This is a genomic window from Spirosoma lituiforme, from assembly GCF_054776635.1.
In genome coordinates, this window is record NZ_BAAHBO010000001.1 from 1,860,304 (window position 1) to 1,917,974 (window position 57,671).

The following is a 57,671-nucleotide window of genomic DNA, read 5'->3' on the forward strand; positions in this document are numbered from 1 at the left end:
TGCGGGCGTCGGCTGCAACCGCATACCAGTAAAGCGTATCAACCCAGCGTGTTGCGTGCCTTTGTGGAAGATAGTCTCCGCAACATGGGCCTGGAAACCCTCGACCTCGTTCAGTTGCACTGCCCACCCACCGACGTCTTTTACCGGCCCGAAATCTTCGACGAGTTCGACCGGTTGAAGGACGAAGGAAAGATCCAGCATCTCGGGGTTAGTGTCGAAAAAGTAGAGGAAGCACTGAAGGCGATTGACTTCCCCAACGTGACAACGGTACAGATCATTTTCAATATGTTCCGGCAACGCCCCGCCGAGTTGTTTTTTACCGAAGCCCTTCGGCGGGATGTGGGTGTTATCGTGCGGGTGCCCCTGGCCAGTGGATTACTGACCGGCAAATTCAGTGCTGATTCGACTTTCTCGGCCGATGATCACCGGAATTTTAACCGGCAGGGCGCAGCTTTCGACAAAGGGGAAACCTTCTCTGGCGTGGATTATGAAACGGGCCTGGCTGCCGTTGACGAACTGAGGGCCGTTTTCCCCGATGATACGAACCTGGCTCCGGATGCTCTTCGCTGGATTCTGACTTTCGATGCCGTGAGCTGCATTATTCCCGGCGCGTCGAAACCAGCGCACCTCACTTCCAACCTGCAAGCCACTGATCGGCCCGCCCCGTCTGCCGAACAGATGGCAGCTGTAAAGAGAATTTACGACGAACGGATCAAAAAACCGGTTCATTATCTGTGGTAAACTAGCGGGGTCGGTAGAGGTACCGACCCCGTTTGCATCAGCTTCATTTACCCAGAAAAATATGGAAGCCAAGATCCAGTGACAGGTATTTTGACGTGTAGGTCGTCCGCTCGATTGGATTTCCGGAAGCATCGTACACCGAATACCCATTATCATATTGACTCCAAATATAGTTTAGGCCAGCGTTCAAGGCCACCGATCGGTTAATGAAATAAGCTACGCCAACGGTTGGGATCACTGAAGACGTAAACTCACCTGTTTTTGTCGTTTGATAGCCACTCTCCGTACGCTGGTTTGATTTTGAGTAAGCGTAGGATACACCAACATAAGGTTTCAGTTTGTTACTTCCAATGAAGTAGCGTATGTAAGGGGACAGACCAATGCTTGTACTTCGATTGTGAATGTCCCCGTTTGGATCAGCATAATTGTTGATCGCCAAGCTAAGCGGTATGCCCGTTCCCACCACTAGATTATTTACCACAAAGTACCCGGCCGAAGGGGATATACTTCCAGCAAACGAACTATACTGGTTTTGGGTACTGAATTGAAAATTTCCTACCTGAGCACCAACCATCCAGCGCCCCTTTTCGGTTTGGGCGGTTGATACGGAAAAGCTTGCAACGAGCCATGCGAGGGTAAAAATAGGGCTTTCATACGATGCTGATAGATAAGTTGACACTACTCAGCAAGAGTACAAAATATAGTTTATCCGTTGCAATCAGTTAGGTATCATCAAACAGAAAAGACCCGGCCTCGACCGGGTCTTTTCTGTTTGATGACAAAACAAGCTTTTACTTACCAGTCACGGCTTTCTTAAACGTACCGTTTGAGGCAAACAGCAGAGCAACCCGCTTTTTGTCCGTTGTTGTAATGGCGATCAGGTAGTCGCTGGACGTTTTTTCCTGGACGGCTTTATCGATCGTAGCACCGGCGTAGTTCGTACTGATGTACGTCGTGATAGCGGCTGGCAGGCTCGATACGGCTACAGTTGTCACATCCGGCCCTTTACCGGGGCGGGGCCGATTGGCAGAATCAGCCTTAGGCGGTTTAGGATGATTCAACGAATCACCATGAGCGTGTTTAGGATGATGCGCTGAATCGCCGGGCGTATGATTGGCGGAGTCACGGGGTGAACGACCGGGTTTACCTTCGGCTACTTTTATGAACGTACCGTCCGCCTTAAACAGCAACAACTTCAGGGTGCTGTTCAGGGTGATCGCTACCACATAATTTCCTTTCGGGTCTTTCAGGGCTTCCTTGATGGTTGCACCAGCATAGTTCGTAGTAATGTAGGTAGGAATAGCGGCTGGTAACGTCGCTGTTTCTACGACTGTCAGGTTGTGCGGTCCGGTCAGCGACGTACTCTCAACGCTGGCCGAACGGGCAGATGCATCGGAAGTCGACGGATCGACGGAACTCCGGTTGCAGGCATTCAGGCTTACCACCAGGGTAGCTACGCAACTAAACAAAAGCAGTGCTTTCATAAATGTACTAGGTTGGTTTTGTTAAAAATATGTAAACGGAAACTAAACCGAAACCAGACTCGTTTCCCGGCAATGTTCACTGTACGTACTAAGTATATCTACCGTTGCAGCTAAGTAAAAAAATAATGTAGCCTCTAGCCGGAACGGATTAAGTACCGTTGAACAGACCACACGCGGTATCGATTCACCTGCGTAGCCAGCCTTTAATTTGCCGAAAGCTTCCCGAAGAGCACAGACTTTACGTTTACAATGCTTTCTTTGCAAATTGTACGCACCAACTTTATTCTGTTTGGCAATCCACTTATGCTGCAATATATTGTTCTATGAAAAAACAAAAGGCCCGCCAATCACAATCGCAGACGCTCGGTGGAATGACTCAATCACAGGGTCAGGACAATGGTAATTTTTCGTTTCGCGATTATAACACGGAAGACTTTTTTGACGAGATGTTTGCCGGCCAGATGCAGGTAAGGGACGGCTATGTTCCTTTTCAGCAACGCGTTGAACAACTTACCCGCGAGGATCTTATTGGGCGACAGCATGCAGCCGAACGGGCGCTGATGAGTATGGGAATTACCTTCAATGTCTATTCAGAAGGCGAAGGAACTGAGCGCATTATGCCCATCGATATTATTCCCCGCATCATTGAATCGGCCGAATGGGATCGGCTGGAGGCCGGTCTGATTCAGCGCATAAAGGCCATCAATATGTTTCTGGACGACGTATATAATGAGCAGCGTATTTTAAATGACGGCGTTGTACCGCGCGACCTTATCGAATCCAGCAAATCGTTTTTGCCCGCCTGCCTGGGTGTCAGACCACCCAAAGGTATCTGGTGCCACATCACAGGTACCGACCTGATCCGGGGAGAAGACGGAACCATGATGGTTCTCGAAGACAACCTGCGTTGTCCGTCGGGCGTTTCGTACATGCTTGAAAACCGGGAACTGAACAAGCAGACATTTCCGGAAGTACTGGCTCAGACAGGCGTTAGACCCGTGTCCGATTACCCGACCCGATTGCTCCAGATGCTTCAGTTCATTGCCGACCGGCCGAATCCAACGGTGGTTGTGTTGACGCCGGGCATCTATAATTCGGCGTATTTCGAGCATTCGTACCTGGCTCAGCAAATGGGCGTTGAGCTAGTGGAAGCCCGCGATCTGGTGGTATCCGGCGGTTATGTAAAAATGCGAACCACTAAGGGATTCCAGATCGTGGATGTTATTTACCGCCGTATAGATGATACGTTCCTGGATCCACAAGCCTTCAACCCGGACTCCATGATTGGCGTACCCGGCATTTTCGAGGTGTATAAAAAAGGACGTGTGGCGTTGGCCAATGCGCCTGGTACGGGTGTTGCCGACGACAAGGTAATTTATGCCTACGTTCCCCGTATCATCGAGTATTACATGGGCGAAGAAGCGATCATTCCAAACGTGCGGACGTACATCTGCCGGGAAGAAGAGGATTGCCAATACGTGATGGACAACATCGAAAAACTGGTTGTTAAAGAAGCCAACGAAGCGGGGGGATATGGCATGCTTATCGGCCCGAAAGCCTCGCCGGAAGAGCACGATCTGTTTCGGCAGAAGATCAAGGAAAATCCGCGTAACTACATTGCCCAGCCAACTATTTCGCTGTCCAGGGTTCCCTGTATTGTAGGCGACCATGCTGAAGGTCGCCATGTCGATCTGCGCCCGTATATTCTCTACGGCGATGGCGTCAACGTGATTCCGGGTGGCCTTACTCGGGTAGCCCTTCGCAAAGGTTCTCTCGTCGTCAACTCCTCGCAGGGTGGAGGGGGGAAAGATACCTGGGTGTTGTATTAATGATTGTTTGGCTTGTCGTTTACGGTTTTTGGTTGGGGTTCCCCGCCGGTACTGACGCGTAAGTTGCTTTCGCGTTAACTAACCACAAACCGTAAACGACAAACCGTAATTCGTAATACGCTTTTTTCATTTGTTTTCGTTTAAGATGCAAATGGAATAATCGTATGCGATTTGTCTATAATCTTACCCTTCCTGTTCTTTTTCTGAGTTGTCTCCTGTGGTCCAACACCAGTCGGGCCACCCACGTGCGGGCAGGAGAAATTACAACCAAGCGGATTTCTCAGACCTCGTTAACGTACGAGGTTACATTCACAGCTTACTACGATTACACATCTGGCCCCAATGGCGGAAAGCAGGCCGCCGATGCCGCCAACGAGTACACCATGTGCTTTGGCGATGGAACTACGGAAGTAGTGAAACGAAGCAAAGTAACGCTTATAAACGGCAATACGTCCACCATAAACGTTTACAAAACTGTTCACACCTATCCCGGACCCGGTACGTATACCATTGGCATTACGGTTGTCAACAGAAACCAGGGTACGATCAATTTACCTCCACCCAATCAATCGCAAATCATTCCGTTTTTCGTCTCGACGACGATCTACATCAATGCGGCCCTGCGGACTAACTCCACCCCCGTGATGCTCAACCCGCCCCTGGACTCGGGGCGCGTGGGCCAGAAGTTCTGCCATAACCCGGCCGCCTTCGATGCCGACGGCGATAGCCTTGCGTACCGGCTGAGCGTACCCAGAACGGCTCCCGATGGTAACAGTTGTGTAGGGCGAGCCATTGCGGCCTATCAGGATCCCACCCGCTTCAGCACCGTCCGCGAGGACGGCGGAGCACCCCCCACTTTCTCGATCAACGCCAGCACCGGCGAGTTGTGCTGGGATGCCCCCGGCGAAGTGGGCCAATTTAATTTTGCGTTCATTGTCGAAGAATGGCGCAACGGGGTGCTCATCGGCGAGATCACCCGCGACATGCAGATCATCGTCGTCGACAGCCCCAACAAACGACCCCTCATCCAGCCCATCCCCGACCTCTGCGTCCAGGCCGGCACCCTCATCAACCAGACCGTCTCCGCCACCGACCCCGACGGACAACGCGTCATCATCTCCGGATTCGGCGGGGTCTTCAACGTAGGTCAGGATGGATCGGCGCTTGCGGCCGGAGAACTCATCCAGCCCGCCTATGCCCGACTCATCAACGGAGGAGTGGTGCAGAATCAGCCCGCCACGGCCACCTTCACCTGGCAGACCAACTGCAACCAGCTCCGCGAAACGCCCTACGACGTCACCTTCAAGGTCAGCGACGTGCCCAACCGGCCCACCCCCTCGCTGACCTCCTTCCAGACCTTCCGCATCCAGCTCGTCGGGCCGCCCATCCAGAACCTCACCGCCCGACCCACCGCTACCGCTAACGGACGGGCCATCCAGCTATCCTGGACCCCCTACTCCTGCGGACTGCCCGGCACCCTGCTGGCCGTCTACCGAAAAGAAGGCTGTGAACCCTACACGCCAGGTCTCTGCGAGACAGGCGTACCGGCGGGCTACACCCTCATCGCTCGGGTGCCCAGCTCCGCCACCACCTACACCGACACCTCCGCCCTCCGCCGGGGACTCTCCTACGCCTACCGCATGGTCGCCCTCTACCCCGACCCCAACGGCGGAACCAACGGCGGGGCCAGCATCTCCTCCCAGCAGGCCTGCCTCACCCTGCCCCTGCTGGCCCCCGTCATCACCCAGGTCACCGTCGACTCCACCCGCGAGACCACCGGCCAGATCACCCTCCGCTGGTCGCGGCCCATCGGGCTCAACCCCGGCGACCTGGGCGGGCCCTACCAGTACCGCATCCAGCGGGCCACCGGCCTCGACGGCACCACCTACGCCCCCATCGCCACCATCAACACCAGCCTGCTGCCCGGGGCCGCCGACACCGTCTTCGTCGACCGGGGGTCGTCCACCTCGGCCCTCAACACCACCGCCAACGCCTACCGCTACCGCCTGGAGTTCTACTACACCGACCCGGCCACCGGCCAGCTCACCCGGCTCGACGTGACCGACCCGGCCTCCTCGGTGCGCCTGGCGGCCAGCCCCGCCAACCGGCAGATCACCCTCTCTTGGCAGGCCAACACCCCCTGGTCCAACGATGGCCGGGTGCACGATGTCTACCGCAGCCGGTCGGGTCCCAACGGGCCCTTCAACAAGATCCGCGAAGTGAGCGTGCAGGGGGCTCCCTACAGCTTCACCGACGACGGCTCGGACACCTTCCTGGCCGACGGCAACACCAGCCGGGCGCTGTCAGCCGACTCCAGCTACTGCTACCGGGTGATGACAAGGGGCCAGTACACCGACCCCCAGCTGGCCCGCCTGGGCGTGCTGACCAACTACAGCCAGGTGCTCTGCGCCAGTCCCACCGACACCACCCGGCCCTGCCCGCCCACCCTCTCGCTGGACTCGCTGAACTGCGCCAGTCTGAGCAGTGAGAGCCTCTGCGACCAGACCAGCTTCACCAACAAGCTCAGCTGGCGCCCCGGCGCGGGGCCCAGCTGCGATGCCAACATCGCGTCTTACAAGATCTACTACGGGCGCTACCGCCAGGACTCGCTGAGTGCTCTGAGCTCGGTGAGCGTGCCCACCACCCGCTTCGACCACACGGGGCTGAGCACGGTGGCGGGCTGTTACTACGTGACGGCCGTCAGCCAGCGGGGGCTGGAGAGTGCGCCTTCCAACAAGGTCTGCCAGGAGGCCTGTCCTTCGCTGGTGCTGCCCAACGTGTTCACCCCCAACGGGGACGGCAAGAACGACGTGTTCAGTCCGTTGAAGTGTCCGCGGTTTGTCGAGCAGATTGGTTTTGTGGTTTACAACCGGTGGGGGGCCAAGGTCTACGAGGGGGTGGGACCGACGCTGAGCTGGGACGGGCGGGGCAGCGACGGGGCAGCGTTGCCCACGGGTCTGTACTACTACCAGGCCAGCGTGCGGTTTGCGGTGCTGGACCGCAACGCCCCCCCGCTCATCCTCAAAAGCTGGGTCCAGATTATCCGAGAGGATATGACGTTACGTTAAAAAATGCGCTAATAGCTTTGCTAAAAGGAGAAAGAAGTAGCCGTAAACTATTTCTCTTTCTCCTTTTTTCTTTTTACCTTATCTTACAACCTGATATTAATACACTTTTCACCCGGTGAAGCGTTTTAAGAAAAACGCGAAAACTCTATGCGGTTTCTTTACATATCTGGGCTTTTAAGCCTTTTTTTAGGTGCAGTGCTCTATCCCCGTGTCAGTCAGGCAACTCACGTGCGGGCGGGCGAAATAACGACCAAGCGTATTTCTCAAACCTCCCTGACCTATCGGGTTACCTTCACCGCCTATTTTGACGAAGTGAAGGGAAAACCGGCCGCCGATCAGGCCGAAAACTACACCATTTGTTTTGGAGACGGTACAACCGCTGATGTTCGACGTAGCAGCCGCGTCTACATTAACGGACGTACATCTTCCGTAAACACCTACACCGTTACTCATACGTACCCCGGGCCGGGCACGTATAGTATTGGGGTTACTGTACCTAACCGAAACGCCGATACGAAGAACCTGCCGCCAGCCGCCAGCTCTGACCAGATCCGTTTCTTTGTTTCGACGACGATTTACATCAACGCGGCTCTGCTGACCAACTCCACCCCCGTGATGCTCAACCCACCCCTGGACTCGGGACGCGTGGGCCAGAAGTTCTGCCACAACCCGGCCGCCTTCGACGCTGACGGCGATAGCCTCGCCTACCGCTTGAGCGTACCGGCAAGAAGTTCAACGGATAACGGATGTGTTGGCCAACTGATTCCGTTTTATCAAGATCCTACCCGCTTCAGCACCGTCCGCGAGGACGGCGGAGCACCCCCCACTTTCTCGATCAACGCCAGCACCGGCGAGTTGTGCTGGGATGCCCCCGGCGAAGTGGGCCAATTTAATTTTGCGTTCATTGTCGAAGAATGGCGCAACGGGGTGCTCATCGGCGAGATCACCCGCGACATGCAGATCATCGTCGTCGACAGCCCCAACAAACGACCCCTCATCCAGCCCATCCCCGACCTCTGCGTCCAGGCCGGCACCCTCATCAACCAGACCGTCTCCGCCACCGACCCCGACGGACAACGCGTCATCATCTCCGGATTCGGCGGGGTCTTCAACGTAGGTCAGGATGGATCGGCGCTTGCGGCCGGAGAACTCATCCAGCCCGCCTATGCCCGACTCATCAACGGAGGAGTGGTGCAGAATCAGCCCGCCACGGCCACCTTCACCTGGCAGACCAACTGCAACCAGCTCCGCGAAACGCCCTACGACGTCACCTTCAAGGTCAGCGACGTGCCCAACCGGCCCACCCCCTCGCTGACCTCCTTCCAGACCTTCCGCATCCAGCTCGTCGGGCCGCCCATCCAGAACCTCACCGCCCGACCCACCGCTACCGCTAACGGACGGGCCATCCAGCTATCCTGGACCCCCTACTCCTGCGGACTGCCCGGCACCCTGCTGGCCGTCTACCGAAAAGAAGGCTGTGAACCCTACACGCCAGGTCTCTGCGAGACAGGCGTACCGGCGGGCTACACCCTCATCGCTCGGGTGCCCAGCTCCGCCACCACCTACACCGACACCTCCGCCCTCCGCCGGGGACTCTCCTACGCCTACCGCATGGTCGCCCTCTACCCCGACCCCAACGGCGGAACCAACGGCGGGGCCAGCATCTCCTCCCAGCAGGCCTGCCTCACCCTGCCCCTGCTGGCCCCCGTCATCACCCAGGTCACCGTCGACTCCACCCGCGAGACCACCGGCCAGATCACCCTCCGCTGGTCGCGGCCCATCGGGCTCAACCCCGGCGACCTGGGCGGGCCCTACCAGTACCGCATCCAGCGGGCCACCGGCCTCGACGGCACCACCTACGCCCCCATCGCCACCATCAACACCAGCCTGCTGCCCGGGGCCGCCGACACCGTCTTCGTCGACCGGGGGTCGTCCACCTCGGCCCTCAACACCACCGCCAACGCCTACCGCTACCGCCTGGAGTTCTACTACACCGACCCGGCCACCGGCCAGCTCACCCGGCTCGACGTGACCGACCCGGCCTCCTCGGTGCGCCTGGCGGCCAGCCCCGCCAACCGGCAGATCACCCTCTCTTGGCAGGCCAACACCCCCTGGTCCAACGATGGCCGGGTGCACGATGTCTACCGCAGCCGGTCGGGTCCCAACGGGCCCTTCAACAAGATCCGCGAAGTGAGCGTGCAGGGGGCTCCCTACAGCTTCACCGACGACGGCTCGGACACCTTCCTGGCCGACGGCAACACCAGCCGGGCGCTGTCAGCCGACTCCAGCTACTGCTACCGGGTGATGACAAGGGGCCAGTACACCGACCCCCAGCTGGCCCGCCTGGGCGTGCTGACCAACTACAGCCAGGTGCTCTGCGCCAGTCCCACCGACACCACCCGGCCCTGCCCGCCCACCCTCTCGCTGGACTCGCTGAACTGCGCCAGTCTGAGCAGTGAGAGCCTCTGCGACCAGACCAGCTTCACCAACAAGCTCAGCTGGCGCCCCGGCGCGGGGCCCAGCTGCGATGCCAACATCGCGTCTTACAAGATCTACTACGGGCGCTACCGCCAGGACTCGCTGAGTGCTCTGAGCTCGGTGAGCGTGCCCACCACCCGCTTCGACCACACGGGGCTGAGCACGGTGGCGGGCTGTTACTACGTGACGGCCGTCAGCCAGCGGGGGCTGGAGAGTGCGCCTTCCAACAAGGTCTGCCAGGAGGCCTGTCCTTCGCTGGTGCTGCCCAACGTGTTCACCCCCAACGGGGACGGCAAGAACGACGTGTTCAGTCCGTTGAAGTGTCCGCGGTTTGTCGAGCAGATTGGTTTTGTGGTTTACAACCGGTGGGGGGCCAAGGTCTACGAGGGGGTGGGACCGACGCTGAGCTGGGACGGGCGGGGCAGCGACGGGGCAGCGTTGCCCACGGGTCTGTACTACTACCAGGCCAGCGTGCGGTTTGCGGTGCTGGACCGCAACGCCCCCCCGCTCATCCTCAAAAGCTGGGTCCAGATCATTCGGGAAGAAACCAGTTTACGCTAAATAGAAAAAGGCCGGTTGAACCGGCCTTTTTCTATTTCATATTGTGGTAAACCATCTGAACGTCGTCGTCCTCTTCTATTCGCTCAATGAGCTTCTCGACGTCGGCCGCTTCTTCGTCCGTTAGTTCTTTATAGTCGTTCGGGATACGCTCAAATTCGGCCTGTTTAATTTCGTAGCCTTTTTCTTCCAGGAACTTCTGAACGCTGCCGAAGGCCGTAAATTCACCGTAGATGATATACTGATTGGCTTCTTCATCGAATTCTACTTCGTCACCGCCCACGTCAATGAGTTCAAGCTCAAGCTCCTCCTGATCGATGCCCTCGGCGGGAATCCGAAGTACCGACTTCCGGTCGAACATAAAGTCGAGCATTCCCTGCGTCCCCAAACTACCCCCTAGTTTGTTGAGGTAACTCCGGACATTGGCTACCGTACGGTTGTGGTTATCCGTGGCCGTTTCGATAACCAGCGCAATACCGTGAGGGGCATAGGCTTCATAAACGATTTCTTTATAATCTTCCTGCTCCTTAGACGATGCCTTTTTGATGGCACGGTCCACATTTTCCTTCGGCATGTTAGCCGCTTTGGCATTCTGGATGATCGCCCGGAGCCGACCATTGGTGTCAGGATCCGGACCACCGCCTTTAACGGCCATTACTATGTCTTTACCAATACGGGTGAAGGTCTTAGCCATCTGCCCCCACCGTTTCATTTTTCGGGCTTTCCGGTATTCAAATGCGCGTCCCATTCGTTGTTCGTAGTTTGTGCGTTTAGGGGTTGAGAGTTTATGGTCTACTGCTCTATCACTTCTAAATTCAAGGCTGGTACATCGACCTGGCCACGTAGCAGGTCTTCGAAGGTTTCGCGTTGGCGAATCAGGTACGGACGACCTTCGTAGACCAGCACTTCGGCGGGGCGAAACCGGGCGTTGTAGTTCGATGCCATACTGAAGCCATACGCCCCCGCATTCTCAAATGACAGCACATCGCCGGGTTTCACTTCGGGCAACGAGCGATCGGTAGCGAAGGTATCCGTCTCGCAGATATACCCGACTACGTTGTACGTCTTCTCAGGGGAATTTTCTGATACGGACGGATTCGAGATGTTTTTAATGTCATGGTAGGCGTCATACATCATGGGGCGGATGAGGTGGTTCAGCCCGGAATCGACAGCCACAAACGTGCGGGTCGGGTTCTCTTTGACGATGTTGGTTTTCACCAGCAGATGCCCGCTCTCACTGACTAAAAACTTGCCCGGCTCGAACCAGAGCTCAATATCGCGCCCGTATTGCTGGCAGAAATTCTGAAAAGCAGCCGATACTTTACGGCCCAGTTCAGCAACATCCGTTACGTGGTCGCCTTCTTTATACGCTACTTTAAACCCACTACCGAAGTCGATGAACGACAGGTTTGGGTAATCCGAAGCAAGGTCAAACAGCACATCGGCACCCCGAAGGAAGGCATCGGCATTCTTAAAATCGGAACCGGTATGGATGTGCAGTCCCGCCATCGGAATCTGATACTTCTCAATCAGTTCGCGAATGGCATCCCGTTGCAAAATTGAAATACCAAACTTGGAATCGGCGTGGCCCGTCGAGATTTTGATATTACCGCCCTCACTGATGTGCGGATTAATTCGTATACTAATGGCAACCTGACTTCCATACGTCTGGCCCACCCATTCCAGCAGAGAAAGGCTATCTACGTTGAGCTGTAAACCCAGGTCAACGGCTTCGCGAATCTCCTCGAATGATACCCCGCTGGGGGTGAACATGATCTGACCCGGCGCGAATCCAGCCAGCATACCCATACGGGCTTCATTAACCGACACGGAGTCCATTTCGACGCCCTGCTGACGCATCATCTTCAGGATCGATACATTGGTCAGGGCCTTGGCCGCGTACTTTATTTTTAGATTGACTCCGCTGAAAGATGACCGGAGCAAGCCGATTTTTTCGATAATTTTGTCGGCGTCATAGACGTATAAAGGCAAGCCGAATTGGTCGGCTATAGCCAGTACATTGACACCCTGAATCTGGTACGTACGGTTATTTAGTTGCATGACTTCATTGAACGAACCGCAAAATTACGCCATCTTTCCCCCATGTACAAAATTCAGTTACTCTTAGTCCTTCTGTTGACGGGCCAGGTTGCTTTATATGGACAGTCAATACCGAAGCGACCGGTACCCGTTGCCCGAATGGGCAAGAAAAATGTTGCTCAGCCAAAGGTGCTTCAGTCGGGGCCAATGGTTGGGTACTCAGACATGCGCGAAGTAAAACTCTGGGTCCAAACCAATCAGCCAGCCCGTGTTCAGATTCGCTACCATGAAGACAAAAGCCCGGCGGATGGCAAGCCGCCGACGAGTTACGTAACCAACGAAGTCTACACCAACCGGCAAACGGCTTTTACAGCCCACCTGCTCGCCGATCAGGTGGAACCCGGAAAAAAGTACACGTACGAACTGTTGATCGAGGGCCAGAAGGTGAGCCTGCCCTACCCGACTCAGTTCCAAACCCAAAACCTGTGGCAGTGGCGGACCGACCCTCCGACGTTTCACTTCGGCGTCGGAAGCTGCACCTACGTCAACGAAGCTAGATTCGACCGGCCCGGCACACCCTACGGCGGAGGCTATGAGATTTTTACCGCACTGGCAGCCCAGAAGCCCGATTTTATGCTCTGGACGGGCGATAATACCTACACCCGCGAGGCCGACTGGAACACACGCAGCGGGGTGCTTCGCCGGTATACGCACACGCGATCGCTACCCGAAATGCAGCCGCTACTGGCCGCTACCCATAATTACGCTATCTGGGACGATCATGATTACGGACCCGATGATTCTGACCGCTCCTACTGGCTAAAAGAAGTTACCCTTGATGCGTTCAAGCTGTTCTGGGCCAACCCGAATTTTGTGTTTCCCGAAAGTTGCGCGGGCACGTTTACCTGGAATGACTGTCAGTTTTTTATGCTCGATGACCGTACCTTCCGCGCTCCCGACAAAATGCCGGACGGACCTGGCAAGACCTATTTTGCCGACAAACAACTGCAATGGCTGCTGGATGCTCTGACATTTAGCAAGGCAACGTTTAAATTTATTGTGACGGGCGGACAGATCGTTAATCCCACCAAAGCATTCGAAAATTACGCCATTTACGGCACCGAACGCGATCGACTGTTTAAGGCGATTGCCGACGCCAAAATCCCCGGTGTACTGTTCATCACCGGCGACCGGCACCACTCGATCCTGCACAAGCTAGATCGGGCCGGCACTTATCCGCTGTACGACCTGACCATATCGCCCCTTACCTCCAGCCCGGCAAAACCACTGGCCGACGAATTAAAACAGCCGACTTACATAGATGGAACCCTGGTTACGGATCGAAATTTCGGTATTCTGAGCGTCAGCGGCCCGTTGGCCGACCGCATACTCAATATCAAAGTGTACGATCAGAAAGGCACCGAACGCTGGAGCCGTGATCTGCGGGCAAGTGAGTTGAAATAATTTTTTTAGTATGACCATCCAAAAATTTCCTGACCACGCCGAGCTATCGCAGTATACAGCCGAGCATATTGCAGCCATCATCAATCAGAAACCCGACGCGATGCTCTGCCTGGCATCGGGTGATACGCCAATTGAGACCTACCATCGGTTCGTTGAACTGGCGAAGGCCGGACGGGTGGACGTTAGTCAGTGCACGTTCGTCGGGCTCGATGAATGGGTTGGCTTCGGTCCTGATGACTTCGGTAGTTGTTCGTACTATGTCTTCCGGGATTTATTTGCCCCGCTGGCGCTTCGCCCCGATCAGATACATGTATTCGATGCCAAAGCCACTGATCTTGAAGCCGAATGTGCTAAAATAGACTCGCTGATTCAGGCAAAAGGCGGCCTTGATGTACTGCTCGTTGGTATGGGCATGAACGGGCATATTGCCTTGAACGAGCCGGGTACCTCCTTTACGCTGGGTTGCCACCTCTCGGAATTAGCTGACAGCACAAAGACGGTAGGACAGAAGTATTTTGAAAAAGAAACTACACTCACCCAGGGCATTACCCTTGGTTTGCGCCATCTGACCGAAGCGCACGAAGTTATTTTGCTAGTGAGCGGGGCCAAAAAAGCGGGTATTTTGCGCGACGCTATCGAAGGACCTGTTTCGGAGGAAATACCGGCCAGTATTATGCAAACGCATCCGAATGCACTGGTTTGGGTCGACGAAGCCGCCGGAAGTTTGTTGGCGGGCATTTGAGTTTTTGGCGGGTAGTTTGTAGTTTGTACCGATTGACGTCTAAAACGCCGAACCACAACCCGCATTCCTCTTGTCTACTCCGTTTACCGCCCCTTCCCGTCGGACTGAAGTTCTTGCTGGCATTTCTACTTTTCTGGCAACCATGTACATCATTGTTGTCAACCCCGCCATCTTAAGTCAGGCGGGCCTGCCATTTAGTGGGGTGTTAACGGCAACGGTACTGCTCTCGTTTTTTTGCAGCCTGATGATGGGGCTGTATGCCCGCAACCCGATTGTTGTCGCACCGGGTATGGGCATGAACGCTTTCTTTACGTTTACGGCTGTGAAGGGCATGGGCATTCGGCCCGAAGTAGCGCTGGGAGCCGTATTCTGGGCGGGTATATTATTTTTAATCCTGTCCATCTTCAACGTTCGATCCGCTATTGTACGGGCCATTCCCCAACCGCTGCGGTACGCCGTTTCGGCTGGTATTGGGTTATTTGTTACCCTCATCGGCTTCGAAAATGCCCGCTTTATTGTCGCGAACCCGGCTACGTTGGTAAGCATTGCGCCGTTCAACGACCCCATTATCCTGACGTTTGTGTTTGGCCTTCTGCTAACGAGTGTACTGGTCGTGCGCGACGTACCGGGGGGTATTATCATCAGCATTATGCTGACAACGCTGGCTGCCTGGCCCATCGGGCGTTTTTGGGGCGATGCATCAGCCGTTAATTTTGGTCGTACAACACTGGTCAATTTTCAGGGTGTGTGGTCCATGCCGGATTTTTCGTTGATTGGAAAACTGGACCTGATCGGTTCACTCTCCTGGTCGCTCTGGCCCGTTATTTTTGCCTTCGCGTTCACCGATTTATTCGATAGCCTGTCCACCTTTGTGGGCGTTGCCGAAGCGGGCGGCCTGCAAACGGACGATGGCCAGCCGAACAACCTGAACCAGTCTCTCCTAACCGATGCCGTAGCGACGACGCTGGCCGGGTTGCTCGGCACCAGCCCTGGAACCGCCTACATTGAGTCGGCGGTGGGTATTGCGCAGGGCGGGCGTACCGGACTGACGGCCATTGTGGCGGGCTGCTGTTTTCTACCGTTTCTCTTCCTGTCGCCGTTGCTGTCCGTCATTCCGTCCATTGCTACCGCTCCGGCGCTCGTGCTGGTCGGCGCGTTCATGATGAAGCCCATTACCCGTATTGAGTGGGGGCAACTAGATGACGCGCTTCCTGCTTTTCTGGCGCTCGTGCTGATTCCATTCAGTTACTCGATCACGCAGGGCCTGATCTGGGGATTTTTATCCTGGACCGTCATTAAAGTAGCGATTGGAAAAAGCCGCGAAGTCTCCTTGGGCCTGTGGATTATCGACGTTTTTTGCCTGTTGGCCCTAACGAGCGGCCATTGACTTTCGGGACTTTCTCATAATGTCGGCCGGGTCGCCGGTGCGACGAAATCAGCACCACTACCATCTCCATTAGCACGAACGCCCATTAATTTACCAGACAACCCGATGAAAAAAGTAACATTAATTTTCCTCCTTATCGCCAATATCTCCTTTGCTCAACGCTACAGACCGCGCCCTGTAACGGGTCTTCTGGGAGCGTTCGGGGCGGAGGTAGCCCTGGTTAACCAGTCGCTGAAAAACCCAAAAACGGTTATTGTAGACGGTATCGCTTTTACGACCGGACGAATTGGTAACCAACGGGTTGTGGTTGCTGAGACGGGAATTGGCAAAGTGAATGCCGCCATGACAACGGCCCTGTTACTGGACCACTTTCGGCCTCAGCGCGTTTTGTTCACCGGTATTGCCGGTGGCACGAACCCCGATCTTCAACCCGGCGACATTGTTATTGCCGGCCGAACGGCGCATCACGATTATAGCTCTACGACCGATAAGAATACCCCGACCCGGCAAACCCGTAATGCGCTGACCAAACAGTTCAATCCGGTCTACTTTCCTGCCGACTCCGCGCTGCTAAAACTGGCCGAAACGGTCGCTAAGGGTGTATCGCTGGAGGGTATCCCACTGGCGTCGGGGGGCGTATCGGATCGGCCCGTCAAAGTGATAACCGGAACGGTGGTTACGGGTGACGTCTTTGTCGCATCGCCGGTGAAAGTTAGCAGTTTGCGGGCTGATTTCGGGGCCGACGCTACCGAGATGGAAGGAGCTGCCGTAGCGCAGGTTTGTTACCAGATACAGGTACCGCACCTGATCATCCGCAGCCTGAGCGACCGGGCCGACGCCGAAGCACACATCGCCTACGACAAGTTCTACCCCACGGCGGCCCGAAACTCCGCCAAACTCGTTATTGCCTTGGTGCAGGCGCTAGGTAAGTAACAACCATCGGTGTTAAAACCGGCCTTCGCCAGGAAGCTTAGCAAACGGATTTACCCGGTCGGGCCAAAACCTTTGCATCAGAAAAGGGGCAGGTTTTGTAACGGCTGTGTTCTTTTTCCTCATATTTGATCGTACCAACTATTTTCTCCTTGCTACTCAACTCAACAACCCCGCTGGTCAACAACCCATTTCAGTCGTTTTGGTGGGCTGGCTACGAATGCAGCGACCAGTTAAATTGCTTCGGAAACCGCGTCGATTTATTACGTTTATCGGGACATTTACAGTTGCTCCGTGACGATTACCAACACCTCCAGACGTTTAACATTCGTACGGTTCGGGAAGGTATTCAATGGAGTCAGGTCGAGAAACAGGCCTACCAGTACGACTGGAGCGTGGTAAGCGCCATGATGGCCGAAGGGCACCGGCAGGGTATTCAGCAGGTCTGGGATTTATGCCATTTCGGCTACCCCGACGACCTGACACCCCTCCACCCGATGTTTGCCCGGCGTTTTGCCGCTCTGTGCCGGGCGTTCGTAACATTCTACCGCGATCAGTATCCAGACGACACACTGATTTTAACACCCATCAACGAGGTTAGCTTTATGTCGTGGCTGGGGGGCGATGCCCGCGGTACGTCTCCCTATTGTACCAAACAGGGCTGGGACGTGAAGATCGGGCTGATGCGTGCCTACATCGAGGGAGTAGCCGCCATGCGCGAGCTTGACCCTACCATTCGTATTCTGACGACCGAGCCGCTGGTACAAATAGTGCCGCCCCTGAATGCGACCAGCGATCAGATTAGCCGGGCAGCGATTGCAGACGGAAATCAGTTTCAGTCGGTCGATATGCTGGCTGGCAAACTAGCTCCTGAATTGGGTGGTTCTCCCGAATACCTCGATCTATTGGGCTTCAACTATTATTACAATAATCAATGGATCGACGGAACGGGTATATTTCTGGGCTGGAACGATGCGATTCCCGATCCACGTTGGGTGCCCCTTCGTGACCTGCTCGCCAAAGCCTATCGACGCTACGGGCGTCCCATTGCCCTCACCGAGACCAGTCATCCGGGTATTGACCGGCCGGTTTGGATGAACATGATTGCCCGTGAGTGTTTAGCCGTTCTGCAGGCCGATATTCCCCTTCTGGGCGTGTGCCTGTACCCGATTGTCGATCGCCCTGATTGGGATCACACGGACTACTGGCATCATTCCGGCTTGTGGGACGCCGACCTCTCAACGAACCCGGTAGGCCGGATATTGGTCGAACCTTACGCCGACGCTTTGCTACAGGCGCAGTCAATCGTTCAGGAAACCAGCCTCTTAATAAGCTAGCCACTTGCCGAACGACCAATCAAACAGGTGGCTTCTATTGGCAACAGGATAAAATCAGGCGGCTGATAAGTTGATCGAATACCACTCAACTTATCAGCCGTTAATACGTGTTCAAAACCATCTTCTGCGTATGAAATATGTTTCTGCCCTTGTTGCATTGCTGCTGGTTCCGTACGGCCTGTTGGGTCAAAAACTTAAACCGGGTTTCGACAAAGCGGAGTACATTGAGTTGCTGAAAGTTTCGGCCCGGTTTGGCGATTCTACCTATGTCAGTGCGTTTCCGGCTCCGCAGCAGTTTAAACCTGTTTACCGGTCACCCATTATGGGGCTCGATAACCGCTGGGATTTGTGGGCTGATAGTCAATCCACAGCGGTCATCAGCATTCGGGGAACAACCGCAAATAGTGTCAGCTGGCTCAGCAATTTTTACGCGGCCATGGTACCGGCCAGAGGGGAAATCCAGATCAGTAGCTCTGAAAAATTCAGCTACCAGCTGGCCGATGACCCCAAAGCGGCTGTTCATGTGGGCTGGTTGGTCAGCACGGCCTTTTTGGTGAATGATATGCTGCCAAAAATCGACTCCTGTTACCGGGCAGGCATTAAAGATATACTGATTATGGGGCATAGTCAGGGGGGCGCGATCGCCTATCTGCTGACGGCCCATCTGAAAAGTTTACAGAAGCAGTCCCGACTTCCCGCCGATATTCAGTTCAAGACCTATTGCAGTGCCGGGCCTAAGCCGGGCAATTTGTACTTCGCCTATGAGTACGAAGCCGCTACGCAAAACGGGTGGGGCTACAACGTTGTTAACTCGGCTGATTGGGTGCCTGAAGTTCCATTCTCTATTCAGACCATCAACGACGTTAACACGACCAATCCATTCAAAGGGGCACCGGCTCTGATCAAGAAACAGAAATTACCCCAGCGTATTGTTCTCAAATACATCTACAATAGCCTGAGTAAACCGGCCCTGAAAGCCCAGAAAAATTACCAGAAATACATGGGCCGACTGGCTTCCAGAACAGTACAGAAAAACCTCAACGGCTACGTTGCCCCCGAATACTACCAAAGCAGCGACTATGTAAGAACTGGAACCACAATTGTCCTGAAAGCGGATAGTACTTACTTTACGAAGTACCCGGACAGTGATGATAAGCTGTTTACCCACCACTTTCACCCACCTTATCTGTACCTGGCCGAAAAGTTACCCTGATAACCAGCGTTAACGAACCGCTTTTTATAAATAAAGTTGCACCATTTTCTGCCAGTCGCTGGCCTGGTGCGCCCGCCCTTCCCAAATATGCATTTCGTGGGTAATTTGTTTAGTCTGAAGGGCTGAACTCAGCATAACATTGCTATCCATAAATGGGTCTTCGGCCCCTATGGTCATCACGATTTCCAGACGACGCAGCGAGTCGAGTAAGACCGCATCGTCCAGATTGGGCAGGAAATGGTTGGGGCTGTGAAAGTAAATTTCCTCATCGTAGTAGTCATCGAACAGGCCCCGGAACTCGGCCACCGGCTCCGATAGGTTATAGCGCCCACTGAAAGCGACCACCTTGCCAAACCACTGTGGATGCCGGAAAGCAATGTTCAGGGCGTGGTAAGCACCCAGACTACAGCCGTGTGAGATCATAAACGGCTGCGAATTTTTGAGTCGTGAGAAGGGCAGTACTTCGTTGATGATGTACTGTTCATACTGCCCATGTCTGCGAATACGCTCATAGGGATGAGCCGAACTGTTATAAATGCTCTCCCGATCTATACTATCCACACAGTAAAGTTGCAGCCACCCATTCTCTATTTTCTCCGCCAGCGTATCGACCAGACCCAGCGATTCGTACTCATAAAATCGTCCGCGCCGAGTTGGAAATACCAGTACGCGCGCACCGGCATGTCCCAAAATAAGCAATTCCATGTCTCGGTTTAGATTCGGACTAAACCATTTATGATACTCACGGTGCATGACGAAGGCATTAGGTACCTGTGAAATTGCACTAATTGTGGAAAACCCCGACGATTGTGTGGATAAACAAATCGTTAAAAAATCGTCGCCTGCTGCTGCAACGCCTGTTGCCATGCCCGGTATCCAACCGGATTCAGGTGCAGCCCGTCGTTCTCAAAAAACTCCCGGCGTGGTTTGCCATCAGGCGCCAGCAAAGGCGTTGTCATATCGACGTACCGGCAATCCGGAACATTAGCTAACTCGTTACGAATTAATGCGTTGGTCTCCTGAATCTGTTTGGATAGGCCCCAGCGGGCGGGGCTCACTTTGATCGATAGAAAATACCAGGGGACGCCAGGCAGCAACCGGCTCATTTTTTCGGCAAACGCGCAAAAGAACAAATAAACTTCCTGGGGATGTCGTCCATCGCCGAGGTCGTTATCGCCCGCGTAAAAAACCAGTGACTGGGGGGCTACCGGAAGGATCAATCGCTCAAAAAACCAGGCACAGGCGGCTAATGTTGACCCACCAAAACCAAGGTTGATGGTTTTACTTTCGGGAAAATCCTGTCCCAGCGTTTTCCACAATCGAATGGAGGAACTCCCGTAAAAAACAACTCTATTTTTTGCCTCTGCTACAGCGGCTACTCTATTTTCTACCTCTCGAACGTCGGCTTCGTACCAAACCATAATAAACTATTTAACCGACGGATTGCTGTTTAGCAGCGAGTTGGCTGTCGGAACCACGGCAGCCGAAGCTGCACTCGCCATCCACTTCCGGATAATACCCGATAATGGTCTGAATTCAATTAAAAAACCATCGTGCCCATACAACGAATCAATCTCTTCGTAGGCCGCATTGGGAATATGCCGGGCCAGAAATTGCTGTTCGGATGGGGGAAAAAGCAGATCGGACCGGATACCGACAACCAGTGTCCGGGCCTTCACCTGCCCCAGTGCATTCAAAATACTGCCCCGGTTTCGACCCACGTTGTGCGAATCCATAACCTTCGACAGTACCCAATACGTAAACGCGTTAAACCGGTCGGCCAGCTTTTCGCCCTGATACCGCTGATAACCGGCGGCTTTATACCCATCTAGCTGTTCATTGTTGTCCAGCGCCTGGGTAAACCCATAGGTATCGTAGTTACGGTACGAAATCATTGCCATGGCCCGCGCGGCTTTCATGCCCGCCAGCCCTGCGTCGTCTCGTTGGTCAACCCAGGTTGGATCGGCTTCAATGGCCATCCGCTGGGCTTCGTTAAACGCAATACACCAGGGAGAGGCAATGGCACTGGTTGCAATCAACACCATATTCTCGATTAGGTTCGGTTGCAGAATGGCCCATTCCAGCGCCTGCTCACCCCCTACCGATCCGCCAATACAGGCGTGAATTTTTTCGATCCCTAACTCCTGCCGAAGCAAGTCCAGCGCCACCACCATGTCCCGAACCGTAACGAGGGGGAAATCGTGGTGATAAGCTCTGCCCGTTGCCGGGTTTACGGATAACGGCCCCGTTGATCCGTAGCAGGAACCAAGAATGTTGGCGCAGATAATAAAATGCCGTTCAGGGTCATAGTATTTACCCGGACCTACCATACCACCCCACCAGTCGCCAGCGTCGGCATTACCGGTTAAGGCATGACAAACCCAGACAACATTCGATTGGTCGCTGTTGATGGTACCGCGTGTGGTATAAGCCAGCCGAAATCCCGGCAGGCTTTCTCCCGATTCGAGCGGAAACGAATACTTATAATCGAAGTAGTTAAGATTCAATCAAGTCTATCATTTGTCGGTTATGATTGGCGGTTTGTCGTTGTCTATGCTGGTATCGGATAGCCAGACACAAGCAACAACAAACCACAAATCACAAACGGTTTAACCAAGAACCGGTTCGGCAATTTTGGCGAAGGCCTGCTCGAAATCAGCTTTAATGTCGTCAATATGCTCAATACCCGCCGACACCCGAAGCACACCCGCTTCAACGCCTGCACTCGCCTGCTCCAGTTCGCTTAGCTGTTGGTGCGTGGTAGCAGCCGGGTGGATGATCAACGTTTTTGAGTCGCCAACGTTGGCCAGGTGGCTCACCAATTTCAGGTTGTTCACAAACTGATCGGCGGCTTCGCGGCTTCCTTTTACTTTGAACGAGAAAACACCACCAAAACCGCGCTTCAGGTATTTTTTAGCCAAATCGTGGTACGAGCTGCTTTCCAGACCTGGGTAATTCACGGCTTCGACCTGCTCGTGCTGTTCGAGCCACTGCGCCAGCGCCAGCGCGTTCTGCACGGTACGGTCAACCCGTAACGACAGGGTTTCGACACCCTGCAGCAATAAGAACGAGTTAAACGGACTGATGGCCGGGCCCCAGTCACGCAGCCCCTCAACACGCGCCCGAATGATAAACTGGATATTGCCGAATGGGCCGCCGATGCCGAACACATCGCTGAACACCAGTCCGTGATACCCTTCGGATGGCTCGCTGAACTGCGGAAACTTACCATTACCCCAGTTGTAATTACCGCTGTCAACGATAACGCCCCCGATGCTGGTGCCATGACCACCGATCCACTTCGTCGCCGATTCGACAACCACGGCGGCTCCATGTTCGATAGGGCGAAAAAGATAGCCCCCTGCACCGAATGTGTTGTCTACAATCAGTGGTAGGTCGTGCTCTTTTGCCAGCGCAGCAAACGCGTCGAAATCCGGAATATTGAATCCCGGATTGCCAATCGTTTCGAGGTAAATGGCTTTGGTTTTTCCATCGATCAGGTTGGCAAACGACTCGGGCTTATCGCCATCAGCAAAACGGGCTTCGATACCAAGTCGTTTGAACGAGACCTTGAACTGGTTGTAGGTTCCCCCGTACAGAAACGAAGTCGTCACAAAGTTGTCCCCCGCGCTGAGAATGTTGCTCAGAGCAATGAACTGAGCCGCCTGGCCCGATGCAACCGCCAGAGCCGCCACGCCCCCTTCGAGCGCAGCAATGCGCTTCTCGAATACGTCGGACGTGGGGTTCATGATGCGACTATATATATTACCGAAAGCCTTCAGCGCGAATAAGTCAGCGCCGTGGGCTGAGTCGTTAAAAACAAACGAAGTGGTCTGATAAATAGGCACAGCCCGGGCATTGGTTGTCGGATCGACTTCCTGACCGGCGTGTAACTGGAGTGTATCAAAATGAAGTTCAGCCATGATTTTAGGACTAGTTTGTGGTTTACCCATTGAGGCTCGTGGTAGGCTGGCCGACTAAACGCTGCGTTGCAGCAACGTAGAACGACGAACCGTTACCCATCGGGCTAGTGTTGAACACGACAAACCCTCCCGGTTTTCGTGACGGTGAGTGAAGCGTACCTAGTAAGCCCCGAAGGACATACATTGCTGAAGATAAAGCATGTGTTTTACCGATTTATAGTCCCTAAATAACTTTAGGCAGGAGTTAGCACCTTGCCATGCGGTAGGTTGCCAGCGGTTCACAGAGCCTGATCTCTCCTCGCTTCTTTATAAATCAACGCGCGTCGTAAGTCAGAGAAGTGACGCGTTGCAATTGACTTGATGGCGCAAGTATACTAGCCAAACGGCGTGAATCCAAGTACCATGTCATTTTTCTGCCTGATTAACTTTATTTAATACAGTAAGCTTACCGCTGCTTCATTAAGTCAATTCATTGTTTACTTTTGCAGTAAGAAGTCATCACCAATGAATCAGACGTATCGCTACAATCGAGAAAATGCCACCCGCGTGGCCGGAGTTACGTCCTTGAAAGATGCGATCGGCCAGTTGCTGAAAGCCTACCAGCTTCAAACCCGATTCAACGAAACGTACCTCGAAGCCTTCTGGGGTCGCATGATGGGACCGTCCATTGCCTCCCGTACCAACCGGCTCTACGTTCGGGATCGCAAGCTTTACATTGAAATTGCGTCGGCACCGCTTCGTAATGAGCTGGTTAATGCCAAGCAGAAACTCATTCAACTGGTTAATAAAGACATGGGAACCGAGGTGATCGACGATGTCATTTTCATCTAAATAGCGATCACTCCACATACTCTAAGGGCCGACAGTTCTGAAACTGTCGGCCCTTAGTTGTTTAATTGACGACGCCTGTTGAGAACGCGGCTACCTTATTTTCCCCAGGGATGTATTCAGGCTCAACGTTTCGGCAAACTCCCCCATTGTGCCAAATTGACCAAGGGGTTTCAGGTAGCGCAACAGGTTCTCGACCCGGTCGAGCAATTCGTCCCGCGAATGCCGCCGGACGTACCCAGGAATTTTTTCATAGGCCGACAAATCCGTAAATTCCCACGGGTGAACATACAGATTCAGGAAGCCATCTGATCGCAGGGTTTGGCGGCAAAGCTGTTTATAATAGGCAAACGGAAAATTTTTCAGGCTCAACCAGAACAGGGGCAGGCGCAACGTAGGCGTTACAGAAGCCGGAATTTGCCAGACACCTGATTCCCGAAACGGATGGCGGGGTTCGCCCCAGTGGTTGTAACGACCCGGTAGCCAGGTGGGGTGCAGCGATGAATTATAGGCATAACCAGCCTGGTGCACATCGTCTGGGTCAACAAAGCCCATTCTCGCCCGACGGAACCCTTTTACCGGTTGTTTCAACAGGGCTTCCAGTGCCAGTCGGGACTTTAAAAGATCGGCGGGCTCGAAGGTTGTGTGAAAATAGCCGTGCGACGCGATTTCGTGTTTCTGGGCCAGCGATCGGATCAGCGCGGGCTCGTGAAGGGCGTAATTAGCCGTTGTAAACAGCGTTGTTCGGGCACCAACTGCATCAAATCGCTCGGCCAGCAATGCTAATCCGCGCGTTGAAACGGCCACTTGTTCACACAAAGAAATATCGTGGCCGAATTCAACGGCGGTATCAAATTCTTCTACGTCAACGGTGAATAAAATACTTCCTGAGTTGGGGCTTGCCATGTCGTTACGCTCTCCTCTATCTCGCTCGTATCGCCAATGATGTAAGCCGGTCGGCCTTTGACTTCTACGAACGTTTTGCCCAAATATACACCGATGATCCCAATCATGATGAATTGAACGCCCCCAATCAGCACCATCAATAAGACCAGCGTTGTCCAGCCGGATACGGTTGCGTCCGTAAAATAATGCTCATACAGCGCTTCCGCTCCGAATAAGGCAGCCACAAAAAACATGATAAACCCGAGCAGAACAGACATATACAGTGGCCTCGTTGAGAAGGACGTAATCCCCATGGCGGCCAGTTGCAGCATTTTCCGAAACGAGTATTTGGATCGACCAGCATACCGGGCGGCTGGCTCGTAGAGAATACGGCACTGCCGGAAGCCTACCCAAGATATGGCACCCCGTAAAAACAGATCGTTTTCTTTGAACTGCTTCAGCGTGTTTATCACCTTCCGGTCGAGGAGCCGGAAATCGGCGGCACCATCCTCAATCTGTAGGTTGGAAACGTTACGAAGCAGCTGATAAAAGTATTTGGATGTGGTCCGCTTGAACCACGACAGTTTAGGGTCGGACTGCCGAACGGTGTACACCACCTCATAGCCTTCCCGCCATTTGTCGATAAGCGTTGGAATTAACTCCGGCGGGTGCTGCAGGTCGGCATCGAGGCAGATAACGGCATCCCCACGCGCATTGTCGTAACCTGCGCGCAAAGCCATTTGATGGCCGAAATTCCGGGAAAAAGACAGAAACCGAACAACGGGATACGTATGGCTCAATTGCCGAAGCACATGGCGCGTCTGGTCAGAACTACCATCATCAACAATCAGAATTTCATAGGAAGCGTACTGATTCATAACGGCCATGAGTCGGTGAACCAGTACAGACAAGTTTTCTTCTTCGTTGAAAGCGGGTACGACTAAACTGATCATACCGGAAGGAAATTTCATACTCTAGCGTGTGATTAAGGATCGTTACGGACGAGTGCCTTTATTTTTTCACTAAATTAAGTAGTATTACCTAACTATTCCTAACGACCACTATAAAATTTACATGCAACCTAATATCGGCTTTAGGTGCCGTTCGATAAATATACATAGCGGCAAATTTGATACATCTAAAGGTACCTTTTTTTTCAGGTAGCGGGCTGAACCAGGGAGAGCCGGGCGGCTTCCAGGTCCAATTCCTGTTCCAGCTTTCGCAGTATATCATCATCCAGCAAACTATCCTTGCGCTGCTCGCTCAGCACCGACCGTTCCACGGCCAGCAACTCCAGCTGGAGCCGAATGGCTTGCTGGTAGAGTTCGGCAGGCCGGTCGCCTACATTGTTTGCCCGAAGCATACCATTCAGTTCGTTGATCCGCAGTTCGTACGTGTTCTTCACGTAATTCAGCACATCGTCGTGTACGGACCCGGCCGAGTGGTTAGCCTCCAGGTAGGTGACAACCTGTTGGGCCATTTCACGCCGTAGCTTTCGTTCCTCCAGTTTTTCGTCGACGGATTCACGCACGTTCAATTCATCGATTAATACAGGTAGCGTCAGACCTTGCAAAACCAGAGTGCAGAAAATAACGCCGAAGGTGATGAACAGAATCAGGTCGCGCCCCGGAAACGGCTGTCCGTTGGGCAACGTAAGCGGCAAAGCAAGCGCACCCGCCAGCGACACAACACCCCGCATACCCGCCCAGCTTATTACTGTAACCTGCTGCCAGCTCGGTTTTGTTTCGCGCTGGCGGATGCGCTTACTAAACCAACGGGGCAGGTAGGCCCCCGGGAAAACCCAGACAATTCGGCACACAATGGCCACTGCGCTGATGAGGAGGGCATAATTGAGGGCCTGCGTGAGCGTATAGCCGTTTAACTCCGCCACAATGGTTGGCAGTTGTAACCCAATGAGAATGAACACCAATCCATTGAGCAGAAACACGACCGTTTCCCAAACCGAGTTGGTCTGTAACCGGCTTTGGTACGTAAATACCTGCTCACTACGAACCGATACATAGAGGCCAACCGTTACGACGACCAGCACGCCGGAGATGTGCAGTTCTTCGGCCAGCAGGTAAGAGCCGTATGGAATCAACAGCGTAATAGCGGTATTGGTAACCGTGTCTTTGCTGATTGCTTTATGCACCAGAACAGCTACCCAGCCAAGAACCAGCCCCATTATCACGCTGGCCAGGGCGATGCCGATAAACTGCAGGCTCGCTTTCCATAACACAAACTGGCTGGTCAGGATGGCAATTAATCCGTACCGATAAATGATCAGACTGCTGGCGTCATTGATCAGGCTTTCGCCTTCGAGTACGGTTGTGATTCGCTTGGGTATGTTCAGCCCTTTCGTCACCGATGAAGCGGCAATGGCATCAGGGGGGGCGATGATGGCGCCGAGCAGATAACCCTGGGCCAACGAAAAGCCCGGAATAAACAGGTGAGCGACCAGCGCCACAACGGTGGACGTAAATAGCACCAGCCCAACCGCCAGAAACGACACCGATCGGCTGTAAAGTTTCAGTTCTACATTGTCGATTTGCCAGGCGGCATAGTAGAGCAAAGGGGGTAGAAATACCAGAAAGACGGCATCGGGTGATAGAATTACGGGGGGCAAGCCCGGAATCCAGCCAATAACCAGGCCCGTAATAACGAGCAGAATGGGGTACGATATGCGTAGCCGACGCGCTACGACAGCCAGCAGGGTGGTCAGGCCGAGCAAACCAGTTACGATCTCAATTGGGTGCATACGCAGAGCAGAATTTCAGGTTACGCAGTGAAGAGCAGGTCAAATTTGCAATAACTTTGTTAACTGACCTATCTAACTGGTTGCGCAGCCCGACCGATCCATCATGAATACGGCAAATCAACGTCTTTTCAATCAAACAACTAAAGAAAGCAAATTAGTTGAGCAGGAAGTTCGGCGCGATGATATTGGTTTTGGCACTAAATTAACGGACTCCCGCTCACGACTGATCAATCAGGACGGCACCTTTAATGTTGATCGGATTAATGGCACCTTGTGGGATCGACTCAACATTTATAACCGGCTCATTACCATGGGCTGGCTTCAGTTTTTTAGCTGGCTGCTCGTCTTCTACTTAACGGCCAACACGATTTTTGCCGGTATTTATATGCTGGCCGGGGCCGATACCCTCAAGGCTGCCGAAGAGAAGGAACTCTACGGTCCTTTCTGGAAATGCTTTTTTTTCAGTTCACAAACGCTGACAACCGTCGGTTACGGCCACATTTCGCCGGTTGGTTTCCTCACCAGCGCCATTGCCGCCTTCGAATCCATGATGGGTTTGCTGGCTTTCGCGCTGGCCACGGGCCTGCTGTACGGCCGGTTCTCCCGGCCAATGGCCCACATCCGGTTTTCGAAACAAGCGGTATTTGCTCCGTACCTGGACGTTAATGGACTGATGTTCAGAATTATTAATACCCGGTCCAATCAACTCATCAACCTGGAGGTTTCCGTATCCATGTCCCGCGTGGAGCCTAAACCCGACGGAACGCTGTTTAGAAAGTATTATGCGCTGGGTCTGGAACGGAACAAAGTATCTTTTTTCCCCGCGAACTGGACGGTGGTGCATCCAATTACCGAACAGAGTCCGCTGTTTGGGTGCACGCCCGATGAGCTTGAGCAATCGGATGCGGAATTTCTGGTTACCGTACAGGCACTAGACGATACCTTTATTCAGAATGTTTATACGCGTTTTTCATACCGCTACAACGAAGTAAAATGGGGTCAGAAGTTTCGTCCTATGTTTGATGGCAGCCAGCCAATGCCGATAAAACTTGATTTGGATAAACTCGACGAAACCGAGGCCGCTCCTTTAAATTGAGTCTCGGAATTCGTTAACCCGACTAATATACATACACCTTATCGAGATACCGTAACGTGAATTTACCCCCTTTTCTGTCGCCCGGCGATACCGTTGGCGTAGTGGCTCCAGCCAGTTGGTTTCCGTATGATGAACTTGCCGAAGGCCTGGCTATTTTACGCCATCGCTGGCAGCTTAATGTCATTGAAGGCGATAGTCTGCACGCCGTTGACGGGCCCTTTGCCGGCTCGGACGATCTGCGCCGGGCTGACCTCCAACGCCTTTTCGATGACCCAACGGTGCGGGCCGTATTTGCCGCCCGGGGTGGCTACGGCTGCTACCGTATCGCCGATGGTCTGGATTTATCGGGGTTGCGGGCCAATCCCAAATGGCTCATCGGTTTTAGCGACGTAACCGTATTGCTAAGCTTGTTCTGTAATCACGATCTGGTTAGTATACACGGCCTCATGCCCCGGCAGTTTGGTGACCCTGACCGGGCTGAGTCGTTGGAATCGTTACGGCAATGGCTGTTTGGCCCGCCCCCAGCGCACTACGATGTACCGGCGCATTACCTTAATCGGCCAGGCCAGGCATCGGGCCAGTTAGTGGGCGGTAACCTGACTATGCTGACCAACTCGCTCGGTACGCCAACGGATCTTGATTTCAGCGGTAAGATTCTGTTCATCGAAGATATTGACGAAACGTTTTTTTCGCTGGATCGCATGATGACACAACTCCGTCGGTCCGGGCGGCTGGCGGAGCTGGCAGGACTGGTTGTTGGTCAGTTTACGGATATGCGCGCCAATCTGTCGCTCCCGTTTGGCAAAGACTCGTACGAAATTATTACCGATGCGGTTTCCAGCTATTCGTATCCGGTTCTGTTCGATTTTCCGGCCGGACACGTTGACTATAACCTGGCCATGCCCATCGGCCAGATGGTTAGCCTGGTTGTTCAGGATGAAGGTGCCAGGATCAACTTTTCCGTCTGAGCCGCTATGTCTACTCCCTTTTCCGATGCCGTGATCTGGATTACGGGTGCCTCCTCGGGCATTGGCGAAGCCGTTGCCGTTGAACTGGCCCGTGATAAACAGGTTCGATTGGTGTTGTCGGCCCGGCGGGTCGATGAGTTAGGGCGAGTGGCCAGTCGAACGGGCCTTGCCGAATCGAATGTGCTGGTGTTGCCCATGGACATTGCTGATACCGACAGCTTTTCCGACTGCGTGAGGACGGTACTCGAACGCTTTGGCCGCCTTGATTACGTTTTTCAGAACGCGGGCGTCACACAGCGAAGTACAGTGGCTGACACTGATTTTTCTGTGTATAAACGACTTATGGACATCAACTTCTTTGGCGTAGTAGCGCTCACCAAGGCCGTTCTGCCCATTATGCTGGCACAGGGCAACGGGCATTTCGTGGTAACGAGCAGCGTGGCGGGCAAACTAGGCACCAAACAACGATCGGGTTATTGTGCGAGCAAACACGCGCTTCACGGATTTTTTGATTCACTTCGGGCCGAAACCCACGCGAATGGGCTACGTGTAACGCTGGTTTGCCCCGGTTATATTCAGACGCCCATTTCGATGAATGCCCTAAACGCCAGCGGTCAGAAACACGGTAAAATGGATGAGAATCAGGAGAATGGTATGCCCGCCGGTGAATTCGCGAAGCAGCTTTTACGGGCCGTTCGTCAGGAAAAAGAAGAAGTGTATATAGGCGGAAAAGAAACGTACGGCATTTACCTGAAACGGTTTCTGCCGGGTTTATTGTCGAGACTAGTCCGTAACCGGCAGGAGTCCTGAACAGGTATATCCGATAAACGGGAAAGGGTAAAAAGCGTGCCACGATTCTCAACCGTGGCACGCTTTTTACCCTTTCTAAAAAAGTTCTGTAGCTATTACTTACCGCTAACGGCAACACCTTTGCCTTTGGTCGACTGCTCCATGTAATCGGCGGTTAACCGGCAAAGCGATTTCATACCCAGCACAAAGCAAGCTTCGTCGATCTGAAAATCGGGGGTGTGGTGCGGAGCCGCTTCCTCGACTTTCTTTCCTTTCGTCATGCCACCCAGGAAGTAGAAGAAACCGGGAACCTTCTGCTGGAAAAACGAAAAATCTTCAGCACCCGTCTGGGCCGGTGTCAGCTTCACATTGTTTTTACCCGCTACGGCTTCGAGCGAAGGAGCCATTTGATCCGTTAGTCTGGGATCGTTGTAGGTAACGGGGTACATGATGTTGATTTTCACATCGGCTTTGGCACCCGCACTTTCGGCAATGTTGGTGGCGATTTCATTGATCCGCCGATGCACCAACGTCTGCGCTTCGGGACTGAACGTCCGGATGGTGCCAATCATGTTAGCCTCTTCCGGAATGATGTTCTGCCGAATACCGCTGTGCAATGCCCCTACCGTTACCACAGCCGCGTTATCAGTCAGGACTACGTTCCGGCTAACAATAGTTTGTAACCCCATAACGACTTGAGCCGATGTCACAATCGGGTCGACGCCCGACCAGGGAGCCGCTCCATGTGTTTGCTTTCCTTTGATCTTAATCGCGTACTCATCGACAGCGGCCATAGTTGCCCCCGGACGGTATTTGATCGTACCTACTTCGGTTTGAGAATTAATATGCAGGCCAAAAATGGCATCTACTTTGGGGTTTTCAAGTACGCCTTCTTTCACCATCAGCTTGGCACCCCCTTCTTCGCCAGCCGGTGCCCCTTCTTCGGCCGGTTGAAAAATAAACTTGACGGTACCCCGCAGATCATTCTTAACGGATGCCAACACTTCAGCCGCACCCATGAGCATGGCTACGTGGGTGTCGTGACCGCAGGCATGCATAATACCCGTTTGCTGACCATTGTATTCCGTGTGGGCTTCTGACTTAAACGGCAGATCGACTCGTTCCGTAACGGGCAGGCCATCCATATCGGCCCGCAAGGCAACGACGGGTCCGGGCTTCCCCCCTTTCAGCAGCGCAACTACCCCCGTTTTTCCGACACCTGTTTTCACCTCCATACCAAGCGATTGCAAATGGGCCGCCACTTTAGCCGCCGTCTGAAACTCCCGGTTGCCCAGTTCGGGGTGCTGGTGGAAATCCCGTCGCCAGGCGACCACCTTTTTTTCGAGACTCTCGGCTGTTTTGTCCATCCGGGCATTCAAAGCCGCATTTTGAGCAAATAAAGATGGGGAGGCCAGCAGCCCAAGGCCGATTAAATTGGCACAGATAAACGGTTTTTTCATCAAATTATTCAATTTTGGCTGTATGTACATAAAAGAAATTGAGTTGCAGATTTGAGTGAATAGCCGCGCCAGCCGGTGTGGTAGCGGCACGCCTATGTGTTGACACATAGATCGAAAATGCTTGTTTCATCTAATATGCAGCCATTAAAGATAAATTCCCAGGAATACCTTTTTTTTAACAGCAGTTTCTAAAAAAAATCTCATATGCTTTAATTCTTATAATCTCATCCTGTACCTTTGTTTCCCATTTTACTTTTTTTTACTATTAATTAAATCTTTACTCACTAATGCAGAAAATTATATTCGGAAGCTGGCTGCTTTCGCTATTATTCTGTTTGCCAGCAATAGCGCAGGATATAGCGGTTAGCGGTCGCGTCACTTCATCAGACGACGGCTCTACCCTACCGGGTGTGAGCGTACAAGTAAAAGGAACGACTCGTGGTGCTATTACCGACGCCAACGGGGATTACAAAATCAGCGTACCAGCCAACGCAAGACTCGTGTTTAGCTTTATTGGCTACACCGGTCAGGAGGTTGCGGTGGGGAACAAGACAACCGTTAATGTGAGTCTGGTACCTGGATCGCAGAGCCTCGACGAAATCGTAGTAACAGCTCAGGGTATTGAGCGTGATAAGCGTTCATTAGGGTATGCCACGCAAGAAGTAGGGGGTAATGTGCTGGCCCAACGCTCTGAGCCAAACCTGCTCAACGCCCTCCAGGGAAAAGTAGCCGGTGTTAATATCACGGGGTCCAGTGGTGCACCGGGCGCATCAACAAACATCAACATTCGGGGTATCACGTCGTTCAATGGCAGCAACCAGCCACTGATCGTGGTTGATGGTATCATCTTTAGCAACGACGTTAACGCTACGCAAAACAGTCTATTTGGCACACAGCCGTCTAACCGTCTGGCCGATATCAACCCGGAAAGTATTGAGTCGGTAAACATTCTGAAAGGACCAGCCGCGGCTGTTCTATATGGTTCTCGGGCCTCAGCTGGTGCTATCGTCATTACGACGAAATCGGGTCGTAATCAGAACAACAAAACGGAGGTAACTGTGAATTCATCGTACAACGTACAGGACGTTTACGGCATTCCTAAATTCCAGAACGATTACGGTCAGGGAGCTAACAATCTGCTTACACCTACCTCGAATAACTCCTGGGGGCCTGCGTTTGTAGGTGGTCCAACATCGATGACCAATAACCAAGGGCAGGTTGTACCTTACCAGGCCTATCCAAACAACGTACGGGATTTTTACCGCCAAGGTAGTATTTTGCAAAACTCGGTCAACATTGCCTCGGGTGATGCTACGCGCAATTACATCATCGCCATTGGTAATACGCTTCAGAACGGTATTGTTCAAAACACAAAGTTCAACCGGACAAACGTACAGTTGGGTGGTGAGTCTAAATTACAAAACGGTTTAAAGATCAGCGGTACAGGTACATATGTACAGACGGTATCGCGTGGCGTACCTGGTGGTAACGGTGCTAGTGCCTTTGGACAAATTACCCGGATTCCACGTAGTTACGATTTGGCCAATGAGCCATACCAGGGCGCTGACGGAAAAAGTATTTACTTCACCCCGTCTACCAACAATCCACAATGGAGTGTTAATAACGAACGCCTTGATAGCCAAGTCGACCGTTTCTTCGGTAACTTTCAGTTGAGTTATGACATCACCAAATGGTTGAACGTAGCCTACCGCGTTACAGGCGACACCTATACCGATCGTCGTAAACTGATATTGCCAATTGGCTCCGGTCGGGCTCCGCTAGGCCAGGTGCAACAAGATAACTTCTTCCGGAACGAGCTAAACGGCGACTTATTGATCACAGCTCGCAAAGACAATTTATTCCTAGAAGGTCTGAACGCAAACCTGTTGTTAGGCAATAACATCAACCAACGGAAAACGCAGGAATCAGCAGCCGATGCCACCTCCCTTACGCTTCCTGGCTTCTATAATGTCAACAGCGGTACCGTATTTACTGGTACTTTTGAGAGCTCTACCCTGCGCCGTTTGGTGGGTTATTACGGACAGTTGTCGTTGAATTACAACAACTACTTGTTTCTCGAACTGTCGGGACGTGCTGACCAATCGTCTACGTTGCCAAAAGCAAACAACACCTATTTCTATCCGGCAGCCTCAGTTAGCTTTGTTCCTACCGATGCTTTCAAGATCAACTCTGACGTGCTTTCATACGCAAAAGTTCGGGCAAGTATAGCTAAAGTTGGTCGTGATGCAGATCCATACCTGTTAAGCACCGTTTATAACAAAAGCGGCTATGGGAACAACGTAGCCAATATTGTTTATCCATTGGCACCGAACAACACACCTGGTTTTAGTATCGATACGCGGATTGGCAGCAACACCCTCAAACCCGAATTTGTCACCTCTTACGAAGTAGGGATAAACCTTGGCTTTTTCAAGAATCGGTTGAGCATTGATGCTACATATTTTGATTCGAGAAGTACCCAACAGATTTTCAACGTAGCGGTATCGAATTCATCGGGTTACGATACACGAACCACGAACGTTGGTGAATTACAAAACCGGGGCGTTGAACTGGTACTGAACGCAACGCCAGTTCGGGTTGGTGGTTTCAAGTGGGATGCTACGCTGAACTACACGCTGATACGGAACAAAGTAATTTCCATTGCACCGGGCGTAATTTCGTCAAATATTGCGGGGAATTCCTTTGTCGGTATTGCTCCGTCAATCTACGAAGGACAGCCGTACGGTGTGATTGTCAGCACGGGCAATGCACGGGTTCAAAACACAAATCCGAGTGGTTTGTACTATGATGCAACTGGTCAGTATGCAGGTCAATATCTCGTAAATGGATCAACGGGACAATTTGCGCCAGGTATTGCCAACTCAGTCATTTCTACCCCACAACCAAATTATATCGCGGGCTTAACAAATACATTCTCGTACAAAGGTGTCGCCCTGTCAATTTTGGTTGATACCCGGCAAGGCGGTCAGGTTTTCTCCTTCAATGCCGTTGATGCACGCCAGAATGGTTCGTTGTACGTGACGGGACTTGATCGTGATCAGCCTCGTATTTTGCCCGGTGTTATTCAAAACTCGGATGGTACATTCCGGCCAAACAACATTCAGTTACCCGCTCAAACCTATTGGAGTGCCCTGGGTGGTTTAGCTTCAGAAGCTGCGGTGTATGACGCTACGGTTTATCGTCTGCGCGAGGTTGCACTGAACTACAGCCTACCGAAAAACCTGTTGGGCAAAACCCCGTTTGGTGGTATTTCTGTAGGGGTTAGCGGACGTAACCTCTTCTATTATGCACCAAACTTCCCGGCCGACCCTGAAGTGAATACGCAGGGGGCTGGTAACATTCAGGGTCTTGACCTGAACGGACCGCCTAACACACGCAACTTCGGCGGTAACATTCGGCTTACGTTCTAATCATTTAACTCATTCGATTTACTCATGAAATTTATAATTCCAAAAAGCTTTTTACTTGCCTCTTTCTTTCTTGGGATGGGTGCCTGTAGTAGCTATTTAGATGTTAACGTAAGCCCTAATAACCCAACGAGCGTTACGCCAGCAGTGCTATTGGCGGGGGCCGAAGGAGGCAGTGCATTTGCGAATGCCAACGAACTGAACCGGTTTTCTTCTGTTCTGGTACAGCAACTGGCAGGAGCGGCTAACAGTCCGGCTAACTATGATATATACATAACGAACGGTGCTGACTTTGCCAACCAGTGGAACGGCGAACTATATAACGGTCCATTGATCAATTACCAGAAGCTGATTGAACTGGGCGATGCAACTAACTCGAAGGCATATTCGGGTATTGCCAAAATCATGAAGGCCTACACCTTCAGCATTGCTACCGACGTGTGGGGCAATGTACCTTATTCGCAGGCCTTACAAGGCGAAACCAATACGACGCCCCGCCTGGATAATCAGGAGGACATCTATAAGGGTAATTCGGCGCTGGGTATTCAAAGCCTGTTTGATCTGGTTCGCGAAGGCATCAAAGACCTCGATGCAACGTCGACACTCAAGCCAGCGGGTGATGATATCATTTATGGTGGCAACTTAACAAAATGGAAACAAGCCGGGAATACATTACTGCTGAAGTTTGCGTCTACCATTAGCCGTAAAGAACCAGCTCTGGCAGCGAGTGTAATTAATGAAGTGTTAACGGGAGGCAATTACATTACCTCAAACAGCAATGACCTGAACTTTACATTTGGTTCGAGTGTCGGTAGCCAGGACCCCCGCTACACGTATTCGTTCGTCAGCTCGTTTATGAATGATCTGATTCTAAGTACCCGTTATCTGAATTTGCTCACGGCGTTGAACGATCCCCGGCTTCCTATTTTCTTTACCAAGCCAGGCACAAACTACGTGACCATCGATAATGGCTTCCGGGGTACATTGCCAACACCCGTAGCCAACTGGTCTCGCTACAACAAGTACGTAACCGGCAACAGCGGTGAAGGCCCGGTTCGGTTAGTTACTAATTTCCAGCGGGCGTTTATTTTAGCCGAAGCAGCCTTACGTTTGGGTACGCCCGGCGACCCACAAACGTTGTACACGGAAGGTATCAGAGCATCGATGACGTTAGCCGGTTTGACTACTGATCAGATCAATACCTATCTGACAGCAAACCCAACTGTGGCAACGCTCTCGGGAACAACGGAGCAAAAAATTGCGCAGATCATCACCCAAAAATACATTGCGTTTACGGGCAATGGTCTGGAATGCTGGAACGATTTCCGTCGGACGGGATACCCAGCTCTGCAACCGGCGCAGAATGCAGCTGGCTTTAATGGCACTCGGCCGGTTCGGGCGGTATACGTTAGCAACGAGCTTCAGCGAAACCCTAATTTCCCCAACCCGTTTCCACAGATAAACGAACTCGTCTGGTGGGATGTCGACTAATCATTTACGACTTTAAACACGCATAAGTGCATGAAAAATACATTTTTAACTATTTTGTTGCTCGCCCTACTGGCGGGTGGCAGTTTCTCCTGCAAGGACGACCTCGTTTATAGCGATCTCGTTCGTGATAATCGTCCGGCCATTCCGGTAACGTTTCCCGGAGCCACAACGTATGGTTTCAATCCATTTATCACTAGCTCGATAGCCGCTGGTGGTAATATCCAGTTTACGCTGTCAATACCCTCGACAAGTGGACGTACGATTAAGGAGATCACCAAAATTGTTGGCGGGGCTACTGGTATAAATGTTGCGACGCTGAATGCTGCCACCACCACAACCGCTTACAATACGGCTCCAATTGCCGGTTCGGGTACAACAGCTGTGTTTACAACAACGCTAGCTGCTTTCAAAGCTAAATACCCAACCGTGTCGATCGTCCCAGCTACACAGGCGAACACATTCACAGAAATTCAGTTTCTGTTCCTGGTTACGCTGGATGATGGAACACAAATCGTTCCTGAGCCTGTTCGGGTACGTATTGTTGCGTAATCAATGGTGCATTTGCATAAAAAACGCCTTCCGAATAACCGGAAGGCGTTTTTGTTTATACGGATAGGTGTCAAACAACGAGAGCTGTTACAGGTTTCCGCTTAAGTAAAAATCAATTTTACGCAGGCAACCCCCACCCCAAACGCCAGCATATACCGAAGCGTTGGTACGTTGAATCGGTGACTGCCCAGATAGCCCCCCAGAATACCCCCGGTAAAGGCGACTCCGATCCAGCCATAAAGCACGGGGTCGGGTGAGTATCCTTTGCTTAACAGCCCAAACAAGCCCGAGAGTGAGTTAACAAAAATAAACAAAGCCGACGTTGCAGCTACTTCTTTCAGCCGCGCCCACCGGAACAGGAGCATCAGCGGACTCAGTATGATGCCGCCACCGATACCGATCATGCCAGACAAGAGCCCAATGATGCCCCCCGTTAGCAGTCCCCCCGCCAAGGGGATGGGCCGCGCTTGCTCTTCCTTTCCCCGCACTGTCCAGAGCAGCCGAACCACAACCAGCAGCAGGCAAACAGCCAGTAATTGCCGGTACAGCGTATCGCTGAGCGGAATGCGGGCACCCAGAAAAGCGAGGGGAATGCTCGCGATGGCGAAGGGCCAGAACGTGTTCCATCGGAAATGACCAGCCCGGTAGAACTGTATAAACGAAATGGTTGACACAAATAAATTTAAAATCAGCGCCGACGGTTTAGCCATAGCCGGAGCGATACCGAACAGGGCCATGGTAGCCAAATAACCGCTGGCTCCCCCGTGTCCTACCGAGGCATAGACAAATCCAACAACGAACAGACCCAGTAGAAAAGCAAAGGAATAGTCCATACAATGTAAGCTTCTAAATAAATTGATGCAGACGACTAAGGCCACCGTACCGTTAGTACTATTACTAAAGCGTTATTTTCGACGAAAGTTAACGGAATCAAGTATGAATTCACCCAAAGTTCATTTGTTCGCAGCTTATTTCCTGATTGGGCTGTTTTCAGTCGCTCGGGCGCAGTTGCCGGTTCGGGGCACAAGCTGGAGGGGCGTATGGCCGGCACCAACGGCGAGACAGGTTACGATACTGTTTCAGCGGGATACGTTGCTTATCAAATCGGAAGGGCCATCAGCCGTATCTGAAATTTTACGGTACCAGCAGACCGGCGATACGCTTCTGGTACAGAAGCTCACGGGACAAAGTCCCTGTACTAATACCGGAACGGGCCTTTACAGACTTATTTACAGCAATAACGGAGAAAACGTATCCCTGCAGGTTATATCGGATGATTGCCCGCAACGGCAGCACTACCTTACTCCAGGCGCTTCATTTATCCGCCAGCGTTCTTCTCTAAACCAGCCCCCGCGCAACTGGCCTTACCTCGACCCAACCACCGATTCGGTCGCGGGGATTAGTTTGTATCGGGCGTATGAGTTGTTAAAAAATCGGGCGTCGGTGCCGGTTACTGTGGGTGTGCTGGATTCGGGTGTTGACATTACTCATGAAGATTTGCGCGATGTGATCTGGGTGAATCCTAAAGAACAACCAAACAATCAGCTTGACGACGATAAAAATGGCTACACCGACGACCTGAATGGCTGGAATTTCATGGGCGCCAAAGATGGCACGACCTACGAATACGATCAGCCCGAAATTACCCAGACGTACCTTTTGCTCAAAACTAAATACGACAAAGCAGACCCCGCCACGTTGAGCCCCTCGGAGAAACGACAATACAGTACCTACCAAACGGCGAAAAAACAGTTTCTGAGCCATTATACCGCCGATCAGCCTAAGCGCAAAGCCTTTGCCGACACCGTAACCTTCTGGACGGTGGCACGCCAGATTCAGGCCAGCTTACCCGATGCGACCACCTCGAAGGCAGCTATTCGTCAAGTTGATCTGGGAACGGATTCTGTAGCGATTGCGGTCCGAACCATTCTGGCCGATGGGTATTTTCCTCAGTATGGCTCGTTTTCCTACTACATGACCTTGGTTCGCCGGAACTGGGCACGGTTTCGGCAGATCATGGGTGGCGAAGCCCTGATTGCCTACAACCCGGATTATAACGCACGCACATCCGTCGGTGACAATCCCCGCGATCCCACCGAACGCTACTACGGAAGCCCTCGGATGATTATCGGCGAATCGCAGCAACTGGCGATGCATGGGAGTCACGTAGCCGGTATTATTGCGGCCAAACGGGGTAATGGTCGGGGCATAGATGGCGTGGCCGACAATGTCCGAATTATGCCCGTTTCTGTAGTGCCCGCCAATGGCGATGAGCGCGATAAAGATGTAGCCAATGGTATTCGGTACGCCGTTGAGAACGGGGCCAAAGTGATCAACATGAGTTTCGGCAAGCGGTTATCTCCTTTCAAGGAACAGATGGATGCCGCCATCCAATTCGCCGAAGAACACGATGTGCTGATTGTGCATGCCGCGGGCAACAATGGCGAGAATTACGATTCCCTTCCGGCCTACCCATCGGCGCAATACGAAAATGGCAGGATAGCTCAGAACGTTCTGGTTGTCGGGAATAGCACGTGGCGCATTGATGAGGGATTGCCTAGTCGGTTGTCGAATTACGGCCCGCAAACCGTTGATGTTTTCGCGCCCGGCACCGAGATTTTGTCGACGCTTCCCCATAACGAATACGCCAGCTTTTCGGGAACCAGCATGGCAGCTCCCATGACGGCAGGGGTGGCCGCGCTGTTACGATCTTACTTTCCAAAATTGACGGCGGTGCAAACCAAGGATATACTCCTCAGAAGCAGTTACAAGCCGGATGTGCAGGTGCGGAAACCGGGTAGAGCAGGCCAGATGACAGCCTTTAAAAAGTTGAGCCGGTCGGGTGGGTTGCTGAACGCGTACGAAGCGGTGAAACTGGCTCTGCTGGAATCAGCTGGCGTTCCGGCAAAAGCCTCGAAATTAAAACGAAAGAATTAATCAACTAGCCCCGAGGTTCGTGAAGACACAAACCTCGGGGCTAGTCATTAACCGCTTAAATTACCAAGTTGCCTCCTGCTTGTCGTGCCAGAATTTTCCGGTTTCAGACTGGGGGGCATCGGTTGCCAGCCACACGATTGTTTCGGCACCTTTTTCGACAGGCCGGTTCGCGCCCGACCCGCCCATATCGGTTTGTACCCAACCCGGATCCACGCAGTTAACAGCAATATTATGCTCTTTCAGAGCACCGGCAAACTGCTTCGTTACGGCATTGAGCGCTGTTTTAGAAATACTGTAGGCGGGCGCGTACGTACCCATGTTAGCCAATGAACTGACTCCGCTCGACACATTGATGACCCGGGCGCCATCCTGACTTTTCTGCAAAGATTCCAGAAAGTACTGCGTCACCATGATTGGACCGGACACGTTGGTTTTCAGGGTCCGGTCCAGCATTTCCGGGTTCAGGTCAAGAATATTTTCACCATGATCTTCCAATACAGCGGCATTGTTAATCAGCACATCCAGATGATCGGCCTTTTGCGACAACGTACCACAGGCTGTACGAATACTAACAGGGTCCGTTACATCAAGCTGAATGAAGCTTACCTCATAGCCGCTCCCGCAAAGTTCTTCGGCAGCTTCCCGCCCTTTTGCTATATCGCGGGCACCGATAAAGACGGCAAATCCGCGCTGGGCCAACTGCCGGGCAATTTCCTTTCCGATTCCCTTATTCGCTCCCGTGACAAGGGCCGTTCGTTGATGTTCCGTTTTCATATTTACTTATTTACTACGTTCTATTTACTCCACTCCCGGCTAAAATGTTTGCAAAAAATAACCGTACCCTCAAAGAGAATAACCGTCACCTAAGTGCTGTTATATAAATTAGTAGCTTAGCAGTTAGTCTTACGCAATCACAATTAATTTTTAACGACCTGTTTAATGAAATCGCTCCTTTCATTTTTGGCACTTACGCTTCTGCCTATTGGCTTATCTGTAGCGCAGAGTAGATCAACAACGCCAACCAGTACAACCACATCGGGCAGTACAAACCGCCTGCAGGATCTGTACGATGAGCATCATGGCATTACCAAGAAGAGACCGGGTGCAGCGGGTGCGCCTTCTGATAAGCCTGTCTATACCCAACCCGACCGGAACACTACGGATCAGTCCACAGCGGGCATAGAGCAGCCCAACCGGGAATCTATCAACGGCAGTCTATCCCGCACGCGAATTGGTGTTCGGGGTGGCGTAACCTATCCATTCTTTCTGGAAAAACCAGCCGGAATTGACCCAGTTCCTGGTTTCGTCGGTGGAATCACGTTCAACTTTGGTTCAGGGAAAGTATCGTTCCAGCCGGAGGTCAATTATACGCGTAATAGTCAAAACCTGGTGTTACCCGGCTTCACCACAAGGTATGCCGCCGATGCGCTGGAAGTGCCCTTATTTCTGAAGCTCTCTTCAGGAACTTATGCAGGAAACCGCTTCTTTGTGAACGTAGGGCCTTATGCCAGCTACGCCATGAGCGCCAGTGAGGATGGCAAGAAGGTTTCGCTCAGTGGCGATAAGGGGCGTTTCGGTTTTGGTGCAGCAGCCGGTGTCGGAGCAGCCATCAAAGCGGGTCCGGGGCACGTTACGATTGAAGTTAGAGGCCTGTATCCGTTGGGCAACACCAACGGCGGATTCAGTACCGATTCGAAAACAATTTTTGGCCAGGGAACACTTGGCTACATAGTCCCCCTGGGTGGTCGATAACCAGCGGGAGTACCGATTTGCCGACATCTGGCCAATAAACTGATGCCTGGTAAAACCCGATCCCGTACAACTTCTATACGATTTTCCAGGATTACAATCCGGCCCGACAGCCCCCCGAACAGTTAGCCAATTGTTCGGGGGGCTGTCTTTTTTTGCCTTTATGCTGACTCCTGTATTTCATTCTGTTCCAGGTCAGGTATTTACGGCCAGATGATTTATGGTCATATACTACTTAGAACGATCTACCCCAAACTGAGTAAAATTACCCACATAACCCCTACAGTAACAGTAATCAGTATTTACATATTATTTTGATAGTCAACTATTTATCTTAAAAAATACATGTTGGTACAATTTTTACCAATAACATCAATCATTCGCTATAGTCAACGCTAACTACTTTACTACTATGTTTCCCGAAAGAAAGAGGTCCCATCAAGATTACGTTGCAGAAAAATCGTATTCGTCCGGGTTACTGGCAGGAGTGGTAGCTGGTCTGGCCGCCGGCCTCCTGTTCGCTCCCCGACCAGGTAAAGACCTGCGTAGACAGATCGCGGGCGCCATCAACGACCAAACCAGAGAAGTCCGGCACCAATGGGCCAAAACAAAAGCCCAGGCCAAAGAAACCGTTCATACCATTATAACCAACGTAGGTTTAGCCGCTGATAAAGCGGAGGATGAGTTTGACATGTACGTTGATAAGGCCGTGAAGTACGCCGACAAGGCAACAAAAGAAGCCGACAAAGCGGAGCAGGAAGCGAATCAGCTGGCGAACAAAGTAAAATCAGGCATCAATAAGTTCGGGGACAACACCAAAATCAGTTAACGGACTGGTTGCTTGTTCTGATTGTCCTCACCCCGATAACTCTTCATTTCATGATCCACTTTACGTACTGTTTTCAAACATGGCAACAAGCCGAAAATTAGCCGCCGAGTTTATTGGCACATTATGGTTGGTCCTGGGTGGGTGCGGCAGCGCTGTCCTGTCGGCTGCTTACCCTGAACTGGGCATTGGCTTTGGGGGGGTGGCTCTGGCATTTGGCCTAAGCGTCATGACGATGGCCTACGCTGTTGGACGCATTTCGGGTGGGCATTTCAACCCCGCTGTAACCGTGGGGCTCTCCATTGGAGGCACGTTCGACCGCTCACTCATTCTTCCCTATATCGGCGTACAGGTTGCGGGCGGGCTTACCGGCGCCGGGTTACTTTACCTTATAGGCAGTGGCAAACCAGGGTTCGAACTGGGCAGTTTTGCCGCTAATGGTTATGGCGAACACTCGCCGGGGGGGTATTCTATGCTGTCTGCACTGGTGACCGAAGTGTCGATGAGTTTTATGTTTATTCTCATCATTTTGGGAGCGACTCACAAGAAATCGCCCCGTGAACTGGCTGGTGTGGCCATTGGACTCGGCCTGACGCTGATTCACTTGATCAGCATTCCTGTGACGAATACGTCTGTCAATCCAGCCCGTAGTACAAGCCAGGCGCTCTTTGTGGGGGGCTGGGCGCTCAGTCAACTTTGGCTGTTCTGGCTGGCACCGATACTCGGGGCCGCCCTTGCCGGTCTTTTTTACAAGACGGTCATCGATCCGACAATAGCTGATCCTGACTAATACCGCCGTGAGATGCACCAGTCGGTACTATGGGCTGAGTTTATTCCGGTAGCTCATTCTTTAGTGCCCACTAGAATACAAGCGAGCAAACCACCGGTCAATGTAGTTTTTATGGCACGCTCGAATCCGTAATGAATTTACTATATCCGCACGTTGAGTCTCAGCGTTGCACGCTAGAAGAGCAAGAGATTACACTCTCTCACTGACTGTTCTCCCTGATCCCGATGACTAAACACCTGATCTTTTTTCTGATGCTCACGAGTACGTCTTTACTAACGTATGGTCAGGATTCACTTAAAACCAAAGAGCCTTTCCGAGTTGGCCACACGGTGTTTGTGGGATTACAGGTTCCGCTGAATTACACGGTCGGGTATCGAATGCAATTCAGTCGACGAATCTCCGTGCAGGCGCAGGGTGGCCTGATTGCGGCTCCTTTCGAACGGTATACGCTGAAACTGCTGGAAGGATTTGGGCTGGATCCTAATCTGAGCCGGGTTATCAATCAGTCGTTCAGACAGGGTAGTTCAGCTAGCCTGGGATTAAACATACATGCCAATTCGCCCTGGTATGGTACCCTGTTCGGACAGTATGCCCATTTTTCGGCGGGTCCAATTACGCCTGCCGATGGTCTGGGGGTTTACTTCAGAGAAGATTTCTCTGGGTTTGGCTTACTTAACTCACCAACGTTCGTGTTCAATCTGCAATCGAACCTCTGGATAGCCGGGATTCGGGTTGGCCGCTCGTTTCAGTTTACCAACTCCCGGTTTGGCCTGAACACCGAACTAAGTCTGGCCAAGGTTATGGCCACGAAAAATAACTTCTCGTCAAATCGGACGGGGATCGACGGTCTGGGCGTTACCCAACGGCTGTACGGTACTCTGGAAAACGAAATAGATGCCAAGCTCCGCCAGAATGGTTTTTTACCCACACTCAATGTGCTGCTTACCTACCGGCTTCGCTAATAAGCAATAAACTTACCAATACACTTTCAATTTTCTACTTTATGCGATCATCCATAAAACTGGCCCTTCTGGTTGTCTCTGTGTTATTTTCCCAGTGCGGAGTCAATCGGCAGGTGCAGCAAGCTAAAACGCTGAGCAAGAGCCAATATGCCGTTCAATCGGCCGACAGTATAAGTATTGCTGGTTACGACATTCAGGAGTTCAAGGACATTCGGAAACTGGATGATGTTAATCCCCTCAAATATCCGAGAGTTGCGGCCGGATTGCTTCGTAAGGATGTTCCTTTTAAAGCGAGTATCAATCTGGAAATTACGAACCCAACGAACGACATAGCGGCCATCAATCAGTTCGATTATCGCTTATTGCTGGCCGGTAATGAACTGGCTACTGGCGTCGTTCAACAGCGCATTGAGGTGCCGGCAAATGGGGGAAAAGTGATTGTACCGATTCCCGTAAATGCCAATGCTTACGGCATAATCACCAATTCGTCGACCCGAAATGCGTTTATCGACCTGGTTCGTAATCTGGCGGGTAGCAGCCAGACATCCCCTTCCCGCATTACGCTGAAGATCAGGCCAACCATCATGCTGGGAAATAAAGCGGTTAAATACCCAGGCTATATCGACATTGATAAGGAAGTAAACCGGGATCTGATTCTGTCAGGAAAAAAAACAAACCCATAAGTAATAGCCTATTTTTCGTAAACAGGCCTGGCAGGAGCCGACCGCCTGTAGGGTTGCGCCGTCGATCAGCTATCAGAAGCGCCTGGCTGCTGATTGACGGCGCATATAGTCTGCAAAGTCGGGCGACTAGCTTTGCTTGCGAATCTTCGACAGGCCCGTTGCTTCCTGCGCTGTTACGGATGGGTTTCCTGTATAGTTGACCGTGCTAACCCCATCGGCGGAGGCAGATAATGTTTCGGTAACGTGAATATCGGCCCGGCTAGCCCCATCGACTCGTACGTTGGCCCGGGCAATCGTTAGCTTATCGGCGGTTAGTTTGCCCGCTCCCGACAGTCGAATATCAGCCTCAGTGGCTGTACCCTGTAGTATGGCCTGTGAGCCCTCCTTCACCGTAAGTATTAAATTTTTGGTGGAAATAGGCGCGGTCAGGCGACTGCCCGTTTCAACAGTTGCCGTTACCTTCGCCCCTTCTATCGGCAGCTCCGACTCGACGACGCAACCGGTACTGACCAGAAGTTCGTTGAGTTTGGCCACGTGGATGGTAACGGTTACTCCTTTTGTCTGATTGAAACTTTTATTTTTTGCCAGCATCACCGTCAGTTCACCGTTTTTGACCTCCGTCACAACGTGCTCCAGGATGTTGCTCTCACCTTCCAGTTCGGCTACACCGGCGTTGCCAGCCGCAATATGAACACGCATGCCTAACCGTACCGTTACTTTGTTGAAACTACCGATGGTGCGTTGTTGCTTTACAATGTCGCCATTACCGGTAATCGAATTCTGAGCGTGTACGCCCTGCATCAGGAGCATCAGTAGAGCGATAAAGGAGGTAACTGTCTGCGTTTTCATAGTCGGGTAGCTAACGGTTTGGTTTAGATTGATAGGCTAAAGAGACTTATTTTGAACCAGCGTTGCTTCTTTCCTAAAAATAGATAAAGTTCATTCGTTAATCTACTGATTGTACGATTATTTAGCGTGCACAAAATCCATACTTCTAGTCCATAAATCGGCGGCTCGTTTGGCAGTCAGATCGTTGTGTTTAACCAGTTTGGGGTTCGAATCGGCAAAGTAGCCACCTGAGCCCCCCGCTTTCCCATCCATTTTAGTTAGGGTAGCTAGTGGCGCTGTGGCTAAATAAACAGACGTTTCGGCTCCTCGCTCCGGGGTTCGCATGAAGGGCCGTGCTAGATTCATCAGCAAGCCGACGCCACCCGTAAAATTGCTACCGAAACCCGAGTTGACGACACCCGGATGGACGGCGTAGGCGGTGATACCGACATGGGCATACCGGCTGGCCAGTTCTCTGGTGAACAGAATATTGGCTAGTTTGCCATCACCATACGCGGAAAGAATGGATAATTTTTCGTCCCGCTGAAAAAAGCGGGACGCGTTACCCAGCGCATAAGCCGCCGACGAAAGGTTGATCACACGCCCCTCGCCAGATGCCTTGAGCAAATCCAGCAGGTAATAAGTCAGCATGAAATGACCAAGGTGATTGGCGTAAAACGATTTTTCGATGTTATCCACAAACTCGATCCGGTCTGGTGAATAACCCGCGTTGTTGAGTAGAACATCCAGCGTCTGGTGGCTCTGCCTGATCTGTTCGACCGCCCGGCGAATGGAGTCCGCATCAGTCAGATCGGCTAGTACCAGTTCGATGCGTACTGCGGGATTGATCCGCTGGAGGATGTGCAGAGCCTTCTTTCCTTTTTCTTTGTTTCGGCAAAGTAAAATCAGGTTGAACCCTCGACGGGCCAGCGCTCTTGCCGTTGCCAGACCAATGCCAACGTTTGCCCCCGTAATCAATGCCGTTTTCATAAAGGTATGCTGCGTAATTATCCCGAAAATAAAAAGATTCGGCCAGACTAGTTACTGAACAACTAATCTGGCCGAATCCGTTAAAAAAGAGGAATAGTGATGAGTAATAGTTGAGTGCACCCTAAAACATTAACTTCCAACCATTGAAAAACAGATCTTTACCCGGTTGTCCCGACCAAGTGTGCTGATCGACAGGCTCCTGAACATCATGCTGCGTGGTTTCCTTTTGCACAACAATGGCCGAAATGCCTTTTTTAGCCAATGAGCGGCAAATGTCTTTCGTGGTTTCCGTAGCATTACTGCTGACTAATCCGATGGTATCTTCGTTCGTTTTCATGGCGCTTAGTTTGTTGTATGTGCAAACAATAGTTTAAGTAAATGGTTAGCGGTCTAGCCCAGAGACTGAGCCGCTTTGAACACCTGTTGCGTTAGGCGGCAAACATCCGTTTCGCCGATCAACTCCGAGTAGTGTTTTCCTACCCGATCCCAGGCTTCGGCAATTTCCGGCTGAAGAGCGATCCCCTCGCTGGTTGGGTAAATCAGCGTCTTCTTCCCTTCCGACTCCCGGCGGACCAACTGCTTCTGTTCCAGTTTCTCAACCAGACGAGTAATCGTCGATGGTGTGAGGTAGAGCGTTTCACTTAATTCGGAGGGCGTTATGCCCGGCTGACCAACTACTTCGCATAGCATGTAAGCGTGAGAATAACACATCCCAAATCGACCAAATTCTTCATCGCCGATGGCCGTAATCGCTCTCGACAGTGCATTGGCTGAAAACAGCAGACAGGCACTGAAGCGCGTTACAGATTTGTCTTTATCGGCGAGGATACCCGTTTTTCCGTCCGTCATTACGTCCTTCTAAAAGTATGATACAAAAGTACAACGCCTTATTTGTATGTGCAAACAATGAACCAAAAAAGTAGCGAATAAAAATAAAAAAGTGGCGATAGACTGAGAAAAATCCCTACCTATCAGCCACTTATCGCTTATCCCCTACTGATTATCACCTTCATCATTTCATCGGCAGATGAATTTCTGCCATCATACAACGGGCAGAACCTCCCCCATTGCCTTCAATTATCGGCAGATCGAAGTGAAGCAGCGTAGCGTAATCATCCAGAAGATCGATCTGTTTGGGCGTTAACGACTCAAAAGCCCGAGTAGACATAATCAGCAGCTTCTGGCCTTTCCGGGTTTGAACCATGAGCATGTTTCCGGCGAAACTGGCCATTTGTTCCAGTGAGATGTCGATGATACGCTTGTTCAGTTTCTCCAGTTCCTGGCGTACCATCAGCCGCTCGTCGGGATCGCTGATGGCCGAGAGGCACACCACGGCAAAGGTATCGGCAATGCACATGAGTACATTGGTGTGGTAAATTGGTGTTCCGTTGGCATCGGCCGAATGAAACGATACCGTCCGGTAGCCCGTCTGTTTGCCGAACTCAGCCAGTACGTCGGGGTGCGTTCGGGGGGATATGCTGGCGAACGCAACACGATTCATCCGGTCGAACACCAGACTACCAGTCCCTTCCAGAAACTTACCTTCCTGCTCAAAATGGGTAAGATCGACTACTTTAGCCACGTGGTACTGTTTGGCCAGATCGTCAATAATATCTTGCCGACGTTCGAGACGCCGGTTTTCGGCTTGCATCGGGTAGAGTACAACCGTTCCGCTGGCGTGAAAAGAAACCCAGTTATTCGGGAAGATTGAATCGGGCGTATGCGGATCAGTACGATCATCGTAAACCCGTACATCAACGCCAACGGCCCGGAGCTGACCTGCCATTTCATCGAATTCGCGCCGGGCATCATCCTGGGCTACGTCCTTTGTTTGTGCAGCCAGTTTAATATCCTGAAACGCATTCGACTCGGCGGTTTCGGCGTTGAAGCCAAACTTGACCGGACGAATCATTAGGATTCGGGAAGTGGCCTGTGATTGCATAAAAAAAGTCGTAAGTGAGAAAGAATCGTAAAGTTATAAAGTCCGCGAAGACTAATCTTCTGCAAATTAGCACCTGGTTACCATTTTGACAATGATTTTCGGCCAGCCCGGCTCCACCATTTACACCTCCTCGCGCAGAAGCGGCAGGCTCATGCAGTGAGAGCCGCCCCTCGCCCGGCTTAACTCGGCCGATGGCAGCATGATAAAGGTATTTTCGATGGTTTCGGGAGAGGATTCACCCCGCTCAAAACGAGCGAGTAAGTTAGCCGCGTCGACTACGTCGAAACCGGCGTTCCGGAAGGCATCGGCCGTTTTCTCATTTCGATCGTAACCCACAACGACGCCATCTTTCAGCGCCAGCAGGTTGCACGAATCGGTCCATTGCTCGCGGGCACCAAACGGGAACTCGTTATTTCCTGAATAGATAAACTGAACTGGTTCGGTAGCCCCAAGGTCGTTTTTGCTAATGTCGGTCAGCAGATCTTCGAGGTTTTCCAGTTCAACGGGCTTGTGTTCCCATCCGTTGCTGAACTGCATAATTTTCAGTTCCTCAGATACATCTTTCGGGGCAAAGAAGTGGATGACGTCGCGTTTTTGCGCTTCGTCGCCCGTACGAGCCAGCGACCCCAGCAGTACCCATATGTTGCGCTTCACCTGCGTAAAAACGGTATCGATATGCATGTAATCACGCTTTTTAGGAATCTGAAGAATCGTAACCTTATCAACGACATTTTTACTGAATACGAGCCGCATAACCTGCTGAGCCGCGTATAAGGTAGTCCGTTCACTAACCCCAACGATCAGGTGGCGCTTGCCGATCATCATCACATCGCCCCCTTCCAGCGTTGTGCGTGTCACATCACGTTTTGCGTCCGCGTCCGGAAGCAGAAAAGCATGCTCATTATCAGGTATCTCCAGTATCTTATCCTGGTAATCAGCAAAAAGCGGGTGATTGAAGAAGATGTACTGCGCCAGCAAAGCCTCCCGGGTGCGGGCTAGTTTAGCGGGTTTGTTCAGCAGAATATGGTCGTTGATCACGATGCCAATGTCCCGCGTAAAAATAAAATTAGGCAGGGGTGCAAACAGCATCGTCAGGTCGGGTAGTGAACCGGAAATCATGATTTTCGCCAGCTCAACAGGTTCGTACTGGCCCAGTTGCTGCTGGGTCCGAAACGATGTTCGTTCAATGCCGCATATGGCTGCAATCAGGCGGGTTCGCGTACTGTCATTTGCCAGAATATCGGAGAGCAGGCACTGAATGTCGATGACCTTGTCCGACTTGAAATACGCTTCGTGGTCGGGCTTGAAAAACGAGCGATCCGAGTCAGGACCGAGTTCCGCTATCCTGCCTTTCACCTTGTCGGGGTCCAGAAAGTACAACAGAATCTTCACGTAGTAATCGTACTCATCACGGCGCATCATATCCAGGTGTACGATATCCTCGAAAAGCCAGTCCTGTGCTTTCGACGGTATCACTTTGCCCAAACCTCGGTCGGGACTATGGATGAGCAGCCGCCTTAACGTACCAATTTCCGACGATACATGAATGCGCGACGAAAGGTGACTCAGCTTATCGTCCTGTGTGTCTGCCAGCCCGGTATTGACCTTATTTTCTCTATTTTCCATACATCAATTCAATTTGACAGCCAGTAACGAACTCGGCGGGCAAGGTACTGGTTTGCGGCAGGAAATAAAATAGGCGGCTCACGGGTCTGCCAACGGGGAGTTTTACAGCCAGAATGTACTTACCAGTACAGTTTTGGCTGGTGCTGGACAGAAGTTTTTTGATTATCAATGAATAAGCTGAATGTAGACCAACTTTTAACTACCCGATTTTGTTATCCAACAGCGTAGATGCCATTTCATCTGTTAACTTTGCGGCTTTATTTAGCGCTGTCACGATACAACCTATTATGTTATCCATCAGTAATTTACATGCCTCAATCGGCGAAAAAGAAATATTAAGAGGCCTCAACCTGGAAGTCAACCCCGGTGAGGTTCACGCTATTATGGGCCCTAATGGTGCAGGCAAAAGCACATTGGCTTCGGTACTTGCAGGTCGTGAAGACTATGAGGTAACGAGCGGCAGCGTGGTATTTGATGGTAAAGACTTATTAGATATGGCGCCCGAAGAACGGGCCGCCGAAGGTATTTTTCTGGCATTCCAGTATCCAATCGAGATTCCGGGTGTTAGTACAACCAATTTCCTGAAAACCGCAATCAACGAAATTCGCAAGTACCGCGGTCAGGAATCACTCGATGCGGTGCAGTTTCTGAAGTTGATGAAAGAAAAAATGAAATTCGTCAACATTGATCAGTCGCTGTTGAGCCGCTCCCTGAACGAAGGGTTCTCGGGCGGAGAGAAAAAACGGAACGAGATTTTCCAGATGGCTATGCTCGAACCGAAACTGGCTATTCTTGACGAGACCGATTCTGGTCTGGACATCGACGCGCTACGGATCGTGGCTGATGGCGTTAACAAGCTCCGGTCTCCGGAACGGGCCACCATCGTTGTAACACACTACCAGCGCCTGCTGGACTACATCGTGCCTGATTACGTGCACGTATTGTATAAAGGACGTATCGTTAAGTCGGGACCGAAGGAACTGGCTCTCGAACTGGAAGAAAAAGGATACGACTGGATAAAGGCCGAAGCTGAAGCTATCTGATGTATGATATATCATCTATGATGTATGTTATAAATTAACCCGTACATCATACATCATACACCCTTATACATCATACATAAAAAAAATGACTCCGTCTTACGCATCATATAACGATTTTAAAGAGCAGTTGCTAGCGTCTTTTCGGGACAACGAAGAGCGCATGAACGGCGAACGAAAATCGCCGGTACACCAGCTTCGACGGTCGGCGCTGAAACAGTTTGAGCAGTTGGGATTCCCAACCATTCGGCATGAAGAGTGGAAATACTCAAATGTCAATGGGCTGCTTAAAGAGGAGTTTGGCCTCGACACTACGTCTACGCTGACAGCCGAGGATTTGAGTCCGCTCGAAATACCGAACCTCGACGGCAACATTCTGTATTTCATCAACGGCGTTTACCATCCTGAACTGTCGCGCATTATTAGCCCGACCGACCAGGTAACCATTACGAGTTTCGCCGAAGCCCTGAAAACGGACGCTGACTTCATGGGCTCGCACTTTGCCAGCTACGCCGATTATCAGGAGAGTGCCTTTACCGCCCTAAATACCGCCATGGCCAGCGATGGTGTCGTTATCCGGGTTCCTGATAATGTCACGGTTGAGCAGCCCATTATCCTGCGTTTCATTACCGATACCCGGGAGAAAAATATTGCGTCGCAACCTCGTAACCTGGTGGTTATCGGCAAAAATGCCGAGGTGATGATGGCCGAATCGTACCGAACACTGGGCGAGAAAATCAGCTTCGTCAACGTCGTAACGGAGATTGTACTGGCCCGCGATGCCCGGATGCAGTATTATAAAGTGCTGAACGAGACCGATAAAGCGTTTCACATTGGCACCACGCAGGTGAGCCAATCCGACAACAGCCATTTCTACTCCGCGTCGATCACGCTTAATGGCAGCTTCGTTCGGAACAACCTGAATATTGTGTTGAATGGCCAGCACGCCGAAGCTTTCATGTATGGTCTGTACATGCCAAACGGTCGGCAGCACGTCGATAACCACACCCTTGTGGATCACGCCATGCCGAACTCATACAGTAATGAACTCTACAAAGGGATTCTGGATGATAACAGTACGGGTGTATTCAACGGTAAAATCTTCGTTCGGCCCGACGCGCAGAAAACCAACGCGTATCAGTCCTGTAAGAACGTGGTGCTGTCGCCGGGTGCTTCGATGAACACCAAGCCGCAATTGGAAATTTATGCCGACGACGTAAAGTGTTCGCACGGTACCACGACCGGCCAGCTCAACGACGAGGCTCTGTTTTACATGCGGTCGCGGGGTATTCCAAAAGATGAAGCCCGAACATTGCTGCTGTATGCTTTTTCGCAGGATGTACTGAGCCAGATCAAGATTGCGCCCATTCGCGAGTATCTGGAAGGCGTGGTTCGCGAAAAATTGACGAAATAGGTCTGTTACCTACTGACTTCTATGGTGTCGGGTTCTTCAACCCGACACCTTTTTTATTCTCCATGCGATTTCTGCGCCTACTTACCTGCTTTTTGTTGCTTGCCTGCTCCACGCAGGCTCAGAAGGTTCAGTTTTTGTTTGAAGGCGACTCCCTGACAATCCCCCTGGTACGTGATAGCCTGCGGGGTATTTCGGGGCTTGCCATTCGTCCGGCTACCGGCGAATGGCATCTGGTAAGCGATCGGGGCTGGCACTTTACATTCGCCAACATCAAAACCATCCGCGATTTACAGGACAGTAGCCATCTACTAAACGCGCAGAAGACACCATACTGGTTTGAAGGCATTCGACTCAACGCGTTGACCGGCACTTACTTCTGGACCGATGAACACGAGCATGTCACGTCTGCTTACTATGGTCAGGCAATGCACGATAGTGCGGCAACGGTGTTACTAAAAATGCCGTTGCCCGGTCCGAACAAAGGGCTCGAAGGGCTGGCGTTCATGCCATCGGGTGCGCTTTGGATTGCGCCGGAAGCAGGCTGGGAGGGCGAAACCCGCATGGCTCAGGATACGATCACGCTTTTCCGGTACCCAAATCCATTAGCGCCTGATCCACTAGTAGAGCGCTATGCATACCCTATCAATCGATGCCCTTTCGCGCAGGGGGAGGAACGCGTCGGCGGCATTTCGGAAATCGTAGCACTTGATGAAACCCGCTTACTGATCCTGGAACGATGCTACGATGCCACCCAAAAACGCGTGACAGCCCGTTTGTACCTGGCAACGCCGGACTCCGTAACCCACACAGTACGCAAAGAACTGGCCTTTGACTTTAACCGGCAGTTTCCCGGAACCGTCTGTAATCTGGAAGCCATGGCCTGGCTCGATGAACAGCACAAAAACCTGGTGGTCATGGCCGATGACAATTTTCGATACAACAAAACCCTTCGGAATCAGGTCATCGTTCTGAAAAGACGGTAGCGCTTATACGAACCTAACGGCCCTTGATTTACGTTTTATGAGTAACCTTTGGGTGAATGCTTTCATCATTTATCCTCTTTTCAAGACGAACACGACATGCAAGCAGCGATAGAAACTACCCTCGATATTCAGCAGATCCGCCGGGACTTTCCCATCCTCGATCAACAGGTGAACGGTCGGCCGCTGGTTTATTTCGATAACGCAGCAACGAACCAGAAGCCCCTGTCGGTCATCAATGCGCTGACTGAGTATTACGAGGGCTACAATGCTAATATTCACCGGGGTATTCACCACCTGGCCGAAAAGGCGACAGCTGCATTTGAGGCATCGCGCCGGGCGTTTCAGGAATTTCTGAATGCCCGCCATTGGCAGGAGATCATCTTTACTTACGGCACCACCGACGGTATTAATCTGGTAGCCCAGAGCTACGGACGCCGGTTTCTGAAAGAAGGGGACGAGATCATCATTTCGGCCATGGAGCACCATTCCAATATTGTGCCCTGGCAGATGCTGTGCGAAGAAAAGGGATGCATCCTAAAAGTCATTCCGGTCAACGACGCGGGCGAGCTTATGGTGGACGAATACGAAAAGTTGCTATCCGAGCGTACCAAATTCGTTTCCTGCGTTCACGTCTCCAATTCGCTCGGAACAGTTAACCCGGTCAAGACGATCATCGATAAGGCGCATGAAGTGGGCGCAGTTGTGTTGATTGATGGCGCACAGGCCAGCTCCCACCTCGACATCGACGTACAGGCGCTCGACGCTGACTTTTACGCCTTATCGGCCCACAAGCTTTATGGACCAACGGGCATGGGTGTGTTATACGGAAAGAAAGAAATTCTCGATTCAATGCCTCCCTACCGGGGCGGTGGTGAGATGATCAAAGAAGTTACGTTTGCCAAAACGACTTACAACGACATTCCTTACAAATTCGAAGCGGGCACCCCAAATATTGCCGATGTCGTTGCAGCCAAAACGGCCCTCGATTTCATGGCCGGTTTAGGAAAAGAGAACATGGCTGCCCACGAAAATGACCTGCTTCAGTACGCCACCGAGCAATTGAGCGAATTGGATGGGTTGCGTATTATCGGGCAGGCTAAACACAAAATTGGCGTCATCTCCTTCGTGCTGGATGGTATTCACCACCAGGACACGGGCGTCATTCTGGATCAGCAGGGCATTGCCGTTCGGACGGGACACCACTGTACCCAACCACTCATGCAACGCTTTGGCATTGCCGGAACTACGCGGGCGTCATTTGCGGTTTATAACACCAGAGATGAAGTCGATCGGCTCGTAACCGGATTGCGTCGGGTTCAGAAAATGATGTTGTGATAGGCCTAAACCCTTTGTGCTATGATTAATACTGCTGCCATCATTGAGTCGTTCCGTCAGTTGCCGGAAAAAATTTCACTTGACGAAGCTGTCGAACGACTTATTATTCTTGACCGCTATGAACGGGCTATGGACGAAATGGGCCAAGGCAAAGGACACAAAAATGAGGATGTCATGCGTGAAATGAAAGAATGGATACAGGCACGCCGATAATTTGGAAGGACGAAGCAAAAGAAGACCTACGAGACATACTTCATTATCTATCAAGGTCATCGTCAGTATATGTTGAGAATTGGTCCAATGACTTAACAAAGAAGCTGGGCTTGTTGGAATCTTTCCCGGAAATGGGCCGGAAAGTTCCGGAAAAAGACCTGATTCATCTGAGGGAAATGTTAATAGGAAGCTATCGGCTCTTGTACATATATATTCACGATACAATAACAATAATAGGTGTGCGGCATCAGGCCAGCCAGTTAGGTAAACTTTAAGCATGACGATTAACGAGAAGCAGGACGAGATTATTGAGGAATTTGACTTGTTCGATGACCAACTCGACAAGACGCAATATATTATTGATTTGGGCAAGAAGTTACCGCCAATGCCTGAAGACCTGAAAACCGATGAAAACCGAATTATGGGTTGTCAGTCGAAAGTTTGGGTCGATGCTGAGTTGAAAGGCGATGATCAAACCGGTACCCGGCCCGGCGAGGCCCGGCATGGCGAGGCTCGGCTGTATTTTTACGGAGATAGTGAACCAACCGCTCAAATTTCCAAAGGCTTGGTTAGCTTGCTGATCCGGGTTCTATCCGGCGAAAAACCGGAAGACATTGCCAATGCCGACTTATATTTTATTCCGCGGGTGGGCATGGGGAATCTGATTACATCGTTACGGGCCGGTGGCCTGGCGTCGATGATTGAACGCATGAAGGCATTCGGTCGCGCAAACACTGAAAAAACTGTTTAAAGTTGTCATGACAGACGAAGAACTAAAAGAACAAGTGGTACTGGCCCTGAAGGCTGTTTATGACCCCGAAATTCCGGTAGACGTGTACGAGTTGGGCCTCATTTATGACATCAAGATATTTCCGGTCAACAATGTCTATATCCTGATGACGCTGACATCGCCTTCATGCCCGTCGGCGGGCTCGATTCCGGCTGAGATCGAAGAGAAAGTACGCGCCATTGAGGGGGTCAACGATGTGAGTGTCGAGCTGACATTCGATCCACCGTACTCAACCGAACTGATGTCGGAAGTGGCGAAACTGGAACTTGGCTTTATGTGAAACAGCCGTCAGTTATTGGTAACACATTAACGTACGACTTATTACCTTACGACTAAATTTAACCAATTATGTATCCTCCTCATTTGCTTATCCCGATGCGGGAAGACCTGACAAGCGTTGGGTTTGAAGAATTGACCACGGCCGAAGACGTGGTAAACACAATGGAAAACACACCAGGCACCATGCTTGTGATTGTGAATTCGGTTTGTGGCTGTGCTGCTGGCGCAGCTCGTCCGGGTGTTAAGGCCGCCCTGGCAGCCAGTTCGGTTAAACCAGACAAAATGGTATCTGTTTTTGCGGGTGGCGATCTGGAAGCTACCGCCAAAATGCGGGAGTACCTGTTGCCTTACCCTCCATCGTCGCCAGCCATCGGCATTTTCAAAGATGGCGATCTGGTGCATTTCATTGAGCGGCACCACATCGAAGGGCGTTCGGCGCAAATGATTGCCCAACACCTCGAAATGGCACTGGAAGAGTTCTGTACCCCAGCAAACGCCTAAGATAAAAGGCGAATGGCCGCTGGGACACGGTTTGAACCGTGTCCCAGCGGCCATTCGCCTTTTGTAGAAGTCCTAACTACATAAAGACTTCGAATGAGGGGCCATGTCTGACGATATGGCCCCTTTTAGGTAACAGCAAAAACTTTTGCCAGTAGCCGCGACAGGGGTAACAGGCAAAAAACCAGCATAGCTAACGGAAAAGACGCGAAAGAAGCTACCCAGGCTGCATTCATAACGATGAGCGATAGCACCCCGGCCCGCACCGCCAGTCCGATATTTCGGCCAACGGGTTCTTTCACCGCCCGCCAGAGGGGCGGGAAAATATAATAGCCGAATA

General features: G+C 51.9%; 53 protein-coding genes and 1 riboswitch (2 of these 54 only partly in view). Of the genes, 32 read left to right on the plus strand and 21 right to left on the minus strand.

Annotated elements, in window-relative coordinates; all coding sequences use genetic code 11:
- On the plus strand, positions 1-741 hold the 3' portion of the coding sequence (locus tag ACYU87_RS07895) for an aldo/keto reductase (RefSeq protein ID WP_461133482.1). Its footprint begins 246 nt before the window's first position; only the last 741 of its 987 coding nucleotides appear in the window; the start codon falls outside the window, past its left edge; its stop codon occupies positions 739-741.
- Between the two features lie 43 nt (positions 742-784).
- Here ACYU87_RS07895 and ACYU87_RS07900 read toward each other — a convergent pair whose 3' ends face one another.
- Together ACYU87_RS07900 and ACYU87_RS07905 are read right to left on the minus strand one after the other, a co-directional pair.
- Complete coding sequence (locus ACYU87_RS07900; RefSeq protein ID WP_461133483.1) at positions 785-1,420, minus strand: outer membrane beta-barrel protein; 636 nt, start codon at positions 1,418-1,420, stop codon at positions 785-787.
- Between the two features lie 112 nt (positions 1,421-1,532).
- Entirely contained in the window at positions 1,533-2,225 is a 693-nt protein-coding gene (locus tag ACYU87_RS07905; protein ID WP_461133484.1) for a PepSY-like domain-containing protein, read from the minus strand.
- 323 nt (positions 2,226-2,548) lie between these two features.
- Here ACYU87_RS07905 and ACYU87_RS07910 point away from each other — a divergent pair, with 323 nt between their 5' ends.
- From ACYU87_RS07910 to ACYU87_RS07920, 3 genes are all read left to right on the plus strand, one after another.
- A complete protein-coding gene (locus ACYU87_RS07910; RefSeq protein ID WP_461133485.1) occupies positions 2,549-4,054 on the plus strand; it encodes a circularly permuted type 2 ATP-grasp protein in 1,506 nt (501 codons plus the stop codon).
- A gap of 164 nt (positions 4,055-4,218) precedes the next feature.
- Positions 4,219-7,122, plus strand: coding sequence for a T9SS type B sorting domain-containing protein (locus ACYU87_RS07915; RefSeq protein WP_461133486.1), 2,904 nt, complete (start codon positions 4,219-4,221; stop codon positions 7,120-7,122).
- A gap of 147 nt (positions 7,123-7,269) precedes the next feature.
- Entirely contained in the window at positions 7,270-10,161 is a 2,892-nt protein-coding gene (locus tag ACYU87_RS07920) for a T9SS type B sorting domain-containing protein (RefSeq protein WP_461133487.1), read from the plus strand.
- A 31-nt stretch (positions 10,162-10,192) separates the two neighbouring features.
- Here the strand turns inward: ACYU87_RS07920 and ACYU87_RS07925 are convergent, their stop codons facing one another.
- Positions 10,193-10,906, minus strand: coding sequence for a YebC/PmpR family DNA-binding transcriptional regulator (locus ACYU87_RS07925; RefSeq protein WP_461133488.1), 714 nt, complete (start codon positions 10,904-10,906; stop codon positions 10,193-10,195).
- A 44-nt stretch (positions 10,907-10,950) separates the two neighbouring features.
- Positions 10,951-12,219, minus strand: a complete 1,269-nt coding sequence (gene lysA / locus ACYU87_RS07930; protein WP_461133489.1) for a diaminopimelate decarboxylase — start codon at positions 12,217-12,219, stop codon at positions 10,951-10,953.
- Between the two features lie 42 nt (positions 12,220-12,261).
- Between lysA and ACYU87_RS07935 the strand changes: the two genes are divergently transcribed.
- From ACYU87_RS07935 to ACYU87_RS07960, 6 genes are all read left to right on the plus strand, one after another.
- Positions 12,262-13,662: an alkaline phosphatase D family protein gene (locus ACYU87_RS07935; RefSeq protein ID WP_461133490.1), complete on the plus strand. Its 1,401-nt coding sequence runs from the start codon at positions 12,262-12,264 to the stop codon at positions 13,660-13,662.
- Positions 13,663-13,672: 10 nt separating this feature from the next.
- Entirely contained in the window at positions 13,673-14,404 is a 732-nt protein-coding gene (locus tag ACYU87_RS07940) for a glucosamine-6-phosphate deaminase (RefSeq protein ID WP_461133491.1), read from the plus strand.
- Positions 14,405-14,474: 70 nt separating this feature from the next.
- Positions 14,475-15,791, plus strand: coding sequence for an NCS2 family permease (locus ACYU87_RS07945; protein ID WP_461133492.1), 1,317 nt, complete (start codon positions 14,475-14,477; stop codon positions 15,789-15,791).
- A gap of 105 nt (positions 15,792-15,896) precedes the next feature.
- Positions 15,897-16,724: a 5'-methylthioadenosine/adenosylhomocysteine nucleosidase gene (locus tag ACYU87_RS07950; RefSeq protein ID WP_461133493.1), complete on the plus strand. Its 828-nt coding sequence runs from the start codon at positions 15,897-15,899 to the stop codon at positions 16,722-16,724.
- Between the two features lie 125 nt (positions 16,725-16,849).
- Positions 16,850-18,058: an amine oxidase gene (locus tag ACYU87_RS07955; protein ID WP_461133494.1), complete on the plus strand. Its 1,209-nt coding sequence runs from the start codon at positions 16,850-16,852 to the stop codon at positions 18,056-18,058.
- Between the two features lie 130 nt (positions 18,059-18,188).
- Positions 18,189-19,271 (plus strand): lipase family protein, encoded by a 1,083-nt coding sequence (locus ACYU87_RS07960; protein WP_461133495.1) that lies wholly within the window; start codon positions 18,189-18,191, stop codon positions 19,269-19,271.
- A gap of 24 nt (positions 19,272-19,295) precedes the next feature.
- On the opposite strand, the gene ACYU87_RS07965 is transcribed toward ACYU87_RS07960, so the two are convergent.
- The 4 genes from ACYU87_RS07965 to ACYU87_RS07980 form a co-directional block, all read right to left on the minus strand.
- Positions 19,296-20,024, minus strand: coding sequence for an esterase family protein (locus tag ACYU87_RS07965; protein ID WP_461133496.1), 729 nt, complete (start codon positions 20,022-20,024; stop codon positions 19,296-19,298).
- A 74-nt stretch (positions 20,025-20,098) separates the two neighbouring features.
- A complete protein-coding gene (locus ACYU87_RS07970; RefSeq protein WP_461133497.1) occupies positions 20,099-20,692 on the minus strand; it encodes a GDSL-type esterase/lipase family protein in 594 nt (197 codons plus the stop codon).
- A 6-nt stretch (positions 20,693-20,698) separates the two neighbouring features.
- Positions 20,699-21,778: a homoserine O-acetyltransferase MetX gene (gene metX, locus ACYU87_RS07975; protein WP_461133498.1), complete on the minus strand. Its 1,080-nt coding sequence runs from the start codon at positions 21,776-21,778 to the stop codon at positions 20,699-20,701.
- Positions 21,779-21,880: 102 nt separating this feature from the next.
- A complete protein-coding gene (locus ACYU87_RS07980; RefSeq protein WP_461133499.1) occupies positions 21,881-23,194 on the minus strand; it encodes an O-acetylhomoserine aminocarboxypropyltransferase/cysteine synthase family protein in 1,314 nt (437 codons plus the stop codon).
- Between the two features lie 211 nt (positions 23,195-23,405).
- A riboswitch (SAM riboswitch) is annotated at positions 23,406-23,509 on the minus strand.
- Between the two features lie 189 nt (positions 23,510-23,698).
- Between ACYU87_RS07980 and ACYU87_RS07985 the strand changes: the two genes are divergently transcribed.
- A complete protein-coding gene (locus ACYU87_RS07985) occupies positions 23,699-24,025 on the plus strand; it encodes a DciA family protein (protein ID WP_046375863.1) in 327 nt (108 codons plus the stop codon).
- Between the two features lie 90 nt (positions 24,026-24,115).
- Here the strand turns inward: ACYU87_RS07985 and ACYU87_RS07990 are convergent, their stop codons facing one another.
- From ACYU87_RS07990 to ACYU87_RS08000, 3 genes are all read right to left on the minus strand, one after another.
- Entirely contained in the window at positions 24,116-24,928 is an 813-nt protein-coding gene (locus tag ACYU87_RS07990; RefSeq protein ID WP_461133500.1) for a polysaccharide deacetylase family protein, read from the minus strand.
- Positions 24,883-25,878 (minus strand): glycosyltransferase family 2 protein, encoded by a 996-nt coding sequence (locus ACYU87_RS07995; protein ID WP_461133501.1) that lies wholly within the window; start codon positions 25,876-25,878, stop codon positions 24,883-24,885. Before ACYU87_RS07995 ends, ACYU87_RS07990 begins: the two co-directional genes overlap by 46 nt.
- A gap of 185 nt (positions 25,879-26,063) precedes the next feature.
- Positions 26,064-27,665, minus strand: a complete 1,602-nt coding sequence (locus tag ACYU87_RS08000) for a Na+/H+ antiporter (protein WP_461133502.1) — start codon at positions 27,663-27,665, stop codon at positions 26,064-26,066.
- A gap of 103 nt (positions 27,666-27,768) precedes the next feature.
- Here ACYU87_RS08000 and ACYU87_RS08005 point away from each other — a divergent pair, with 103 nt between their 5' ends.
- From ACYU87_RS08005 to ACYU87_RS08015, 3 genes are read left to right on the plus strand one after another with little or no spacing between them, the layout of a single operon-like run.
- The gene (locus tag ACYU87_RS08005) at positions 27,769-28,761 is read left to right on the plus strand and encodes an ion channel (RefSeq protein ID WP_461133503.1); all 993 of its coding nucleotides are present in this window, start codon (positions 27,769-27,771) and stop codon (positions 28,759-28,761) included.
- A 56-nt stretch (positions 28,762-28,817) separates the two neighbouring features.
- Positions 28,818-29,729 (plus strand): S66 peptidase family protein, encoded by a 912-nt coding sequence (locus ACYU87_RS08010; RefSeq protein ID WP_461133504.1) that lies wholly within the window; start codon positions 28,818-28,820, stop codon positions 29,727-29,729.
- Positions 29,730-29,735: 6 nt separating this feature from the next.
- The gene (locus tag ACYU87_RS08015) at positions 29,736-30,539 is read left to right on the plus strand and encodes an SDR family oxidoreductase (protein WP_461133505.1); all 804 of its coding nucleotides are present in this window, start codon (positions 29,736-29,738) and stop codon (positions 30,537-30,539) included.
- A 95-nt stretch (positions 30,540-30,634) separates the two neighbouring features.
- On the opposite strand, the gene ACYU87_RS08020 is transcribed toward ACYU87_RS08015, so the two are convergent.
- On the minus strand, positions 30,635-31,978 hold the full coding sequence (locus ACYU87_RS08020) for an amidohydrolase (RefSeq protein WP_461133506.1): 1,344 nt from the start codon (positions 31,976-31,978) through the stop codon (positions 30,635-30,637).
- 287 nt (positions 31,979-32,265) lie between these two features.
- Between ACYU87_RS08020 and ACYU87_RS08025 the strand changes: the two genes are divergently transcribed.
- Genes ACYU87_RS08025 through ACYU87_RS08035 form a run of 3 tightly spaced genes read left to right on the plus strand, consistent with a single transcriptional unit; the run spans position 32,266 to position 37,446 of the window.
- Positions 32,266-35,409: a SusC/RagA family TonB-linked outer membrane protein gene (locus ACYU87_RS08025; protein ID WP_461133507.1), complete on the plus strand. Its 3,144-nt coding sequence runs from the start codon at positions 32,266-32,268 to the stop codon at positions 35,407-35,409.
- 24 nt (positions 35,410-35,433) lie between these two features.
- On the plus strand, positions 35,434-36,897 hold the full coding sequence (locus ACYU87_RS08030; RefSeq protein WP_461133508.1) for a SusD/RagB family nutrient-binding outer membrane lipoprotein: 1,464 nt from the start codon (positions 35,434-35,436) through the stop codon (positions 36,895-36,897).
- Positions 36,898-36,927: 30 nt separating this feature from the next.
- Positions 36,928-37,446 carry a hypothetical protein gene (locus ACYU87_RS08035; protein ID WP_461133509.1) on the plus strand — a complete coding sequence of 173 codons (519 nt, stop codon included), beginning with the start codon at positions 36,928-36,930 and terminating at the stop codon, positions 37,444-37,446.
- A gap of 101 nt (positions 37,447-37,547) precedes the next feature.
- Here the strand turns inward: ACYU87_RS08035 and ACYU87_RS08040 are convergent, their stop codons facing one another.
- Entirely contained in the window at positions 37,548-38,279 is a 732-nt protein-coding gene (locus tag ACYU87_RS08040; RefSeq protein WP_461133510.1) for a sulfite exporter TauE/SafE family protein, read from the minus strand.
- Positions 38,280-38,382: 103 nt separating this feature from the next.
- On the opposite strand from ACYU87_RS08040, the gene ACYU87_RS08045 reads away from it, so the two are divergent.
- Complete coding sequence (locus ACYU87_RS08045; RefSeq protein WP_461133511.1) at positions 38,383-40,383, plus strand: S8 family peptidase; 2,001 nt, start codon at positions 38,383-38,385, stop codon at positions 40,381-40,383.
- Positions 40,384-40,443: 60 nt separating this feature from the next.
- On the opposite strand, the gene ACYU87_RS08050 is transcribed toward ACYU87_RS08045, so the two are convergent.
- The gene (locus tag ACYU87_RS08050) at positions 40,444-41,157 is read right to left on the minus strand and encodes an SDR family oxidoreductase (protein WP_461133512.1); all 714 of its coding nucleotides are present in this window, start codon (positions 41,155-41,157) and stop codon (positions 40,444-40,446) included.
- Between the two features lie 165 nt (positions 41,158-41,322).
- Between ACYU87_RS08050 and ACYU87_RS08055 the strand changes: the two genes are divergently transcribed.
- The 5 genes from ACYU87_RS08055 to ACYU87_RS08075 all read left to right on the plus strand — a co-directional run bounded on the left by ACYU87_RS08055 (position 41,323) and on the right by ACYU87_RS08075 (position 45,393).
- Complete coding sequence (locus tag ACYU87_RS08055; protein ID WP_461133513.1) at positions 41,323-42,135, plus strand: outer membrane beta-barrel protein; 813 nt, start codon at positions 41,323-41,325, stop codon at positions 42,133-42,135.
- A gap of 409 nt (positions 42,136-42,544) precedes the next feature.
- The gene (locus ACYU87_RS08060; RefSeq protein ID WP_461133514.1) at positions 42,545-42,961 is read left to right on the plus strand and encodes a YtxH domain-containing protein; all 417 of its coding nucleotides are present in this window, start codon (positions 42,545-42,547) and stop codon (positions 42,959-42,961) included.
- Positions 42,962-43,040: 79 nt separating this feature from the next.
- Positions 43,041-43,748, plus strand: coding sequence for an aquaporin Z (gene aqpZ, locus ACYU87_RS08065; protein ID WP_461133515.1), 708 nt, complete (start codon positions 43,041-43,043; stop codon positions 43,746-43,748).
- A gap of 224 nt (positions 43,749-43,972) precedes the next feature.
- Positions 43,973-44,710, plus strand: a complete 738-nt coding sequence (locus ACYU87_RS08070) for a hypothetical protein (protein ID WP_461133516.1) — start codon at positions 43,973-43,975, stop codon at positions 44,708-44,710.
- A 41-nt stretch (positions 44,711-44,751) separates the two neighbouring features.
- Positions 44,752-45,393 (plus strand): hypothetical protein, encoded by a 642-nt coding sequence (locus ACYU87_RS08075; RefSeq protein ID WP_461133517.1) that lies wholly within the window; start codon positions 44,752-44,754, stop codon positions 45,391-45,393.
- Between the two features lie 126 nt (positions 45,394-45,519).
- Here the strand turns inward: ACYU87_RS08075 and ACYU87_RS08080 are convergent, their stop codons facing one another.
- The 6 genes from ACYU87_RS08080 to ACYU87_RS08105 form a co-directional block, all read right to left on the minus strand.
- Entirely contained in the window at positions 45,520-46,242 is a 723-nt protein-coding gene (locus tag ACYU87_RS08080) for a head GIN domain-containing protein (protein WP_461133518.1), read from the minus strand.
- 117 nt (positions 46,243-46,359) lie between these two features.
- A complete protein-coding gene (locus ACYU87_RS08085) occupies positions 46,360-47,211 on the minus strand; it encodes an SDR family NAD(P)-dependent oxidoreductase (RefSeq protein ID WP_461133519.1) in 852 nt (283 codons plus the stop codon).
- 121 nt (positions 47,212-47,332) lie between these two features.
- Entirely contained in the window at positions 47,333-47,548 is a 216-nt protein-coding gene (locus ACYU87_RS08090) for a hypothetical protein (protein ID WP_461133520.1), read from the minus strand.
- A gap of 53 nt (positions 47,549-47,601) precedes the next feature.
- A complete protein-coding gene (locus ACYU87_RS08095) occupies positions 47,602-48,060 on the minus strand; it encodes a MarR family winged helix-turn-helix transcriptional regulator (RefSeq protein ID WP_461133521.1) in 459 nt (152 codons plus the stop codon).
- Positions 48,061-48,223: 163 nt separating this feature from the next.
- Entirely contained in the window at positions 48,224-49,153 is a 930-nt protein-coding gene (gene ctlX, locus ACYU87_RS08100; protein WP_461133522.1) for a citrulline utilization hydrolase CtlX, read from the minus strand.
- 120 nt (positions 49,154-49,273) lie between these two features.
- Positions 49,274-50,779 (minus strand): arginine deiminase family protein, encoded by a 1,506-nt coding sequence (locus ACYU87_RS08105; RefSeq protein ID WP_461133523.1) that lies wholly within the window; start codon positions 50,777-50,779, stop codon positions 49,274-49,276.
- 287 nt (positions 50,780-51,066) lie between these two features.
- Here ACYU87_RS08105 and sufC point away from each other — a divergent pair, with 287 nt between their 5' ends.
- The 9 genes from sufC (at position 51,067) to ACYU87_RS08150 (ending at position 57,334) form a co-directional block, all read left to right on the plus strand.
- Positions 51,067-51,822 (plus strand): Fe-S cluster assembly ATPase SufC, encoded by a 756-nt coding sequence (gene sufC, locus ACYU87_RS08110; protein WP_461133524.1) that lies wholly within the window; start codon positions 51,067-51,069, stop codon positions 51,820-51,822.
- Positions 51,823-51,907: 85 nt separating this feature from the next.
- On the plus strand, positions 51,908-53,233 hold the full coding sequence (gene sufD, locus ACYU87_RS08115; protein ID WP_461133525.1) for a Fe-S cluster assembly protein SufD: 1,326 nt from the start codon (positions 51,908-51,910) through the stop codon (positions 53,231-53,233).
- Positions 53,234-53,295: 62 nt separating this feature from the next.
- On the plus strand, positions 53,296-54,216 hold the full coding sequence (locus ACYU87_RS08120) for an esterase-like activity of phytase family protein (RefSeq protein ID WP_461133526.1): 921 nt from the start codon (positions 53,296-53,298) through the stop codon (positions 54,214-54,216).
- Positions 54,217-54,312: 96 nt separating this feature from the next.
- The gene (locus tag ACYU87_RS08125) at positions 54,313-55,551 is read left to right on the plus strand and encodes a SufS family cysteine desulfurase (RefSeq protein ID WP_461133527.1); all 1,239 of its coding nucleotides are present in this window, start codon (positions 54,313-54,315) and stop codon (positions 55,549-55,551) included.
- 21 nt (positions 55,552-55,572) lie between these two features.
- Positions 55,573-55,764 carry a hypothetical protein gene (locus ACYU87_RS08130; RefSeq protein WP_461133528.1) on the plus strand — a complete coding sequence of 64 codons (192 nt, stop codon included), beginning with the start codon at positions 55,573-55,575 and terminating at the stop codon, positions 55,762-55,764.
- Positions 55,743-56,039 carry a type II toxin-antitoxin system RelE/ParE family toxin gene (locus ACYU87_RS08135; protein WP_461133529.1) on the plus strand — a complete coding sequence of 99 codons (297 nt, stop codon included), beginning with the start codon at positions 55,743-55,745 and terminating at the stop codon, positions 56,037-56,039. Before ACYU87_RS08130 ends, ACYU87_RS08135 begins: the two co-directional genes overlap by 22 nt.
- 2 nt (positions 56,040-56,041) lie before the next feature.
- The gene (locus tag ACYU87_RS08140) at positions 56,042-56,515 is read left to right on the plus strand and encodes a SufE family protein (RefSeq protein ID WP_461133530.1); all 474 of its coding nucleotides are present in this window, start codon (positions 56,042-56,044) and stop codon (positions 56,513-56,515) included.
- A 7-nt stretch (positions 56,516-56,522) separates the two neighbouring features.
- A complete protein-coding gene (locus ACYU87_RS08145; protein ID WP_461133531.1) occupies positions 56,523-56,834 on the plus strand; it encodes a DUF59 domain-containing protein in 312 nt (103 codons plus the stop codon).
- Between the two features lie 68 nt (positions 56,835-56,902).
- Complete coding sequence (locus tag ACYU87_RS08150; protein ID WP_461133532.1) at positions 56,903-57,334, plus strand: BrxA/BrxB family bacilliredoxin; 432 nt, start codon at positions 56,903-56,905, stop codon at positions 57,332-57,334.
- A 125-nt stretch (positions 57,335-57,459) separates the two neighbouring features.
- Here the strand turns inward: ACYU87_RS08150 and eboC are convergent, their stop codons facing one another.
- Positions 57,460-57,671, minus strand: the 3' end of a protein-coding gene (gene eboC / locus ACYU87_RS08155; RefSeq protein WP_461133533.1) for a UbiA-like protein EboC. 664 nt of this gene lie beyond the right edge of the window; only the last 212 of its 876 coding nucleotides appear in the window; its start codon lies off the right edge, out of view; its stop codon occupies positions 57,460-57,462.

Coding starts and splice junctions, on each gene's coding strand:
- ACYU87_RS08135 (WP_461133529.1), top strand. CDS start 55,743: ATGGATACAGGCACGCCGATAATTTGGAAGGACGAAGCAAAAGAAGAC.
- ACYU87_RS07915 (WP_461133486.1), top strand. CDS start 4,219: ATGCGATTTGTCTATAATCTTACCCTTCCTGTTCTTTTTCTGAGTTGT.
- ACYU87_RS08150 (WP_461133532.1), top strand. CDS start 56,903: ATGTATCCTCCTCATTTGCTTATCCCGATGCGGGAAGACCTGACAAGC.
- ACYU87_RS08055 (WP_461133513.1), top strand. CDS start 41,323: ATGAAATCGCTCCTTTCATTTTTGGCACTTACGCTTCTGCCTATTGGC.
- ACYU87_RS08005 (WP_461133503.1), top strand. CDS start 27,769: ATGAATACGGCAAATCAACGTCTTTTCAATCAAACAACTAAAGAAAGC.
- ACYU87_RS08125 (WP_461133527.1), top strand. CDS start 54,313: ATGCAAGCAGCGATAGAAACTACCCTCGATATTCAGCAGATCCGCCGG.
- ACYU87_RS07995 (WP_461133501.1), bottom strand. CDS start 25,878: ATGAAATTTCCTTCCGGTATGATCAGTTTAGTCGTACCCGCTTTCAAC.
- ACYU87_RS07990 (WP_461133500.1), bottom strand. CDS start 24,928: ATGGCAAGCCCCAACTCAGGAAGTATTTTATTCACCGTTGACGTAGAA.
- ACYU87_RS08140 (WP_461133530.1), top strand. CDS start 56,042: ATGACGATTAACGAGAAGCAGGACGAGATTATTGAGGAATTTGACTTG.
- sufD (WP_461133525.1), top strand. CDS start 51,908: ATGACTCCGTCTTACGCATCATATAACGATTTTAAAGAGCAGTTGCTA.
- ACYU87_RS08070 (WP_461133516.1), top strand. CDS start 43,973: ATGACTAAACACCTGATCTTTTTTCTGATGCTCACGAGTACGTCTTTA.
- ACYU87_RS08025 (WP_461133507.1), top strand. CDS start 32,266: ATGCAGAAAATTATATTCGGAAGCTGGCTGCTTTCGCTATTATTCTGT.
- ACYU87_RS08105 (WP_461133523.1), bottom strand. CDS start 50,779: ATGGAAAATAGAGAAAATAAGGTCAATACCGGGCTGGCAGACACACAG.
- ACYU87_RS08075 (WP_461133517.1), top strand. CDS start 44,752: ATGCGATCATCCATAAAACTGGCCCTTCTGGTTGTCTCTGTGTTATTT.
- ACYU87_RS08040 (WP_461133510.1), bottom strand. CDS start 38,279: ATGGACTATTCCTTTGCTTTTCTACTGGGTCTGTTCGTTGTTGGATTT.
- ACYU87_RS07925 (WP_461133488.1), bottom strand. CDS start 10,906: ATGGGACGCGCATTTGAATACCGGAAAGCCCGAAAAATGAAACGGTGG.
- ACYU87_RS08035 (WP_461133509.1), top strand. CDS start 36,928: ATGAAAAATACATTTTTAACTATTTTGTTGCTCGCCCTACTGGCGGGT.
- ACYU87_RS08060 (WP_461133514.1), top strand. CDS start 42,545: ATGTTTCCCGAAAGAAAGAGGTCCCATCAAGATTACGTTGCAGAAAAA.
- ctlX (WP_461133522.1), bottom strand. CDS start 49,153: ATGCAATCACAGGCCACTTCCCGAATCCTAATGATTCGTCCGGTCAAG.
- aqpZ (WP_461133515.1), top strand. CDS start 43,041: ATGGCAACAAGCCGAAAATTAGCCGCCGAGTTTATTGGCACATTATGG.
- ACYU87_RS07905 (WP_461133484.1), bottom strand. CDS start 2,225: ATGAAAGCACTGCTTTTGTTTAGTTGCGTAGCTACCCTGGTGGTAAGC.
- ACYU87_RS08030 (WP_461133508.1), top strand. CDS start 35,434: ATGAAATTTATAATTCCAAAAAGCTTTTTACTTGCCTCTTTCTTTCTT.
- ACYU87_RS07950 (WP_461133493.1), top strand. CDS start 15,897: ATGAAAAAAGTAACATTAATTTTCCTCCTTATCGCCAATATCTCCTTT.
- ACYU87_RS08045 (WP_461133511.1), top strand. CDS start 38,383: ATGAATTCACCCAAAGTTCATTTGTTCGCAGCTTATTTCCTGATTGGG.
- ACYU87_RS08085 (WP_461133519.1), bottom strand. CDS start 47,211: ATGAAAACGGCATTGATTACGGGGGCAAACGTTGGCATTGGTCTGGCA.
- ACYU87_RS07960 (WP_461133495.1), top strand. CDS start 18,189: ATGAAATATGTTTCTGCCCTTGTTGCATTGCTGCTGGTTCCGTACGGC.
- ACYU87_RS07920 (WP_461133487.1), top strand. CDS start 7,270: ATGCGGTTTCTTTACATATCTGGGCTTTTAAGCCTTTTTTTAGGTGCA.
- ACYU87_RS07985 (WP_046375863.1), top strand. CDS start 23,699: ATGAATCAGACGTATCGCTACAATCGAGAAAATGCCACCCGCGTGGCC.
- ACYU87_RS07965 (WP_461133496.1), bottom strand. CDS start 20,024: ATGCACCGTGAGTATCATAAATGGTTTAGTCCGAATCTAAACCGAGAC.
- ACYU87_RS08145 (WP_461133531.1), top strand. CDS start 56,523: ATGACAGACGAAGAACTAAAAGAACAAGTGGTACTGGCCCTGAAGGCT.
- ACYU87_RS08130 (WP_461133528.1), top strand. CDS start 55,573: ATGATTAATACTGCTGCCATCATTGAGTCGTTCCGTCAGTTGCCGGAA.
- ACYU87_RS07935 (WP_461133490.1), top strand. CDS start 12,262: ATGTACAAAATTCAGTTACTCTTAGTCCTTCTGTTGACGGGCCAGGTT.
- ACYU87_RS08080 (WP_461133518.1), bottom strand. CDS start 46,242: ATGAAAACGCAGACAGTTACCTCCTTTATCGCTCTACTGATGCTCCTG.
- lysA (WP_461133489.1), bottom strand. CDS start 12,219: ATGCAACTAAATAACCGTACGTACCAGATTCAGGGTGTCAATGTACTG.
- ACYU87_RS08090 (WP_461133520.1), bottom strand. CDS start 47,548: ATGAAAACGAACGAAGATACCATCGGATTAGTCAGCAGTAATGCTACG.
- ACYU87_RS08015 (WP_461133505.1), top strand. CDS start 29,736: ATGTCTACTCCCTTTTCCGATGCCGTGATCTGGATTACGGGTGCCTCC.
- ACYU87_RS08000 (WP_461133502.1), bottom strand. CDS start 27,665: ATGCACCCAATTGAGATCGTAACTGGTTTGCTCGGCCTGACCACCCTG.
- sufC (WP_461133524.1), top strand. CDS start 51,067: ATGTTATCCATCAGTAATTTACATGCCTCAATCGGCGAAAAAGAAATA.
- ACYU87_RS08095 (WP_461133521.1), bottom strand. CDS start 48,060: ATGACGGACGGAAAAACGGGTATCCTCGCCGATAAAGACAAATCTGTA.
- ACYU87_RS08120 (WP_461133526.1), top strand. CDS start 53,296: ATGCGATTTCTGCGCCTACTTACCTGCTTTTTGTTGCTTGCCTGCTCC.
- ACYU87_RS07980 (WP_461133499.1), bottom strand. CDS start 23,194: ATGGCTGAACTTCATTTTGATACACTCCAGTTACACGCCGGTCAGGAA.
- ACYU87_RS08050 (WP_461133512.1), bottom strand. CDS start 41,157: ATGAAAACGGAACATCAACGAACGGCCCTTGTCACGGGAGCGAATAAG.
- ACYU87_RS07910 (WP_461133485.1), top strand. CDS start 2,549: ATGAAAAAACAAAAGGCCCGCCAATCACAATCGCAGACGCTCGGTGGA.
- ACYU87_RS07970 (WP_461133497.1), bottom strand. CDS start 20,692: ATGGTTTGGTACGAAGCCGACGTTCGAGAGGTAGAAAATAGAGTAGCC.
- ACYU87_RS08020 (WP_461133506.1), bottom strand. CDS start 31,978: ATGAAAAAACCGTTTATCTGTGCCAATTTAATCGGCCTTGGGCTGCTG.
- ACYU87_RS07940 (WP_461133491.1), top strand. CDS start 13,673: ATGACCATCCAAAAATTTCCTGACCACGCCGAGCTATCGCAGTATACA.